The sequence below is a fragment of the Desulfosalsimonas sp. genome, assembly GCF_046483245.1.
Classification (GTDB): Bacteria; Desulfobacterota; Desulfobacteria; order Desulfobacterales; family Desulfosalsimonadaceae; genus Desulfosalsimonas.
Map to the genome: position 1 here is coordinate 1 of NZ_JAWODO010000005.1, position 51,259 is coordinate 51,259.

At 55.4% G+C, this 51,259-nt stretch carries 52 protein-coding genes; 30 read left to right on the forward strand and 22 right to left on the reverse strand.

Annotated elements, in window-relative coordinates; all coding sequences use genetic code 11:
• The 13 genes from R6U41_RS00630 to nqrF all read left to right on the forward strand — a co-directional run.
• Positions 1-195, forward strand: a 195-nt coding sequence (locus R6U41_RS00630) for a MipA/OmpV family protein (protein ID WP_410267906.1), incomplete at its 5' end; no start/stop codon positions are given.
• 146 nt (positions 196-341) lie between these two features.
• Positions 342-785: an Hsp20/alpha crystallin family protein gene (locus R6U41_RS00635; RefSeq protein ID WP_410267907.1), complete on the forward strand. Its 444-nt coding sequence runs from the start codon at positions 342-344 to the stop codon at positions 783-785.
• A 48-nt stretch (positions 786-833) separates the two neighbouring features.
• Entirely contained in the window at positions 834-3,185 is a 2,352-nt protein-coding gene (gene lon, locus R6U41_RS00640) for an endopeptidase La (protein WP_410267908.1), read from the forward strand.
• Between the two features lie 36 nt (positions 3,186-3,221).
• Positions 3,222-3,974, forward strand: a complete 753-nt coding sequence (locus R6U41_RS00645) for a septal ring lytic transglycosylase RlpA family protein (protein ID WP_410267909.1) — start codon at positions 3,222-3,224, stop codon at positions 3,972-3,974.
• 9 nt (positions 3,975-3,983) lie between these two features.
• Positions 3,984-6,173 (forward strand): ATP-dependent RecD-like DNA helicase, encoded by a 2,190-nt coding sequence (locus tag R6U41_RS00650; protein ID WP_410267910.1) that lies wholly within the window; start codon positions 3,984-3,986, stop codon positions 6,171-6,173.
• Positions 6,174-6,432: 259 nt separating this feature from the next.
• Positions 6,433-7,044, forward strand: a complete 612-nt coding sequence (locus R6U41_RS00655; RefSeq protein WP_410267911.1) for a TIGR04211 family SH3 domain-containing protein — start codon at positions 6,433-6,435, stop codon at positions 7,042-7,044.
• A gap of 15 nt (positions 7,045-7,059) precedes the next feature.
• Complete coding sequence (gene nadB, locus R6U41_RS00660; RefSeq protein WP_410267912.1) at positions 7,060-8,685, forward strand: L-aspartate oxidase; 1,626 nt, start codon at positions 7,060-7,062, stop codon at positions 8,683-8,685.
• Between the two features lie 151 nt (positions 8,686-8,836).
• Complete coding sequence (locus R6U41_RS00665; RefSeq protein WP_410267913.1) at positions 8,837-10,177, forward strand: 4Fe-4S dicluster domain-containing protein; 1,341 nt, start codon at positions 8,837-8,839, stop codon at positions 10,175-10,177.
• Positions 10,178-10,180: 3 nt separating this feature from the next.
• A complete protein-coding gene (locus tag R6U41_RS00670) occupies positions 10,181-11,377 on the forward strand; it encodes an NADH:ubiquinone reductase (Na(+)-transporting) subunit B (protein WP_410267914.1) in 1,197 nt (398 codons plus the stop codon).
• The gene (nqrC, locus tag R6U41_RS00675; RefSeq protein ID WP_410267915.1) at positions 11,370-12,116 is read left to right on the forward strand and encodes an NADH:ubiquinone reductase (Na(+)-transporting) subunit C; all 747 of its coding nucleotides are present in this window, start codon (positions 11,370-11,372) and stop codon (positions 12,114-12,116) included. The genes R6U41_RS00670 and nqrC overlap by 8 nt, the downstream gene beginning before the upstream one ends.
• The gene (locus R6U41_RS00680; RefSeq protein WP_410267916.1) at positions 12,113-12,736 is read left to right on the forward strand and encodes an NADH:ubiquinone reductase (Na(+)-transporting) subunit D; all 624 of its coding nucleotides are present in this window, start codon (positions 12,113-12,115) and stop codon (positions 12,734-12,736) included. Before nqrC ends, R6U41_RS00680 begins: the two co-directional genes overlap by 4 nt.
• A gap of 11 nt (positions 12,737-12,747) precedes the next feature.
• Positions 12,748-13,356: an NADH:ubiquinone reductase (Na(+)-transporting) subunit E gene (gene nqrE / locus R6U41_RS00685; RefSeq protein WP_410267917.1), complete on the forward strand. Its 609-nt coding sequence runs from the start codon at positions 12,748-12,750 to the stop codon at positions 13,354-13,356.
• Between the two features lie 12 nt (positions 13,357-13,368).
• Complete coding sequence (nqrF, locus tag R6U41_RS00690; RefSeq protein ID WP_410267918.1) at positions 13,369-14,586, forward strand: NADH:ubiquinone reductase (Na(+)-transporting) subunit F; 1,218 nt, start codon at positions 13,369-13,371, stop codon at positions 14,584-14,586.
• A gap of 680 nt (positions 14,587-15,266) precedes the next feature.
• On the opposite strand, the gene R6U41_RS00695 is transcribed toward nqrF, so the two are convergent.
• Both R6U41_RS00695 and galE read right to left on the reverse strand, forming a co-directional pair.
• Positions 15,267-15,431, reverse strand: a complete 165-nt coding sequence (locus R6U41_RS00695; protein ID WP_410267919.1) for a hypothetical protein — start codon at positions 15,429-15,431, stop codon at positions 15,267-15,269.
• A gap of 93 nt (positions 15,432-15,524) precedes the next feature.
• The gene (galE, locus tag R6U41_RS00700) at positions 15,525-16,538 is read right to left on the reverse strand and encodes a UDP-glucose 4-epimerase GalE (RefSeq protein ID WP_410267920.1); all 1,014 of its coding nucleotides are present in this window, start codon (positions 16,536-16,538) and stop codon (positions 15,525-15,527) included.
• Between the two features lie 96 nt (positions 16,539-16,634).
• On the opposite strand from galE, the gene R6U41_RS00705 reads away from it, so the two are divergent.
• Positions 16,635-17,363 (forward strand): pseudouridine synthase, encoded by a 729-nt coding sequence (locus R6U41_RS00705; RefSeq protein ID WP_410267921.1) that lies wholly within the window; start codon positions 16,635-16,637, stop codon positions 17,361-17,363.
• Between the two features lie 204 nt (positions 17,364-17,567).
• The gene (locus tag R6U41_RS00710) at positions 17,568-19,193 is read left to right on the forward strand and encodes an ATP-binding protein (RefSeq protein ID WP_410267922.1); all 1,626 of its coding nucleotides are present in this window, start codon (positions 17,568-17,570) and stop codon (positions 19,191-19,193) included.
• 8 nt (positions 19,194-19,201) lie between these two features.
• Here the strand turns inward: R6U41_RS00710 and R6U41_RS00715 are convergent, their stop codons facing one another.
• The 3 genes from R6U41_RS00715 to map all read right to left on the reverse strand — a co-directional run bounded on the left by R6U41_RS00715 (position 19,202) and on the right by map (position 21,861).
• The gene (locus tag R6U41_RS00715) at positions 19,202-19,978 is read right to left on the reverse strand and encodes a YkgJ family cysteine cluster protein (protein WP_410267923.1); all 777 of its coding nucleotides are present in this window, start codon (positions 19,976-19,978) and stop codon (positions 19,202-19,204) included.
• Entirely contained in the window at positions 19,962-20,879 is a 918-nt protein-coding gene (locus R6U41_RS00720; RefSeq protein ID WP_410267924.1) for an amidohydrolase family protein, read from the reverse strand. Before R6U41_RS00720 ends, R6U41_RS00715 begins: the two co-directional genes overlap by 17 nt.
• A gap of 97 nt (positions 20,880-20,976) precedes the next feature.
• Positions 20,977-21,861, reverse strand: a complete 885-nt coding sequence (gene map, locus R6U41_RS00725; RefSeq protein WP_410267925.1) for a type I methionyl aminopeptidase — start codon at positions 21,859-21,861, stop codon at positions 20,977-20,979.
• Between the two features lie 223 nt (positions 21,862-22,084).
• Between map and R6U41_RS00730 the strand changes: the two genes are divergently transcribed.
• Positions 22,085-22,261 (forward strand): hypothetical protein, encoded by a 177-nt coding sequence (locus tag R6U41_RS00730; protein WP_410267926.1) that lies wholly within the window; start codon positions 22,085-22,087, stop codon positions 22,259-22,261.
• Positions 22,262-22,318: 57 nt separating this feature from the next.
• Here the strand turns inward: R6U41_RS00730 and polA are convergent, their stop codons facing one another.
• The 4 genes from polA to R6U41_RS00750 form a co-directional block, all read right to left on the reverse strand.
• Positions 22,319-25,000, reverse strand: coding sequence for a DNA polymerase I (gene polA / locus R6U41_RS00735; protein WP_410267927.1), 2,682 nt, complete (start codon positions 24,998-25,000; stop codon positions 22,319-22,321).
• Positions 25,001-25,031: 31 nt separating this feature from the next.
• Positions 25,032-25,655, reverse strand: coding sequence for an HAD family hydrolase (locus tag R6U41_RS00740; RefSeq protein ID WP_410267928.1), 624 nt, complete (start codon positions 25,653-25,655; stop codon positions 25,032-25,034).
• Between the two features lie 167 nt (positions 25,656-25,822).
• Positions 25,823-26,149: a hypothetical protein gene (locus tag R6U41_RS00745; protein ID WP_410267929.1), complete on the reverse strand. Its 327-nt coding sequence runs from the start codon at positions 26,147-26,149 to the stop codon at positions 25,823-25,825.
• 183 nt (positions 26,150-26,332) lie between these two features.
• Positions 26,333-26,563 carry a hypothetical protein gene (locus R6U41_RS00750; RefSeq protein WP_410267930.1) on the reverse strand — a complete coding sequence of 77 codons (231 nt, stop codon included), beginning with the start codon at positions 26,561-26,563 and terminating at the stop codon, positions 26,333-26,335.
• 757 nt (positions 26,564-27,320) lie between these two features.
• Here R6U41_RS00750 and R6U41_RS00755 point away from each other — a divergent pair.
• Positions 27,321-28,406, forward strand: a complete 1,086-nt coding sequence (locus R6U41_RS00755) for an AI-2E family transporter (RefSeq protein WP_410267931.1) — start codon at positions 27,321-27,323, stop codon at positions 28,404-28,406.
• Positions 28,403-29,569 (forward strand): MFS transporter, encoded by a 1,167-nt coding sequence (locus R6U41_RS00760; protein ID WP_410267932.1) that lies wholly within the window; start codon positions 28,403-28,405, stop codon positions 29,567-29,569. Before R6U41_RS00755 ends, R6U41_RS00760 begins: the two co-directional genes overlap by 4 nt.
• An 8-nt stretch (positions 29,570-29,577) precedes the next feature.
• Here the strand turns inward: R6U41_RS00760 and R6U41_RS00765 are convergent, their stop codons facing one another.
• Genes R6U41_RS00765 through R6U41_RS00785 form a run of 5 tightly spaced genes read right to left on the reverse strand, consistent with a single transcriptional unit; the run spans position 29,578 to position 33,610 of the window.
• Entirely contained in the window at positions 29,578-30,792 is a 1,215-nt protein-coding gene (locus R6U41_RS00765) for a murein transglycosylase A (RefSeq protein ID WP_410267933.1), read from the reverse strand.
• Positions 30,785-32,083 (reverse strand): DNA recombination protein RmuC, encoded by a 1,299-nt coding sequence (gene rmuC / locus R6U41_RS00770; RefSeq protein ID WP_410267934.1) that lies wholly within the window; start codon positions 32,081-32,083, stop codon positions 30,785-30,787. Before rmuC ends, R6U41_RS00765 begins: the two co-directional genes overlap by 8 nt.
• A gap of 22 nt (positions 32,084-32,105) precedes the next feature.
• Entirely contained in the window at positions 32,106-32,609 is a 504-nt protein-coding gene (moaC, locus tag R6U41_RS00775; protein WP_410267935.1) for a cyclic pyranopterin monophosphate synthase MoaC, read from the reverse strand.
• A 22-nt stretch (positions 32,610-32,631) separates the two neighbouring features.
• Complete coding sequence (locus R6U41_RS00780) at positions 32,632-32,991, reverse strand: molybdenum cofactor biosynthesis protein MoaE (protein ID WP_410267936.1); 360 nt, start codon at positions 32,989-32,991, stop codon at positions 32,632-32,634.
• 4 nt (positions 32,992-32,995) lie between these two features.
• Positions 32,996-33,610 carry a molybdenum cofactor guanylyltransferase gene (locus R6U41_RS00785; RefSeq protein ID WP_410267937.1) on the reverse strand — a complete coding sequence of 205 codons (615 nt, stop codon included), beginning with the start codon at positions 33,608-33,610 and terminating at the stop codon, positions 32,996-32,998.
• 139 nt (positions 33,611-33,749) lie between these two features.
• Here R6U41_RS00785 and pyrR point away from each other — a divergent pair, with 139 nt between their 5' ends.
• The 5 genes from pyrR (at position 33,750) to R6U41_RS00810 (ending at position 36,670) form a co-directional block, all read left to right on the forward strand.
• Positions 33,750-34,286 carry a bifunctional pyr operon transcriptional regulator/uracil phosphoribosyltransferase PyrR gene (gene pyrR, locus R6U41_RS00790; RefSeq protein ID WP_410267938.1) on the forward strand — a complete coding sequence of 179 codons (537 nt, stop codon included), beginning with the start codon at positions 33,750-33,752 and terminating at the stop codon, positions 34,284-34,286.
• Between the two features lie 40 nt (positions 34,287-34,326).
• On the forward strand, positions 34,327-34,830 hold the full coding sequence (locus tag R6U41_RS00795; RefSeq protein WP_410267939.1) for a molybdenum cofactor biosynthesis protein B: 504 nt from the start codon (positions 34,327-34,329) through the stop codon (positions 34,828-34,830).
• A gap of 50 nt (positions 34,831-34,880) precedes the next feature.
• Positions 34,881-35,285, forward strand: coding sequence for a twin-arginine translocase TatA/TatE family subunit (locus R6U41_RS00800; protein WP_410267940.1), 405 nt, complete (start codon positions 34,881-34,883; stop codon positions 35,283-35,285).
• A complete protein-coding gene (tatC, locus tag R6U41_RS00805) occupies positions 35,278-36,063 on the forward strand; it encodes a twin-arginine translocase subunit TatC (protein WP_410267941.1) in 786 nt (261 codons plus the stop codon). Before R6U41_RS00800 ends, tatC begins: the two co-directional genes overlap by 8 nt.
• Positions 36,064-36,214: 151 nt before the next feature.
• Positions 36,215-36,670, forward strand: coding sequence for a cytochrome c3 family protein (locus R6U41_RS00810; RefSeq protein WP_410267942.1), 456 nt, complete (start codon positions 36,215-36,217; stop codon positions 36,668-36,670).
• 141 nt (positions 36,671-36,811) lie between these two features.
• Here the strand turns inward: R6U41_RS00810 and R6U41_RS00815 are convergent, their stop codons facing one another.
• The 5 genes from R6U41_RS00815 to R6U41_RS00835 all read right to left on the reverse strand — a co-directional run bounded on the left by R6U41_RS00815 (position 36,812) and on the right by R6U41_RS00835 (position 42,012).
• The gene (locus R6U41_RS00815; RefSeq protein WP_410267943.1) at positions 36,812-38,263 is read right to left on the reverse strand and encodes a cobyrinate a,c-diamide synthase; all 1,452 of its coding nucleotides are present in this window, start codon (positions 38,261-38,263) and stop codon (positions 36,812-36,814) included.
• A 100-nt stretch (positions 38,264-38,363) separates the two neighbouring features.
• Complete coding sequence (locus R6U41_RS00820) at positions 38,364-38,609, reverse strand: dissimilatory sulfite reductase D family protein (RefSeq protein WP_410267944.1); 246 nt, start codon at positions 38,607-38,609, stop codon at positions 38,364-38,366.
• Positions 38,610-38,730: 121 nt separating this feature from the next.
• On the reverse strand, positions 38,731-39,876 hold the full coding sequence (gene dsrB / locus R6U41_RS00825; protein WP_410267945.1) for a dissimilatory-type sulfite reductase subunit beta: 1,146 nt from the start codon (positions 39,874-39,876) through the stop codon (positions 38,731-38,733).
• Between the two features lie 15 nt (positions 39,877-39,891).
• Positions 39,892-41,211: a dissimilatory-type sulfite reductase subunit alpha gene (gene dsrA, locus R6U41_RS00830; RefSeq protein ID WP_410267946.1), complete on the reverse strand. Its 1,320-nt coding sequence runs from the start codon at positions 41,209-41,211 to the stop codon at positions 39,892-39,894.
• Positions 41,212-41,385: 174 nt separating this feature from the next.
• Entirely contained in the window at positions 41,386-42,012 is a 627-nt protein-coding gene (locus tag R6U41_RS00835; RefSeq protein ID WP_410267947.1) for a tetratricopeptide repeat protein, read from the reverse strand.
• Between the two features lie 358 nt (positions 42,013-42,370).
• Here R6U41_RS00835 and dapA point away from each other — a divergent pair, with 358 nt between their 5' ends.
• On the forward strand, positions 42,371-43,405 hold the full coding sequence (dapA, locus tag R6U41_RS00840) for a 4-hydroxy-tetrahydrodipicolinate synthase (protein WP_410267948.1): 1,035 nt from the start codon (positions 42,371-42,373) through the stop codon (positions 43,403-43,405).
• A gap of 91 nt (positions 43,406-43,496) precedes the next feature.
• Here dapA and R6U41_RS00845 read toward each other — a convergent pair whose 3' ends face one another.
• The 3 genes from R6U41_RS00845 to R6U41_RS00855 all read right to left on the reverse strand — a co-directional run bounded on the left by R6U41_RS00845 (position 43,497) and on the right by R6U41_RS00855 (position 46,113).
• A complete protein-coding gene (locus R6U41_RS00845) occupies positions 43,497-44,303 on the reverse strand; it encodes a YkgJ family cysteine cluster protein (protein ID WP_410267949.1) in 807 nt (268 codons plus the stop codon).
• Positions 44,304-44,521: 218 nt separating this feature from the next.
• Positions 44,522-45,337, reverse strand: coding sequence for an SDR family NAD(P)-dependent oxidoreductase (locus R6U41_RS00850; RefSeq protein ID WP_410267950.1), 816 nt, complete (start codon positions 45,335-45,337; stop codon positions 44,522-44,524).
• Entirely contained in the window at positions 45,328-46,113 is a 786-nt protein-coding gene (locus tag R6U41_RS00855; protein WP_410267951.1) for a YkgJ family cysteine cluster protein, read from the reverse strand. Before R6U41_RS00855 ends, R6U41_RS00850 begins: the two co-directional genes overlap by 10 nt.
• 184 nt (positions 46,114-46,297) lie before the next feature.
• On the opposite strand from R6U41_RS00855, the gene infC reads away from it, so the two are divergent.
• From infC to R6U41_RS00885, 6 genes are all read left to right on the forward strand, one after another.
• Complete coding sequence (infC, locus tag R6U41_RS00860) at positions 46,298-46,858, forward strand: translation initiation factor IF-3 (protein ID WP_410267952.1); 561 nt, start codon at positions 46,298-46,300, stop codon at positions 46,856-46,858.
• Positions 46,859-47,093: 235 nt separating this feature from the next.
• Positions 47,094-47,291, forward strand: a complete 198-nt coding sequence (rpmI, locus tag R6U41_RS00865) for a 50S ribosomal protein L35 (RefSeq protein WP_410267953.1) — start codon at positions 47,094-47,096, stop codon at positions 47,289-47,291.
• A gap of 27 nt (positions 47,292-47,318) precedes the next feature.
• Complete coding sequence (rplT, locus tag R6U41_RS00870) at positions 47,319-47,669, forward strand: 50S ribosomal protein L20 (RefSeq protein ID WP_410267954.1); 351 nt, start codon at positions 47,319-47,321, stop codon at positions 47,667-47,669.
• A gap of 38 nt (positions 47,670-47,707) precedes the next feature.
• A complete protein-coding gene (gene pheS, locus R6U41_RS00875) occupies positions 47,708-48,715 on the forward strand; it encodes a phenylalanine--tRNA ligase subunit alpha (protein ID WP_410267955.1) in 1,008 nt (335 codons plus the stop codon).
• 1 nt (position 48,716) lies between these two features.
• On the forward strand, positions 48,717-51,059 hold the full coding sequence (gene pheT, locus R6U41_RS00880) for a phenylalanine--tRNA ligase subunit beta (RefSeq protein WP_410267956.1): 2,343 nt from the start codon (positions 48,717-48,719) through the stop codon (positions 51,057-51,059).
• Positions 51,056-51,259 (forward strand): hypothetical protein (locus R6U41_RS00885; protein WP_410267957.1); only part of this gene is annotated, 204 nt, incomplete at its 3' end. The genes pheT and R6U41_RS00885, both read left to right, overlap by 4 nt.

Genomic DNA, 51,259 nt, shown 5'->3' on the forward strand with positions numbered 1-51,259 from the left:
GGCTCTTCCCTGCTGATTTCGGCCAGTCGGCGGTTTGAAAACACTTGGGTGGGCATGTTTGTACGATACGACAACCTGGCCGGTGCCGTATTTGAAGACAGCCCCCTGGTGGAAACCCGCCACAGCTTCATGGCCGGCTGCGGTGTGGCCTGGGTTCTGGGCCGCTCCGAGCGCAGCGTTTCGGCAAAACAATAAATGCCGCCGGCTGCCGGCCAAACGTGGCCCCCTGAAAACTTTACAAATCCGCCAACCGGTGTTAATTTAATGAAACAGAAACGCAGGGGCCTGCAGCAGGCCGGCAACCTTGAAACTTTTAATCGCAAATCCGGGGAGTTCGGCTGATGGAATACATCAAGATTCGATTCACCAATGATTTTAACGAATCCAATTTCCAAAAAAACATTTCGGACCTGTTTCAATCCATGAGCCCGATGTTTTCCTTTTCCTCCCAGGCCACCTGGAAACCTCAGCTCGATATCTACGAAACAGCGGAAAAGATCTACATCACAGCCGAGGTGCCCGGTGTGGACAAGGAGGACCTGGAACTGGAGGTCAACCCCAGGGCCATACGGATCTCCGGCCGCCGGCAGGGACCCCCGCCGGCGCCAAACGGCCGATACCGCCTGGCCGAAATCCAGTACGGCCCGTTTGAGCGAATCCTTTACCTGAAGGCTCCGGTGGATACAGAAAATATCACCGCCAGGCACAAAAACGGATTTCTCTACATCGAGGTCTCCAAACTGCCGTCCCAGAAACGGCAAACCATTCCGATCAGCTCTGACTAGACTGAATCGTTATATCCATTTCACACGGACAGATCTGGAGGCGAATAAATGGCACAAAGCCCGAATCAACAAACTCCGAACCTTGACAATATACCCGAGCAGCTGCCCATTCTCCCGCTGTTTAACATGGTGCTGTTTCCCAAAATGGTCCTGCCCTTAATTGTCATGCAGCAGGAATCCATCCAGCTCATTGACGAGGCCATGTCCAAGGACCGGCTGGTGGGCGTGGTGGCCTCCCGGCACACGGACCCCAAAAACGAATATACTGCAGAGGATCTCTACGAAGTGGGCAGCAGCGCGGTGATCCTGAAAATGGCCAAGGCAGAGGACAACCGCGCCCAGATTCTGCTCCAGGGCATCGGCCGGTTCAAGGTCCGGGAGTATCTGGAAACCCAGCCCTATCTCAAGGCGCAGGTGGAGCATGTCCGCATCGAGGAAGCCCGGGACAAGGAAACCGAGGCCATGATGTCCAACCTGGTTTCCCAGTACCAGCAGGTGGTACAACTGTCCTCGGCCCTGCCCGACGAAATGGGCTCCATGGCCAAGTCCCTGGAGGAGCCCGGCACGCTGGCCGACATGGTCACCTCCACCATAGATTCCGGTGTCCAGGAAAAGCAGGAAGTGCTGGAACTCTTTGACATCAAGTCCCGGCTGCGCAAGGTCACCCAGCTGGTGAGCTACCAGTTTGAAATCCTGGAAATCGGCAACAAGATCCAGTCCCAGGTCAAGGGCGACATGGAAAAGCAGCAGCGGGAATATTACCTGCGCCAGCAGCTCAAGGCAATCCAGCAGGAACTCGGGGAAATGGATGAGTCCGGCAGCGAGGTGGAGGAATACCGCACCAAGATCCATGAAAAAAACCTGCCCGAAGAAGCCAGAAAAGAGGCCGAGCGGGAATTAAACCGGCTGAGCCGAATGCATCCGTCCTCGGCCGAATATTCCGTGGCCCTGACTTATCTGGACTGGATGACCGCCCTTCCCTGGAACAAAACCACAGACGACAACCTGGACCTGGAAAGTGCGGAAAAGGTCCTGGAAAACGATCACTACGGCCTGGAAAAGGCAAAACGCCGGATACTGGAATACCTGGCCGTACTCAAGCTCAACCCGGAAATCAAGGGGCCGATTCTCTGCCTGGTGGGTCCGCCCGGAGTGGGCAAGACATCGCTGGGCAACTCCATTGCCCGGGCCCTGGGACGCAAGTTTGTCCGCATGGCTTTGGGAGGCATCCGGGATGAGGCGGAAATCCGCGGCCACCGGCGCACCTACGTCGGGGCCATGCCGGGCCGCATCATCCAGGGCATCCGCAGATCCGGCTCCAAAAACCCGGTGTTCATGCTCGATGAAATCGACAAGGTGGGCGCAGACTTCCGGGGTGATCCCTCATCTGCGCTTCTGGAAGTACTGGATCCCGAGCAAAACTATTCGTTTACAGACCATTACCTGGACGTGGCATTTGACCTTTCAAAGGTAATGTTTGTCACCACGGCCAATATCCTGGACACCATCCCCCCGGCCCTGCTCGACCGCATGGAGGTCCTGCGGCTGTCTGGGTATACCATGGAAGACAAGCTAAAGATCGCCACGCGCTTTCTCATCCCCCGCCAGAGAACCGCCCACGGCCTGAAAGCCGATCAGATCAACATCACCCCGGGAGCTGTCAAGCACATTATTTCCGGCTATACCCGGGAGGCGGGCCTGCGCAACCTGGAACGGGAACTGGCCAACATCTGCCGGGGCGCGGCCACAAAGATCGCCAAAGAGGAAGCCGAGTTTGTGAAGGTGGGCCGCCGGGATGTTCGCGATTATCTCGGACCGGTGCGCTATTCCTTTGACGAGATCAAAAAACGGGTTGCCACCCCCGGGGTGATCATGGGACTGGCATGGACCGAGGCCGGCGGGGATCTTCTTTTTATCGAGGCCACGGCCATGAAGGGCAGCGGCAAGCTCACCCTTACCGGCCAGCTCGGGGATGTGATGAAGGAATCGGCCAACGCGGCCCTAAGCTATATCCGGGCCAATGCCCGCGTACTCAAGATACCCGAAGATTTTTTTGACAAGCACGACCTGCACGTCCACGTACCGGCCGGCGCGGTGCCCAAAGACGGGCCATCTGCAGGCGTCACCCTGCTGACCGCCATTGCATCGCTTCTGACCAACACGCCCACATCCAAGGACATGGCCATGACCGGGGAAATCACTCTCCGGGGCCAGGTCATGCCGGTTGGCGGAATCAAGGAAAAGGTGCTGGCCGCACACCGGGCCGGAATCAAAAGCATTATACTGCCCAAGTTCAATGAAAAGGACATGGAAGACATTCCGGCCAATGTCAAAGAAGAAATCAAGTTTCATTTTGTGGAGAAAATGCGCCAGGTGCTGCGCATCGCCCTTGGCAAATAATCGGTTGGCCCCAAAAGAACCAAAGGATTTTCTGTTATGACCCTGTCTCCGGGTACGGGCCGGCGGTTTGCCCTGATTCTGGCTTTTGCGGCAGCCGCCGGCCTATGGCTTGCCGGATGCCGGACAACCCCGCCGCCGGCGGAAAAAACATCCAAAAGCTATCAGATAAACGGTCAGTGGTATCATCCCATACCCGACTCCCGCGGGTTTCGCGAATCCGGATACGCTTCGTGGTACGGCCACCCCTTCCACGGCCGGAAAACCGCCAACGGGGAAACCTATAACATGGACGCGCGCACAGCCGCCCACAAAACCCTTCCCATGGGCACGTACGTGCTGGTAAAAAACAAGCGCAACAACAAGCAGACCGTGGTGCGCATCAACGACCGGGGCCCCTTTGTCAAGGGCCGGATCATTGACCTGTCCCGCCATGCCGCCCGACAAATCAACATGATCGGGCCGGGCACAGCACCGGTGGAAATCGCAGTGCTGGAAAAAGACCATCCGCAGCGCCAAAAGGCATCCGGCAGCCACGGCGATTATCACACCGGGGATTTCACCATTCAGATCGGGGCATTTTCGGAAAAGGACCTGGCAGAATCCATTCGTGACACCCTTGCGGGGGATTATAATCCGGTGACCATCACCGAGGTCAACCGCGCTGATGCCACCTTCTACCGGGTCCGGGTGGGCCGGTTTGCCTCCCTGGCAGAAGCCCGGGACACCGAACTGCAACTGATCCGGGCGGGCTATGATAACGCTTTTGCCGTTGCACGCGATGACAGGTAGCCCAAAGCCATGATGGAACTGCAGGGCCGGATCCGGCGGATCACATTTCACAGCACAGATACCCATTACACGGTTGCGCAGATGGAAGCCGGGCCTGACCATGCCGGGGTAACCATTGTGGGACACCTGCCAGGGGCTGCCCCGGGCCAGGCGGTGAAAATCCTGGGCAAATGGGTAACCCATCCGCGCTACGGGGAGCAGTTCGCGTTTCAGCAGGCCCAAATCACCCGGCCTTCAGGCGTGGACGGAATCCGGCAGTACCTGGGTTCCGGTCTGATCAAGGGCATCGGTCCGGGCCTTGCCGAGAGCATTATCGAAGCTTTTGGCACAAAAGCCTTGGATATCCTGGACCACCAGCCCGAGCGGCTCCGTGAAATTTCGGGTATCGGTGAAACCCGGGCTGTGGATATCGGCCGGCAATGGCAACAGCACAGAATCATTGGCGATATCATGGACTTTTTGCAGCAGCATGGCATAGAGGCCGCATATGCCGGAAAGATATTCAGACAGTACGGCGTTGAGGCCATGGAAGTGCTCACCCGGGATCCTTTCCGGCTGGCAGAAGACCTGCCGGGCCAGGGCTTTATGATCGCCGATGCCATTGCCGGCAAGGCGGACCTGCAACCCGATCCGGAGGTGCGGGCTGCGGCCTGCATCGAGCATCTGCTTTACCAGAGCGCATCTTCCGGTCACATGTTTTACCCTGAAGACACGCTATTTCGGAAACTTGAACAAACATTCGGAATCGATCACCAAGCCGCCGGGCTGGGGCTGGAACAATTGTCTGCAGCCGGCAAGGTGTGCATGGAAGCCGGCAATGCGGTTTTGGACCAGTCAGACGACAGATGCCGACATATCTATCTCTCCCTGCTCCACGAGGCTGAAACCGGCATTGCAATGCGCCTTTCGGCCATGATGTCTTCTTGTCCGGACCCGGCTCTTTCAAATAGCATTGATCCGGCAGAACAAATGGAAGACCGGTTTGCCGTCCGGCTTTCAGATGAGCAGAAACAGGCCCTGGAAGGGGTGCTGGCCTCCCCGGTTTCAGTGATCACCGGCGGGCCGGGCACCGGGAAGACCACCCTGGTGCAGTGCATTGCCGCGATTTTCAAAAGCGCGGGCCTTCGGGTCTGCCTGGCGGCGCCTACGGGCCGGGCTGCCCGGCGCCTGACGGAAATCACCGGGAAAAACGCCCACACCATCCACAAGCTGCTGGGCTATCATTTTGAAACCGGCTGTTTTGACAAGTCCCGGGACGATCCTGTTGAGGCAGACGTGCTCATTGTCGACGAAGCCTCCATGATCGATGCGGAGCTGATGTACCACCTTGTGTGCGCCACGCGATTCAATGCCCGGCTCATCCTTGTTGGCGACGTATTTCAGCTGCCTCCTGTGGGGCCGGGAAATGTGCTGGCTGATATCATCGAATCCGGCCGTATTCCGGTGCATTTTTTAACTGAAATCTTCCGGCAGGCCGCCCGCAGCGCCATTGTGCGCAACGCCCACAACATCCGGCGCGGCCGCACGCCTGAGCCCGAAAACATGGATGCAAACAGCAGCGGGCAGGAATTTTGCATTCTCGAGGCCAACACACCACAGGAGGCGGCAAAAGCCATCGTGGATCTTGCCACCCGAACCCTGCCGGATATTTACGGTCTTGTCCCCGGCCGGGACATCCAGGTAGTTTCACCCGTGCATAAGGGTGCAGCCGGCACCATCAGCTTGAACCAAAAGCTGCAAAAGACCCTCAATCCCGGCAGAAAAGGGATCAAGGCCCTGGATCACGAATTCTGCGTCAACGACCGGGTCATGCACCTGAAAAACAATTATGCCAAGGACGTCTTTAACGGCGATATCGGCATCATCACCGGCACGGAACCGATTGATCCGGTTCTCCGCGTGGATTATGACGGCCGGCAGGTTTCCTACGGGGCCGATGAACTCGATGAACTCAGCCTTGGATACGCCATTACCGTTCACAAATCCCAGGGATCGGAATACCCGGCCGTGATTTTGCCCGTGATCACCCGGCATTATGTCATGCTCCAGCGCAATCTGCTCTATACGGCCATCACCCGGGCCAGGCACCTGGTTGTGCTGGTGGGCAATGCCAAGGCTATCGGCGTTGCCCTGAAAAACGACAAGCCCGCGAGACGGCTTTCAAACCTTGCAGCGCATCTGCATGCCTGCGGTCCATAGAAAGATTTTTGCACCACTTGATGTTTGGCAGGAGGCAAGCTCAGAGTGAGGGTCAGGGTTTGTTTTTGAAGCGACATTGAACGTTTTTACGAAAAAATTCAGCCTGACCCTGGGCTTGTCCGGAAACGGGGCCGGAATTTTGTATTGCACCGCGCAGGCAGATTGGGTATGTTTTGTTTTTACATCAAACCTTAAAGGAACCGGTAAGGATATGAAAAAAACGGCCATTGTTTTCGTTCTCGGATTATTGTCAATATGCATGGCAGCTCCGTCCCATGCCGAGACCCGCTATATCGGTGATTTGATGGAAATCACCCTTCGGACCGGTCCCGGTCTGAATTACCGGATCGTCAAGATGCTCAAATCCGGCCGGACTGTGGAAACCCTGGAAACCGAGGATAACTGGACCCGTATTCGCCTCTCAGATGATACCACCGGCTGGGTGTTTTCTCGTTATATCACAAGCTCCAAGCCCAAAAGCCTTGTTGCCGACTCCCTGCAGGAGGAAATCGGGCCATTGCGCACAAAGGTAAAATCTTTAACCGAAGAAAACCAGCGCCTGATCAAACGCAATCAGGAACTGGCCGATGAGCTGAAAAGCACCCGGGAGGAACTCAAATCCCTGGAAAATCAATATGCCACCCTTCAGGAGGAATCCGGAGATTATCTGAAGCTTAAAGACGAGCACGCCAGCCTCACAAAAACCCTGGAAGAAAAAGATCAGCGGATCCAGACCCTGGAAAAGCAGGTATCGGACGCGTTTTTCTCCGCGGGCCTGAAATGGTTCCTGGCCGGGGCCGGGGTTTTGCTGCTGGGAATGATCATCGGAAACCGGATCGCATCCAGGAAAAAGCGCCCTGGCCTGAGATAAAAAAAGAGCCCATCTATGGAACACCGATTTGACTTTCTGGTCATCGGAAGCGGGGTGGCCGGGCTTTTGTTTGCCCTGAAAACCGCCGAACACAGCCGCGTGGCCATTGTCACCAAAAAAGGCCTCACTGACAGCAACACGGTTTACGCCCAGGGCGGCATTGCCGCGGTGCTGGATCCGGATGACACATTTGAATCCCATGTTGCCGACACCCTGGCCTCGGGAGACGGGCTGTGCAACCAAAACGTGGTGGAGATGGTAGTTTGCTCGGCCCCGGAACGGATCCGGGAGCTGACAGAAATCGGCGTGGGCTTTAACCAAAGCAATGACGGCCGGCTGGAACTGGACCTGTGCCGGGAAGGCGGCCACGGATTTAACCGGATCGTGCATGTGGACGACCTCACGGGCCGGGCCGTGGGAGAAGCCCTGGTCAACCGGGCAAGGCATCACGAGCGCATTGACATATTTGAAAACCATATCGCCATTGACCTGATCACCCGCTCCACCCGGCTAAAGCGCGGGCAGACCATCACCGGCCACGAGGATCAATGCTACGGCGCATACGTGCTCAAACGCGATACCGGTGAAATCCACACCTTTCTGGCCAGCATCGTGGTGCTGGCCACGGGCGGTTCCGGCAAGGTCTATGCCTATACCAGCAACCCGGATATCGCCACAGGAGACGGTATTGCCATGGCCTACCGGGCCGGGGCGGCGGTGGCAAACCTGGAATTTGTCCAGTTTCACCCCACCTGCCTGTTTCATCCACAGGCAAAGAATTTCCTGATTTCCGAAACCGTACGGGGAGAAGGCGGAATTCTGCGCAACTCCGATGGCTCCGCCTTTATGGCCGACTACACCCCCCAGCGGGAACTGGCCTGCCGCGACGTGGTGGCCCGGGCCATTGACTCGGAACTCAAAAAACGCGGCGATGAGGCCGTGTTTCTTGACATCTCCCACCGGGACCCGGAGTTTGTGCGCTCGCGCTTTCCCCATTTGTATGCAAAATGTCTGGAATTCGGCTTTGACATGACCCGTCAGGCCCTTCCTGTTGTGCCGGCGGCCCATTACATGTGCGGGGGGGTATCCACGGACATCCATGGCAGAACCAGCATCCAGCGCCTTTACGCCATTGGCGAGACCGCCTGTACGGGTCTGCACGGGGCCAATCGCCTGGCCAGCAACTCCCTTCTCGAAGGACTGGTCTACGCCCACCAGGCGGCCATCCGGGCTGCAGAGGAAATCCGGGAGACGGATTTTTCCGATATCGCCGATATTCCGGTGTGGGATGACCTGGGAACCATGGACAGCGATGAGGCCATTGTCATCGCCCACACCTGGAATGAGATCCGCAGGCTCATGTGGAATTACGTGGGCATTGTGCGCTCGGACAAGCGCCTGGCCCGAGCCCGGCGCAGAATCGAGATCATCAGCGACGAAATCCAGGAATACTACTGGAACTTCAAGGTCACCCCCAACCTCATTGAGCTGCGCAACATCGCCATTGTGGCCGAACTGATCATCCGGTGCGCCATGCACCGCAAGGAAAGCCGGGGCCTGCACTATAACATTGCGTATCCGTACAAAAATGACCAGCGCTGGAAAAAAGACACGGTGCTGCGCCGCCCCTTTGTGGGATAACCCGGCCGATCATCGCACAAAGCATGCCTGCCGGGAAAATTTTTGCAGGATCCGGAATTGCAGTTATACTAGGCAGGACTGAAAACACCATTTCCATTGTACTTGCCAGTGCGCCCGGCAAAGTGCGGAAACCCGGAGATCGAAACCATCCATGAAACGCCCAAGCGCCCAGATATCCTGCGGACTCAAGATTGCCGGCCGCCCGGAGCATTCCGTGGACAAGGCCCCGGAACCCAAAACCGTGGCATCCGCACCTGAACGCATCCCTCTGCTAAAAGCCCGACTGCTGAAATCCAAAGGCGACCGGGTGAGTATCGGCACGCCCCTTTACCAAGACAAACAAAACACCGATATTGTATTTGCCGCGCCCGGGGCAGGAAAAATCGAGGATATTGTCCACGGGCCCAGGCGGGTGATCCGCGAGATTGTCATCCGGCTGGACAAAGAGCAAACCGCTGAAGATTTCATCTCGTATCCGGCCGATAAACTCGCCCGGATGACCCCCGGCGCCCTGACGGAGATTTTGTTAAAAGGCGGTGTATGGCCCCTGCTCAGAGATATAGTCTACCGGGGGGTGGCGGACCCGGGCCGCAGTCCTTCGGCCATCTGGGTGGCAGCCACCAACCAGGACCCATTTCACCCGCCACCGGACACCTGGCTGCAAAGCCCCCAAGACAAACGTTTTTTCCAGACCGGCATCAAGGCCCTGGAGATTTTGTGCAGCAGCGTGTTTGTCTGCTGCGCTGCAGATACCGCCTTTGGCGACGAACAAATTGAAAACATGATCACCCACCGGGTTTCAGGGGGCTATCCCTTTGATGATCCGGCAGTGGTCCATTATCATGCCAAGACCCGCCCGGAGGACAACCATGCCTGGTTTGTAAGCGGCCAGGACGTGCGACTAATCGGCGAGTTTCTGGAAACCGGAAGATTTCCGGTCCGGCGCACGGTGGCCGTGTCAGGGAAGTCCGTCCATGGCCGTTACCGGCAAACCCGTCTCGGCGCGCCCCTGCAAATCCTGGCCGATCCCGGAGAAAACTCCGGCTGCAGATGGGTTGCCGGCGGCTTGTTCCGGGGCTATTCCAGCGGTCCGGATTTTCATCTCGGCTTGTATGAAACCGCCTTGGGCATCATCACGGAATCCGGAAAGCGAGAGATGCTTGGATTCATGCGCCCGGGGTGGAACAAGCCCACATGTTCGCGCACGTTTCTGTCTCTTTTCAACCCCCAACCTTTGCCCGTGGATGCCGACATGCACGGATCCGGGCGTGCGTGCGTGAATTGCGGCAACTGCACCCGGGCCTGTCCGGTCGACATTCTGCCCCAGTTCACCTATAAATGCATCCGGGCGGGGGAAATCGAGGAGTCCCTTTCCCACGGCATGCTCGACTGTGTGGAATGCGGGCTGTGCTCCTATGTATGCCCGTCGAAAATCGAACTGTGCCAGACCTTTCAGGAAACCAAACAGGCCTATTTCAGGCAGCGGATTTAGCCCATGGGATGGATTGAGAAAAATTTGCGCAAAATATTTGACGCGCCCCGCAAACATTTTGAATCCGGGGGCCGGCTGGAAAAACTGGGCCCATTGTTTGAAGCCATTGAAGACGTGTTTTTCTTTCCCGCAGAGGCCACGAAAAACCGCCCCCTGGTGCGCGACAGCCTGGACCTGAAACGGTTTATGAGCTCTGTGCTCGTGGCCCTGATCCCGCCGCTGCTTTTCGGCATCTACAACACCGGATACCACAGCCGCTTGGCATCTGAGATGTCCACCGCGTTTATGCCTTCATTTGCCACGGGTTTGGGCATTGTGCTGCCCATCATCCTGGTATCCTACGCAGTGGGGCTTTTCTGGGAGCTTTTGTTTGCCGCCATCCGAAAACATCCCATCAGCGAGGGATTTCTGGTAACGGGTTTGTTATTTCCCCTGACCCTGCCGCCGACCATTCCCCTGTGGCAGGTGGCCGCCGGCATCACCTTCGGGGTGGTTATCGGAAAAGAAGTGTTTGGCGGAACCGGCAGAAACCTGTTTAACCCGGCGCTGACAGCCAGGGCGTTTGTATTTTTCGCCTACCCGGCCCAGATGTCGGGAAATGCCGTATGGGTGGCTGCAAAGGAAAAGACCGCCGGGGCCGTGGATGCGGTCACAAGCCCCACACCCCTGGCTGTGACCGAACTTCAGGCCCCGTTTAACAGCATCCGGGAAATGCTGACCGACCAGGGCTACACGTTTGCAACCCTGTTTTGGGGCCAGTACCCGGGCACCATTGGTGGCACATCGGCTTTTTGCTCTCTTCTGGGGGCCGGACTTCTCATATTGCTCGGCATTGCCAGCTACCGCACCATACTGGGAGCTGTGGCCGGTCTGCTGGCCACCGGTTTTCTGCTCAACCTGGCGGCATCCCCGGGTACACTGCCCTGGTTTTCGGTCAACCCCTTTTATCATCTGGTGGCCGGCGGTTTTGCCTTTGGAGCGGCCTACATGGCCACAGACCCGGTCACCGCACCGGGAACGGACCGGGCCAAATGGATCTACGGCTTTCTCATCGGGGCGTTGACCGTGCTGATCCGGGTCGTCAACCCGGCGTTTCCCGAGGGCGTGATGCTGGCCATTTTGTTTATGAACATGTTTGCACCGCTTCTGGAGTACACGGAAATCCGGCTGCGGGTAAAAAAAAGGATTCCCCATGTCTGAGACCATCAAATCCATCGGCTTTGCCCTGGGGATGTGCCTGGTCTGCGGGATTCTGCTGACTGCCGCAGCCACGGGGCTGCAGCCGATGCAGGAGAAAAACCGGCTCAGTGACCGGCAGAAAAACGTCCTTTACACCGTGGATCTGGCATTCCGGGACAAGACTTACACCCCGGAGCAGATCCGGGATATATACGAAAAAAACATTGATGAGATCCGGGTGTCTGCCGCCGGCGAAATTGCAGAACCCGCAGAGGACGGGGCCGGGGCCCACGGACAGGTTCTGACCATCTATCTGTATACAAAAAACGGAGAAATTCAAAACTATATCATCCCCATTGAAAGCCAGGGCCTGTGGGGGAAAATTTACGGCTACATGGCCCTGGAAAACGACGGTTCCACCGTGGCCGGCTTTACGGTCTATGAGCACTCAGAGACCCCGGGCCTGGGCGGGGAAATCGAAAAACAGTGGTTCCAGAAAAATTTTGAAGGCAAAAAAATTGTGGACCGCACCGGCCGGTTTGTGGCCGTGCAAATTGCCAAGGGAGACGTAGGCAAACGGGTCCCGGAGGAAAAAAAGCCCCATTACGTCGACGGCATCAGCGGGGCCACCCTCACGGGACGGTTTCTTTCCCAAGGGCTTGAAAAAACCTTGTCCAGATATGAACCGGTATCCCTGTGCTTTCGCAAACAGCGCCTGAGCTGCCGCCTTCAGGAACCAATTGATTCGGGGGACAAATGAAACTGACCCGTACCAAAGCATTTAAAACATTTGCCGGGCCGGCCTGGTATGAAAACCCCATCAACATGCAGATGCTGGGCATCTGCTCGGCACTGGCCGTGACCGTGCAGTTAAAGACCGCCTTTGTCATGACCCTTGCCATGACATTTGTGGTCAGCTTGTCCAATCTGATCATTTCCCTTCTGCGAAACGTGATTCCCGGCAATATCCGAATAATTGTGGAACTGGCGGTGATTGCCTCTTTGGTGATCCTGGCAGACGAATTTCTGCGGGCCTATTATTTTGAAATCAGCAAGCTTTTATCGGTATTTGTGGGCCTGATCATCACCAACTGCATCATCCTGGGCCGGGCCGAAGGCTTTGCCCTTTCCAACCCGCCGCACCTGGCATTTATTGACGGGCTGGGAAACGGTGTGGGCTACGGATCTGTGCTGATGAGCGTGGCCTTGATCCGGGAACTGTTTGGCTCAGGAAGCATTTTTGGATACACCGTGGTGCCCGAGCGTCTGTATGCGGCCGGCTACGAAGACATGGGCCTGATGCTGCTGGCGCCTGCGGCCTTTATCATCATCGGTCTGATGGCTTGGCTGCAGAAATACCTTGTTAATTCAAGAAAATAGCGAAAAAAGGTATGGTCGAACTTCTCAGCCTGTTTTTGAATTCCGTTTTTGCCGGCAATATCCTGCTGGCCTATTTTCTGGGGATGTGCTCGTTTGTGGCGGTGTCAAAAAACATCGAGACCGCCGTCGGCCTGGGCTTTGCGGTTATTTTTGTGCTCACCGTAACCACGCCCGTCAACTGGCTGCTATTCCACGGACTGTTGGCCCCCGGTGCCCTGGCCTGGGCGGGGCTGCCGGATGTGGATCTGAGTTTTTTAAAGCTCATCATATTTATCTCGGTGATTGCCGCCATGGTCCAGGCCATTGAGATGATCATCGACCGATTTTCCGCTGCCCTGTATGCGGGCCTGGGCATCTTTCTGCCCCTGATTGCGGTCAACTGCGCCATTCTGGGCGGCTCGCTGTTTATGGTGGAACGCAACCTGACCTTTATCGAATCGGTGGTCTTCGGCTTTGGCGCGGGTGTGGGCTGGATGCTGGCCATTGTGGCCATGGCCGCAGCGCGCATCAAACTGCGCTACGCGGATCTGCCAAGCGGGCTGGAAGGATTTGCCATTACCATGATTGTTACCGGACTGATGGCCATGGCCTTTATGCTGTTTTCCGGCATTACCATGTAACACGGGGGAGACTTGATTTACCTGATCAGCATCGGCACATTTTCCGGGATCATTCTGGTACTGGTGATTCTGCTGCTGCTCGTGGAATCCCGGGTGGCGCGCAAGGGTCAGCAGCAGATCGTCATCAACGAGGACAAACAAAACCCGGTTTCAGCCAAAGCCGGCACATCGCTTCTGGCCGCCTTAAACCAAAACCAGATCTACCTGCCCTCGGCCTGCGGCGGCAGCGGTTCCTGCGGCCAATGCAAGTGCCGGGTGATTGTCGGCGGCGGCGATATCCTGCCCACGGAGCTGCCCCACCTATCGCGGGGGGAAAAACAGGAAAACATACGGCTGTCCTGCCAGTTAAAAATCCGCCAGGACATGGAAATCGAAATTCCGCCGGAAATCTTTGCCATTGAAAAATACGAAGGCACCGTGGCCTCCAATCAAAGCATCGGCACCTTTATCAAGGAACTGGCTGTCAACATCGACCAGGACCGGGCCATTGAATTTGAAGCCGGCCAGTACATGCAGATCGATATTCCGCCCTTTCAGGTGTCATTTTCAGACTTTGAGATTGAACAGCCCTTTAAGCAGGCTTGGGACCAGTATGACCTGTGGAGCCTTGAGGCTGTCAGCGAAGAGCCCGTATACAGGGCCTACAGCCTTGCCAATCCCCCGTTTGAAGCAAATCCGCTGATGTTTACCATCCGCATTGCCACCCCGCCACCAGACCAGGCCGGCGCCCCGCCGGGTGTGGGCTCGTCTTACATTTTCAGTCTCAAGCCCGGCGACCGGGTGAGCCTGAGCGGTCCGTTCGGTGATTTCCGGGTGGCAGAAAGCCGGCGGGAGATGTGTTTTATCGGCGGGGGCGCGGGCATGGCGCCCCTGCGCGGCCAGATCCGTCAGCAGCTTCTGTCCGTGAAAACCGACCGGCCCATGACTTTCTGGTACGGCGCCAGAAACCGCCAGGAAATGCTCTATGACGCGGAATTCAAAAAACTCGACAAAGAATTTGACCATTTCGCCTATCACGTGGCCTTGTCAGACCCCCTGCCCGAAGACAAGTGGGACGGGATGACCGGGTTTATCCACCAGAGTCTTGAGGCGCATTTTCTCCAGTCCCACCCTGACCCCTCGGAGGTGGAATACTATCTCTGCGGCCCGCCCATGATGCTAAGGGCCTGTCTGGAGACACTGGACAGCTACGGCGTGGAACCCGAAATGATCGCCTTTGACGAGTTCTGATCCTGCCGGCTCCCCCTTGAATATGTATCCTTTTCCCCCGCATCGGCAGCAAAACCTTGCAAGTTTGCAGGAAGGAAGCCGAGAGGGCGGTGGGGCGGGTTTTTTCGCTCCAGATCGTTTTTGCGGATTCAGCCAACGCCTCCGCCGAAATTTCAAAAACTCGGGCTTTCGCCCTCAAACAGTTTGAAATTTTCCGGCTCCGGCATTGGCTGAATTTTCCCGCAAAACCGGTCAATGTCGCTTCAAAAACCCGCCCCACCGCCCTCCCGGCTTCCTTGGCACCCATTGCCGTAGTCGATCCTCCTGGAAAAAATACATTGGAGATACCCGTGCGGAATGATCAAACCCGGGGTGCTACTTGAAAGCAAAGGAACCGTCCGCAACAAACAATTATTGCCGGATATTTCCAGTGCGCCGGCCATGTGGCGGGGGCGGGGTGGTTTGTCTGGATGCATTGGAGCGGTTTCGGCATAAGATCGTTCCGGGGCTTTGGCGCCCGGAATTTTAAACTGTCTGAGGGCGATCCGCCCGAGTTTTTAAAATTCCAGCCAAAGCCCCGGAACGATCGCCGAAACCGAGCCGCAGACAGACAAACCACCCCTGCCCCCCACATGCGAAAATCGGTCCAAATCGCTCGCTTTGCAGGCACTTTACAGGTACGATATGCAGGCATAACGCCTTTAAAAAGATTCTTTTACATACGCGCGATCACGCCGGTGGGCAGGATCTTTAGCAGCCTTGCCACCACGGCCCAGCGCCAGGCCGTATCCGCGCCCTGCCATCTCCAGGGCCACGGCCCGGCCGATGCCCGAGGACGCGCCGGTGATGAAAATTTTTTTGGTCATGCAAGCCTCCTTTGAGAATGTCTGAAAACCCGCAAAGCCACAAAAGCGTTGCCACAACCGCCAAGGATACGCTGCTGCGGCAATAATCTTGGCTTATTTCCCATACCCGTCCGGATTCATGGACTGCCAGCGCCAGGTATCGGCGCACATTCGGTCAATGCCGTATTTGGCCTGCCAGTTGAGCTCCTTTTGGGCTAAGCCGGGATCTGCATAGCACTTGGCGATATCGCCGGGCCGGCGGCCAGTGATGCGATAGGGGATTTTTTTGTTGCAGGCGTTTTCAAATGCCGCAATCATTTCCAGCACGGAATAGCCCCGGCCCGTGCCCAGATTGTAGGTAACACAGCCGCAGTTTTGCCAAAGCTTTTCCAGAGCACGGACATGCCCGTCTGCCAGGTCCATGACATGGATGTAATCGCGCACGCCGGTGCCGTCCGGGGTGGGATAGTCATTTCCAAACACCTGCACTTCAGCCAGCCGGCCCACAGCCACACCGCTGATATAGGGCATGAGGTTGTTGGGAATATCTGCCGGGTCCTCTCCGATCAGCCCGCTGACGTGGGCGCCCACGGGGTTGAAATACCGCAGCAGGGCCGCGTTCCAACGCGGGTCTGCTGCGCTTAAATCTTTGAGAATCTGCTCGATCATCAGCTTGGTGCGGCCGTAAGGGTTAAAGGGCGCAACCGGGGCGTCTTCTTTAATGGGCACCTGATCCGGGCTGCCGTAGACCGTGGCAGAAGAGCTGAACACCAGGTCCCTGACCCCATAATCCGCCATGGCCTCGCAGAGCGCAAGGGTTGCGCCCAGGTTGTTGTCATAATAGGACAAAGGCTTTTGCACGGATTCGGCAACGCTTTTTAACCCGGCAAAATGAATCACGCATTCGATCTGCTCATTGTCAAATATCTGTCGCAGTTCCGTCTTGTTGCGCAGATCTGTTTGATAAAACGGCACACGGGTGCCGGTGATTTTTTCCACCCGAAGGACCGCTTCTTCGCTGGCATTGACCAGATTGTCGGCCACCACCGGCCGGTGACCGGCCTCAATGAGCGAAACGCATGTGTGGGTGCCGATGTATCCGGCCCCGCCGGTGAGCAGAATCTTCATAAAACATCCTTTTTTGACAATTTTGTCTGATTTTGCATTTGGATCTGGCAAAATCAAGGGTTGGCTGGTAAAAACCGATCCATGGAAATTCTCTACATGGACACGCATTTTGTGGCCGTCAACAAGCCAGCCGGGCTCATGGTGCACAGAAGCCACCTGGTGCACAGAAACACCCGATTTGCCCTCCAGATGGTGCGCGACCAGGTGGGCTGCCATGTCTACCCGGTACACCGCTTAGACAAACCCACATCCGGAGTTCTGATTTTCGGCCTATACCCCAAGGCCGCCGGACGCCTGGCCCAATGCTTTTCAGAACGCGGGGTCTCCAAGCTCTACCTGGCCGTGGTCCGGGGATGGACACCGGAATCGGGCATCATTGAAAAACCCCTGGCCAAATACCGAGACAAGAAAAAACGCACCAGCACCATCCAGCCCGCGCTCACCCGATTTTTGCGCCTGGGCTTCATTGAACTGCCCTATGCGGTGAGCCGGTATCCCACCAGCCGCTACTCACTGATCCTGGTCCGTCCGGAAACCGGCCGGCTCCATCAAATCCGGCGGCACTTGCATCATATCTCCCATCCGGTCATCGGAGACCAGCCCCACGGAGACGGCCGTCACAACCGGTTTTTTGCCAAAACCTTCGGCTGCTCCAGGCTTTTGCTGGCAGCGGTACGGGTGGTGTTTGATCACCCATTCACAGGAGCGGCAATTACCATTGACGCTCCCCTTGACGGTCGTTTCTGCCATGTTTTAAACAGCTTTGGCTGGCGCGCGGCCGCGTCCAGACACATGGTACCGCCCTTTTTTCCCTTGCTGACCTGATCTGTTTATACGCCATTTATTGCCCCAGGGCAACAAGGGATAGGGGATTCAAAATCCAATAAAAAGATTTTGACCTTTGCTGCGTTTTTAAGATAAATTAATTTTTTAGGGTATATTTCTAAAAATAAATCTCAGCAGATAAAATTCGCCTTTCTGTCACCTGCATCCCACAGGCAGCCAACATGGCACTGCCAGAGGAGACCCATGAACCCGTCCCTTGATCCCAAACCGCCCCTTCCGAAGATTGACGAAAACACCAATCTACTTGTACTGCTCATCGACAGCCGGCGGCGGGTGCAGAAACTGATCATGCCCGAAAGCATGGATTCTCCCGAGCCTTTGGACGACGTGGCCGGAAAGCCGCCGGGCGAGGTTTTGTGCTGCTGTAATGCCGAAGATTATCCGGAGGGGTGCGGAAACACCCCTGCCTGCGAGCAATGCGAAATCAACCGGGCCATCAGAGAAGCCATGGAGCGCCACACCGCCTGCCACCGCCGCAAAGCCCACCTTAACAAACAATCCGGAGAGACCCGGTTTGCCAACACGATTTATGTCTCAGCCATGTGCATCGACAATGGAGAAAACCAGGCGGATTCCCGCATACTCATGTGCGTGGAGGAAACCCATCAGCTCCAGCAGGCTGTAAAAGAGCGCAAAAAACTCGAAGAACGACTTCGGCATACCCAGAAGCTGGAGGCCGTGGGCAAGCTTTCCGGTGGAATCGCCCATGAATTCAACAATCTGCTCCAGATCATCAACGGGTATGCCGACCTGATGGCCGATGAACTGGAACAAGACCACCCGACCCGGGCGTATTTAAATGAAATCAGCGCCGCCGGCAGCCGGGCCGCGGACATGGTCCGCCACCTGCTGGCATTCAGCAGAAAGCAGGTCATGCAGATGAGAGACGTGGAAATCAACGGGCTCATTGAAAAAACCCTATCCATGCTGCGGAGTCTGATCGGAGAGAAAATCGAAATCGACTATATCCCGGGGCGGCATGTGGGCCGGGTGCGCGTTGATGCCGCCCATATCCAGCAGGTTCTGCTTAATTTATGCCTTAATGCAAAAGATGCCATGCCCGAGGGCGGCACCGTAACCATTGAAACCGAAAATGTACTGATCAACGGCCAGTACTGCCGGACCCATGACTGGGCCGAACCGGGCCGGTTTGCGCTGATCAGCGTCACAGACGCGGGCTGCGGCATAGACGCCCAAACAACAGCCAGGATTTTTGAACCGTTTTTTACCACCAAGCCAAGGGAGAAAAACAATGGCCTGGGCCTGTCCACGGCTTACGGCATCATCTGCCAGCACCAGGGCATGATCAATGTCTACTCCGAGCCGGGCAGGGGCACCATGTTTAAAATCTATCTGCCGGTAACAGAAAGACGGGCCACGGAAGTGGAGGTCAACCTCCAGGGACGGGTCAAGGGCGGAACCGAAACCATCCTTGTGGCAGAAGACGATGAAATGGTCTGCGATTTGATGCAGACCGTGCTAAGCCGGGCCGGGTACAAGGTTTTTTGCGCAGGAGACGGTGAGACGGCCATTGAATTGTTTGCCCAAAACCGTGACAAAATCGATATGGCGGTCCTTGACGTGGTCATGCCCGCAAAAGACGGCCGGCAGGTTTATGAAGCCATCAAGGAATTCAACCCGGACATCCAGGTGCTTTTTTCCAGCGGATACAGCGAAAATGCCATTCACACCAATTTCGTACTCCACGAGGGCATGCAGCTTCTGCAAAAGCCCTTTACCACCGATGAACTGCTCAGAAAAGTCCGGGCCCTGCTGGATACCGGCAGCCCGTCCCAAAAAGTCCACTGAAAAACCGTTTACGCAGTCCTTGCTTCGGCCAGGGGTCCTTTTCCGGTCAGCAGAAACTCGATCCAGTCAAATCCAAGGGCCATCAGATCCGTATCCCGGGCTTCAACCGCCGACCGCCTGGCACCGGGGATATCAAATCGCTTTAAAAACGAGCTGGAAAGCACAAATTCCCTGAACCGGTCCGGGTTAAAGGCGGCCATGAAAACCATTTTCACGGCCGGATTCTCCAGGCCTTTGGGTCCCCAGGGATTGGCGCGCAGCAAAGCATCAATGGCCGCCCAGCGGCGGTTGTGTTCAATATAGGCGCCCAGCTGCTGGTCTGCGATCCACTGCTCCACGCTCTGGTACTGGTGCTGCTCATGGCCCTTGCAGTAAGGATGGCGCATGACAAAATACCGATCCGGCCGGCTGTCCTCCATGTCCCTGGACAGGGCGGGCTCCAGGGGATAGGCCCGGCATGAAAAGGGCCGGTCCGCATAGACCGTGCATCCTTGGTCGGTTAAAAAGGCGCACGGCCGGCCCTGCTTTTGGCTCATTTTGAGCATCACGTGCGGAAACCACGGATTGTCGCGCACGGCCATATAGGTATGGGTGTCAAGAAAGGTTTCCGAATCCATTTCCAGCCGGGTTTTGAGCCGGATGATGTCATAGGGATACAGGTACATGTCCGGGTTCCGGCAGCAGCGGGTAAAGCAGGGCACCCCCGGGTGACAGGCAAAATAAAACCCGCCACCGGTTACTTCGCTGCGGCTGCCGTAAACCACCTTGTCAGGCGATTGTTTCATAAGCATCTGGTTCATTGGGATTTAAAGAAATGTCAAAAAGATCCCGGGCGTTTTTCCACATGAGCCGGGCGAGAAAATCCCGGGAGAACCCGGCTTGCGCCAGCTCTCTTAACTCCCGGTCCCAGGCATAGGGAATGTTGGGAAAATCCGACCCGTACAAAACCCGGTCCGCACGCATATCAGAAAGCTTTACCGGGTTGTCAATGGGCAGATAATCGGTAACCGCCATGGCCGTGTCCAGCCAGAGCCGGTCGCTGGATTCAATGAGCCGGGCATAGGCGGAAAACTCGTCAGCCCCGAGATGGGGCACGCAAAGCCTGAGATCCGGGTGGACTTCGAGCATGCGCTCGATTTTTTCCACCGCGCAGATTTCATAAGGATCGCAGGCATAGGCCGGGCTTTTGGGCTCCCTTCCGGCATGGATGAGCAGGGGCTTTTTGGCCCGGCTGCAAACCCGGCAGATTTCATCCATTTCCGGACTGTTGAGGTCAAAGCACTGGACATGGGCATGCAGCTTGACCCCGGCCAGGCCGGAATCAAATGCTTTTTCCAGGATCCCGGCGGCATCCGGCTCTCCGGGAAAAACCGAGGCCAGGCCGGTGACCTGAGCCGGAAAATCCCGGCAGATCTCGGCCATAAAGCTGTTTAACTGCTCTGCAATGCCGGGCTTGTGCGCATACTGCAGGGCCACCACATGGCCCACCCCGCGGGCCATCAGAAAGTCGATCACCGCCCGGGCATCGAGCTGGTAGCGTATGGGCCACGCATGGGCGTCAAACCATTTCCAGATGGCTGAAAAAATGGCCTGCGGAAACACGTGCACATGGGCGTCGATCACAAAGCCCGCCTCATGTGGAACCCGGTCCCCCTCGGCATCGTTTAGTGCTGGCATGTCCGCCATATTGGGCTCTGGTTGTCTGGATCCGGTGCTCATTGGCAGCTGACAGTCTCTTTCTGCTCAGTTTTTCCGGCATTGTTTCCGGCGGCCGCACTGCAGGTCACAGGGAATACGGGGTCAGGCTTTCAAACCCGTCTTCCGTGATCACAAAGGTCTGCTCAAACTGGGCGGACAGTTTGCGGTCCGCGGTCACGGCGGTCCACCCGTCGTCTTCCACAAACAGCTTGGCTGTGCCCAGGTTGATCATGGGCTCCACAGTGAAGACCATTCCCGGCACCAGCACCACGCCCTGGCCTTTTTTCCCGTAATGGGGCACCTGGGGCGGTTCATGGAAATCAAAGCCCACGCCGTGGCCCACAAACTCTCTTACCACGGAGCAGCCACGGCCCTCGGCATAGCGCTGGATGGCCCATCCGATATCGCCGATGGTACGATCCGGGGCCAGCATTTCCATGGCCGCTTTCAGGCTGCCGGCGGCCACGTCCACGATTTTTTTCGCCTCCGGTCCCGGGGTGCCCACAAAAAACGTTTTGCTGGCGTCCGCGTAATAGCCGTTATAAATATGGGTGATATCCACATTGATAATATCGCCGTCCGTTAACACATAATCGCCGGGAATGCCGTGGCAGATCACCTCGTTGACCGAGGTGCACACGCTTTTGGGAAAGCCCCGGTAATTGAGCGGGGCGGGCACCGCATTGTTGGCCATGGCATGTTCGTGGACAAGGGTGTTGATCTCTTCAGTGGTCATGCCGGCCTTGAGCTCTGCGGCCACAATGTCCAGCCCCTCGATCACCAGCCGGCCGGCGGCCCGGATGGCCTCGATGTCTGCTGCCTGCTTGAGCTCGATGTTGTATTTCTGGCGGTACCATTTGCCGATATCAAGGGGATTGGCATTTTGTTTGCCCATGCAGCACTTTTTGTATTTTTTGCCGCTGCCGCAGGGACACGGGTCGTTTCTTCCGATTTTACTCATGTTTTTCATTGTCTGTTATCCGCATTGGCCGGGCAGGCCTGATTTTCATGGATTTTTCAAAACCGGCAGCCCGTTTTTTTTCAAAATTTATCCAATTGGCTTAAATCATAAGGACTTTATTATTAATCCAGGCGGCCCGGCCTGTCAAGCAATTGCACGGCAAGGTCTTTTCTGGTAAGAAAGGGAGTGGTTAAACTCCGTATTTTCAAACCCCGTTGAACAAGGCCGAATCATGAAACAAGACGAACTGATTTTAAAAACCGTCAAGGAAATTGTGGTAAAATTCATTGAGGTGGGAACCGTCTCGCCTTCGAGCTTCCATGACCATTTCCGCAATATCTACAGGACCGTGGAAAAATCCGTGCGCGAAACCCCTTCGGAAAAACCCGATCAATCCCGGTCTGAATAATCCGCGCCCGCCCGCACGCCTGCCCGGAAGGTATTGATGAAGCTTTGCCCGGGATGATCAGTGGGCTGCCGCCCAGTTGCTGCCCACGGCCATGTTGACCTTCAAAGGAACGGAGAGCTCGGCGATATTTTCCATGATCTGCCGCACCCGCTGCTCAACTGTTTCCAGTTCATCTTCGGGCACCTCGAAGACCAGTTCGTCATGCACGGTCAGCAGCATGGCCGTTTTCAGTCCCTGTTGTGAAAGCTCCGCATCCACCCGGATCATGGCCAGCTTCAAAAGATCGGCCGCCGTGCCCTGGATGGGGGTGTTGATGGCCGCGCGCTCGGCCATACCACGCATATTGGCGTTTTTGCTGTTAATATCCGGGATATGGCGGATCCGCCCGAACCGTGTGGAAACCCGCCCTGTATGGCGGGCTTCTTCAATGGTCTGGTCAATGAATCTTTTCACCCCGTTGTAGCGTTCAAAATAATGATCAATATAGGTACCGGCCATTTTCCGGGTGATGCCCAGCTCCCTGGACAGGGAATACGCGCCCATGCCGTAGATGATGCCGAAATTGATGGTCTTGGCCTGCTGGCGCAGTTCCGGGGTCACGTTTTGCCGATCCGTGAAAAACACCTCGGCCGCGGTCCGGGTGTGGATGTCTTCATCATTGGCAAAGGCCGAAATCAGAATTTCATCGCCTGAGTAATGAGCCAGCAGGCGAAGCTCGATCTGAGAATAATCGGCTGCCACGAAATGCCAGCCCTGTTTGGGAATAAACGCCCGGCGCACGTCCCGGCCCGCCTCGGTGCGGATGGGAATGTTTTGCAGATTGGGATTGGAACTGCTCAGCCGGCCCGTGGCCGTTATGGTCTGGTTAAAAGAGGTGTGAATCCGGCCGGTTGCCGGGTTAATGAGCCCGAAAAGCGCATCCACGTATGTGGACTTGAGCTTGGCCAGCATCCGGTGGCGCAGCACCAGTGCCGGCAGGTCATGATGCCGGCCCAGGGCGGTGAGCACCTCCACGTCCGTGGAATAACCGGTTTTTTTCTTTGTTTTTTTCTGGGTGGGAAGATTGAGCTTGTCAAAAAGAATACGGCCAAGCTGCTGGGAGGAATTGATGTTGAATTCCTCACCGGCCATGGTGTAAATATCGGCTTCAATTCGCTCAAGCTCTTGGGCCAGGTCCCCGGACATGGCCTGCAGCCGGTCTTTGTCCACCCGGATACCGGTTTCCTCCATTTTCACCAGCACCGGCACCAGCGGCAGTTCAATGCCGGACAAAAGATCGCTCAAACCCGCGGATTCAAGCATGGGAGAAAGCTTGAAATACGCGGCAAGCGTAATATCGGCATCCTCGCACGCATAGGTCACCGCCTTTTCCACAGGCACCTGGGCAAAGCTCTCCAGCCTGGCCCCCTGTGCTGAGATGACCTCGTCATAGGTGATCATACGGTGATCCAGATAATCCATGGCAATCTGGTTTAATCCATGAGCCCGCTTTTCCGGGTTGATCAGGTAGGAGGCCAGCATGGTGTCAAAGATCACGCCAGCCAGATTTGCCCCGCTGCGGCGCAGAACCGTCCAGTCATACTTGATGTTCTGGCCGATTTTTCCGATTTCCGGGTTTTCCAGCACCGGGGCGAGCCTTTTTAAGACCTCGACTTTTGAAAGCTGGGAGGCGGCATCCGGACCGGTGTGGCCGCATGGGATGTAATAGGCACAGTCGGCTTCCATGGCCACGGAAATGCCCACCAGATCGGCGCGCACCGCCTCGGTTGAAGTGGTTTCCGTGTCAATGGCAAAAAAGGGGCTTTTTTCCAGTTTTTCCGTCAGGGCCTCAAGGGCGGCAGCATCACGCACCACACGGTAATCCTTGGCAGACAAATCCGAGACCACGGGATAGTCCTCCTGGAGCTTTCGAAACTCCAGATCCCGAAACAGCCGGGCCAGATGGTTGGCATCCGGGGCTTTTTTGGCCAGATCCCCGGGGTTGAAGGCAATGGGCGCATCCGTGACAATTTTGGCCAGCTTTCGGCTCAAAAACGCCTGGTCCCGAAATTGCTCCAGTTTCTCCCGCTGCTTGCCCGCACGGATTTCATCCAGGCGGGCATAAAGTTCGTCCATGCTTCCGTAGGTTTGCACCAGTGTGGCAGCGGTCTTGGGCCCGATTCCGGGCACGCCCGGAATATTGTCGGAAGCATCACCGGCAAGACCCTGAAGATCGAGCATCTGGTGCGGTTCCACACCCTTTTCAGCCATCACCCGGGCCTTGTCCGTGACCTGGTCCTTCATGGGATCCCACATGGTGACCTTGTCGGTGATCAGCTGGATCATGTCCTTATCCCCGGTGACCATGACCACTTCAAATCCCGCCGCCTCTGCCTGGCGGGCCAGGGTCCCGATAAGATCATCTGCTTCATAGCCGTCCATAAGAAAAACCGGGACGTTAAAACCTTCGGTGATCTCGTGGATCACCGGGATCTGCATGGCCAAGTCTTCGGGCATCTCGGGCCGGTGGCCCTTGTAGTCCGGGTAGAGCTCATGGCGGAACGTGGGTTTCCGGCTGTCAAAAACCATGGCCACATATTTGGGGTCCCGGTCATGGATGAGCTTGATCAGCATCCGGGCAAACCCGTAGGCCGCATTGGTGGGAAACCCCCTGGAGGTGGAAAGGGACCGGATGGCGTGATAGGCCCGGTGAATATAGGTGCTGCCGTCGACCAGGTAAATGCGTTGTTCATCACTCATGGGCTGTATCCGGATCTTTTTTGCCGGGTTGTTATGGCCGGCTGGCTATGATGGACTTGATCTCAGATAACTGATCAATGTGATAGTCGGCAGAAAGGCCGGGATTGCCGCAGGCGGCAAACACCACGCCCGCAGATTCAGCCGCGTACTGGTCCAGTTCCGAATCCCCGATGTAGAGGACCTCTTGGGGGCTTGACTGAAAACGATCCATGATGGCATAGAGCTGCTCGGGGTGCGGTTTTGGGTTGGCCACGTCCATGGCCGTGACCACCAGGTCAAAACAACCTTCCAGGCCGTGCTCTTCCAAAACCCGGTTCATGGTATCTGCGCGATTGGTGGCCACTGCGGTGTTCAAGCTGTTTCTGCACCAGCAAAGCACATCCTTTAAATCCGGGGCCATTTTCATGTAACGGATGTAGGGGCCGTAGCCCCTTTTTTTGCGAAAGGCCCGGGCTGCGGCAAATTCTCCGGCATCCGGGAAAAGACGGGCTATGGCCTGATCTGCGGTGTGCATCTGGCAGTAGGCAAACTCCGCATCGGTCATGGGCGGTTTGGAAAAATGGGTCAGGATGTCGTTGTAATAGGCCCGGTTGGCTGCTTCAGTGTCAAACATGACCCCGTCACAGTCAAAGGCCGCAACCTTTAATGCTGTCATGCCTTAACCTTGATGGTTTCGTAAAAAGTAAGTTTTTAGATGGCGCCGTAAAAAGTTCAAGATCAAGGCTTGCGCAATTTCGAAGAATGCAGCGTACTTATCCGTACGTGAAATTCTGAGAAATTGCGCGTAACGCAGATATTGAACTTTTTACGGCGCCATCAACCTTACTGTCTGTTTTTTTCCGGGGCCCCGGGCCGAAGCAGACCCGAGACCACAATGGAAATGGTGCCGGCCACGTCACTGTCTGTTTTCAAAAAAAGGGTATCATAAAACCGGCCCGGTTTGTCCCGTCGGTTTTCCACGTGCAGGACATAGCCTTTTTTTCCGTTTTCCCTGATCTGGTCGAGGCGATAGTCAATATCCACCCCCCGGGCCGCGGAAAGTCGGGTGATGTTGAGGCCTTTGTCAGTCTGCGGAAAAATTTTAACTGTCTGGGCAATGCTTTCCCCCTGCCGCCCCTTTAAAATAACCCTGCGGGGGGAGACGGTCACATAAGCCCTTACTTTGCCGTAAATCTTTAACTCAAGCTGCGAATTTTCCGGATCATTGGTATCTACTTTTATGGTTTTGCTCAGATCATGGCCGGCATTGCCGGAACCGGTGGTAACACGAAGTTTTAATTTTCCCTCCTCGCCGGGAGCGATGCGGTCGGGTTTTTCGACCGTGGCACACCCTCACCCGGTACGCACGGATCCGATCTCCAGGGGCGCATCCCCCTGATTGGCGATAACAAAGGAGTGAATGATCTTTTCACCGGCATAAACGGCGCCCCAGTCATGGGCGGCATTTTCCACCACGGCCCGGGGCCTGCCGGCATCGTCCTGCGCCGGCGCTGCGGCCGGCATGCAAAGGGTTGCTGCCGCAAGGACAATCAATGCAGCCCGCAGTACCCGATACTGCAGCATATTGTGTTTCCTTTCATCTTTGATAAGCCTGTAAAAAGTCTTTTTTACAGGCAGTGTTTAGTAAAATCAATGATATATTTTTTTATTGGTTGCCGGTTTTAGAGATTTCGGGACTCCTAAGTAATATCAAAAAAGTTGCTGTTCGTGCTTGGTTCTATAATTTTCGCATGATGCCGGCCCGGTGGCGGTTTGCTCCCTGCTGACCGCTTGCGCGCTCAATGCGACTCGCAAACCACCCCCGGCCGGCATCATGGCCGACTGTGTACAAAGCTTCACACCAAGGGAGTCGGAAGCAACACATCCAAGTCTTAAAAAGCGTTGTTTTCATGCCCGGTCCCGTGAGCTGGCCCGGCAAGAACCCTTCCAGGGAAGCCCGGGGGCGGGGTCGGTTTGTGAAGCGACATTGAGCGTTTCCGGGATAGATTCAGCCAATGCCGGGGCGAGTAAAGTTTCAAATTGCCCGGGGCTGGATGGAAGAAGCCCGGAAACGGTCAGGAGCGAAAAAACCGGCGCCGGCCCCAGGGCTTCCTTCCTGACAAACAGCGGACGCGGTAACAAGCTTTTTACGATGCAATATCTTTAGATAATGCAAAACGCTTTAACAAACCTTTTCCATGGGTAATACGGAATCCCGGGGCCAATGTCAAGGCCTGCCGGGCAAAACCGGATACAGGGCTTGCCGCATGCCCGCCTTTCTGATAGGAATCGAAATATCCTGGATATATGGACAACCTCTGATCCGGAGACAAAAGACATCATGGAAATCCAATCCGCCCTTTCACGGGAAATCCGTTTCATGATCGGCGCGGCCTGCTTTGTGGTGATCGTGGCGGGAATGCGTGCGGCCGCCGGAATTCTGGTACCGTTTCTGCTGTCGGTATTCATTGCCATCATTTTCACGCCCCTTCTGTTCTGGCTTCAGAAAAAAGGTATGCCCAAAATCGCGGCCATCGGCCTGATCATGGCCATTATCATTGCTCTGGGCACACTTTTGATCCAGTTTGTGGGCGGTTCTGTGGGCGAATTCACCACCACCCTTCCCATATACCAGAAACGCCTGCTGGCCGAATCCTCAAAGCTCATATCCTGGCTAAATGACCGGGGCATTGCGGTTTCCGAACAGATGTTTCGGGAATACCTGGATCCGGGAATGGCCATGCAAATGGTCTCCCGGACACTGACCGGCCTGAGCGGGGCGCTGACCAACGCGTTTTTAATTCTGCTGACCGTGATTTTCATCCTCCTGGAAGCCGCCCGTTTTCCGGAAAAAATCCGCTCCGCAATCAAAGACCCGGAAAAATCCCTGGCCAACTTCAGCCGGTTTACCAAAAGCGTCAACCGGTACCTGGCCTTAAAAACCCTTTTCAGCTTGGCTACCGGCATTTTCATCTGGATCTGGCTTTCTTTACTGGGCTTGGATTTTGCCTTTCTCTGGGGTCTTCTGGCGTTTCTGCTCAACTATGTGCCCAATATCGGCTCCATTATCGCAGCTGTTCCCCCGATTCTGCTGGCCCTGGCCCAGCTGGGCGTCTGGCCGGCGGCCCTTTGCGCCCTGGGTTTTGTGGCGGTCAACGTGGTTATCGGCAACCTGCTTGAACCCCGATTTATGGGAAGCGGCCTGGGCCTTTCCACTCTGGTGGTGTTTCTCTCCCTGGTGTTCTGGGGCTGGGTTCTGGGCCCGGTAGGGATGCTGCTGTCCGTTCCCCTGACCATGATTTTTAAAATCGCTCTGGAAAACAGCCCGGAAGCCAGGTGGCTGTCTGTAATGCTCGACAGCGAGGCGACGGCTGCTGCGGATGCCAATCCAGATCAGAACGCACCGGTTTGGCCTGAAAGCAAATGATTGTTCCAAGACAGAGATCCCCTATACCCCTGAAATATACCCTGAGCACCTTGTATTTTCTTTACTTTGGGGTGCTGGGCATCTATCTGCCCTATTTCAACTTATATTGCTACCGGCTTGGATTTTCCGGGTTTGAAATCGGCTCCATTTCAGCGATGCGCACCCTGACCACCGCCCTTTTCCCCCTGATCTGGGCAGCGCTGGCAGACCGGTTTTCCATGCGCCGGCCCATATTTATTTTCTGCCATTTTACCAGCACAGCCATATGGGCATTTTATCTGGTCTTCACGGATTTTACGACCATGTTTGTGATCACGGCCTTTTACGGGGTATTTTACGCGCCCTTGATTTCCTTTCTGGAATCATTTTCAATGGACCTTCTGGATACGGAGAAAAACCGCTACGGCAACCTGCGGGCCTGGGGGTCGATCGGCTTTATCCTGATGGTCACGGGCGTAGGCCGGGCCATTGACATTTTTTCCGTGCAAATCATCATCCCCCTGATCCTGACCGGCTCTTTGCTGCAATCCATTCTGGCCTTCAAGGTGCCGCAAACCGCAAAAGGGAAAAAGCCCGATTTTTCCGCAGGCGCCCGGTATCTCTGGAACAAACGCGTGGTTTTTTTTCTGATGGCCGCCTTTCTGATGCTGGCCAGCCACGGCACATATTACGGATTTTTCTCCATCCACCTGGAAAACCTGGGATTTACAAGCACGTTTATCGGTTTTGCCTGGGCCCTGGCTGTTATTGCCGAAATCGGGATCATGATTTACTCCAGGCCCATATTTCAGCGCTTTTCCCATGAACGGGTGCTCATTGCCGCGTTTGCGTGTACCTGCCTGAGATGGTTTGTGGTGGCAGGCGCCCAATCAGCCTGGCTCATTATTGTCACTCAGATGCTGCACGCATTTTCCTACGGGGCCTTTCATGTGGCCAGCATCCTCTACATCGACGAACTGACCCCGGCGGCGGCCAAAACCCTGGGCCAGGCGGTCAACAATGCCGTCACCTACGGCCTGGGCATCATGATCGGTTTTTTTGTCAACGGGATTTTTTTCGAGATTATCGGGGCGCCGGCCCTGTTTATGGCAAGCGGCGTGCTGGCATTGCTTGGCGGGCTGCTCATGGTATTTGAAACCGCCACCCGAAAGCAGGCGCCATAGGCGGGCCTCTATCCGGATTTTGGCAGAATCACAAGATAATAAATCCGCCCCCGGTGCTGCATGTGACCTGCGGCCATGCGTGCACAGGCCCCGGAGCCCCAGAACAGGTCTGCGCGCTTTTTGCCGGAAATCGCGCTTCCCGTATCCTGGCTGCAGGCAAAGCGACAAAAAGGTATCCAGGCATCCCTATTGCCGGCAGAATTTTCGTGTGCCGGCTTTTTAGCGCAAAGAAACAACAGCGCCCCTGCAGGGGAAACATCGCGGTCCAGAGCCACTGAACGGCCGGGGGTCAGATCCACGCCCAGGGAACCTTTCGGGCCGCCCCGGGCTTTTCTGAAAAACACGTACCTGGGATTGGAAAACAACACTTCCCGGATTTGCCCGGGGTGTTTTTCAAGATAGGCGTCAATGGCCTGCATGGACATGTTGGACCTGTGAATTTTCCCCTTGTCTATCAGGTATTTGCCGATGCTCTTGTAAGGCCGGCCGTTTGTGATGTCAAACTGCACGCCGATCATGTCCCCGTCCTGCAGACGGATCCGGCCGGAGCCCTGCACATGCAAGAAAAACAGCTTTACCGGATCTGCCACCCAGGCAATCACCTCCGCCCTGGATTGGAGCACATGGGTTGTATCAATGGTGCGCCGGTCATAATAAGGCACCACCCGGCCGTCTGCCAGGCGGCCCACGGCAAAACGGCTGTCGCATCCGGCATCAAATGCCGACAGATCCAGCTCAACAAGGTCCTTTGGCCGGGCATAGACCGGATATTGGAACAAATCCGTTTTTTTTCTGCTGCCTTCGATCACGGGTTCATAATAGCCTGTAAACAGAACCGAAACCGGCTCGCTTTGCTCGACGTGGGCATAGACCCGGGCGTTTTTCTGCAAAAATTTCTTTACCCCACCTGCAGAAGGCTTCTTTTCAATAAACTGTTCAAACCGGCGCAATCCGGAGATCAAATCTTCCACCGCGTAAGTATCCGGGCCGTAAGCCATCCTGCGGGAGAGGGGCAATTTTTCGTAATAGGCAATGGTTTGCCCGATGGCCCGGCAAAGCCCTGCATAGTCGAGATCATCGGCAAACACGGGATGTCTGGATGCCGGCACTTCGGTCATTTGCGCGCATGCCAGTGCCGGAAGCGCCCACAGGGCGGCAAATAAGGCTGCGGCTATCAGCCGCTGAAACACAAAAACCGGGACAGACCGCCGTTCATTACTCATCCGTGTCATTTTCCTCCGCGCTGTCCGTTTCCATCTGCCTGGCCTTGTTGTCCACCGGCCCGGGCGGATTTAAATCCTTGCGGTCATCTTCCACCACGCCCATTTCCCGGAAACGGCGGGCGGATACCAGCACCCGGCGTTCCAGGGTGCCAACGGTCTTGTTGTAAGCAGCAACGCTTTTATCCAGATCCCGCCCCAATTGGTTGAAATGCCGGACCATGGAGTAAATCCGCCCGTAAAGTTCGCTTCCCAGATCAATGGCCGCCCTGGCGTTTTCCACCGCTGATTCCTGGCGCCAGGAATAGGCCACGGTTTTGAGCAATGTAATCAGGGTTGTGGGCGTTGCCAGAATCACACCTTTGGCCGCCCCCTCCTCAATTAAGCCGGGCTGGCAGGACAGGGCTGCGCTGAAGAAATTCTCCCCCGGCATAAAAAGCACCACGAACTCGGGTGTGGTCTCAAACTGCCGCCAGTAAGCCTTCTGGGCCAGGCGGTTCATGTGACTTTTGACCTGGGCTGCATGGCGGTCAAGGGGTTGTTGAGTATTTTCCTCATCCCCGTTATCGAGAGAATCGAGATAAGCCGACAAGGGCACCTTTGCGTCAATGACCACTTGACGCCCCCCCGGCAGCCGGACAATCATATCCGGCCGCAGCATCCCGTCTTCAGTGGCAACAGAGGGCTGCTGGTAAAAATCGCAATGATCCTGCATGCCCGCAATCTCGGCCACCCGGCGCAACGTCATCTCCCCCCAGCGTCCCCGTACCTGGGGAAGACGCAGGGCCTGCACCAGCCGTCCGGTTTCTCGCTGCAGATCCTGCTGGGTGCGGGCCATGGAGGAAACCTGCTCTGTGAGGCTGCCGTAGGCCTGCTGGCGGGCCTGCTCCATTTCCCGGACCTTTTGCTCGTATTTTTCCAGGGTGTCGACCAGGGGCTGAACCATGTCGCCAACTGCCCTGCTGCGGCCTTCCATGTCTGTCTTTGCCGCGTCTAAGTACCGGGAAAACGTAGTTTTGGCCAGGTTCATGAATGCTTGGTTGTTTGCCTGCAGGGCCCGGGCGGACAGGGCAGAAAAACTTTCCGCCATCCGGTCCCGGGCCTGTTCGAGCATGGCTGATTTTTCCCGGACTGCGCTCAACTCCGTGCGGCACTGGGTGTACCGCCGATATAGCTGATTGTGCCGGGCCCGCAGCCTGTACAGGACAATGCCCAAAACAAGGAGCACGGCCAGAGCACCGGCAGCTATGCCGGCAGCCAGGTACAGAATTTCAAGGGAAACGGAAATACGCATCAGAAATCACACACCCGGAAATTCACGCGCCTGAATCCTGCGAGGATTCGGGACTCCGGACAAAATGACCGCTTTTGCCGCCGGATTTTTCCACAAGGCACACCTCTGAAATGGTCATGGCCCGGTCATGGGACTTGCACATGTCATAGACGGTCAGTGCTGCAACAGATGCGGCTGTCATTGCCTCCATTTCCACACCGGTTCGGTCGTCTGCCCGGACTGCGGCCCGGATTTCAAAACAGCCGGCATCCTTGTCCGGGTAAAAATCCACCTGCACGTGCCGGATCTGAATGGGATGGCACATGGGAATAAGCAAATGGGTCTGCTTGGCGGCCATGATACCGGCGATCCTGGCAGTTTCCAGGACATTTCCCTTGCGGCCCTGGTTGGACACAATTTTTTCAAACGTGGCGGCCTGCATGGAAACCACGGCCCGGGCAACGGCCTGGCGGCTGGAGACACCCTTTCCGCCCACATCCACCATCCGCACCCGTCCATGCTGATCCAGGTGGGTAAATTGCGCCATCTATAGCGCCCTCCTGCTGTTTTTACTCAAAATACTCGGTTTTGGCGGTCACGCGCTTTTTGACCGCATCAATCATCCGGGCCATGCAGGCCAGCACGTTTTCCCGGAAATCGCCGGCCACGGCAATGAGCATGATATCATCGCCCACCGCCAGCTCGGCTGTTTCCGTGATTTCCACCAGGATTTCCACAATCCCGGGCTGCTGCTTTTCTGTATCAATAATCTCCTTGATCCGGTCCCGGTTGACTTCCAGCCGCACCCCGGACACGGGGCGGCCGTCCCTGGAGGTGGCCCGGACAACGCCTTGGTGGGTCAGGATCATGCCCACCCGGTCATAGTCCCCAGATGTCTTGATCTGGTTTATAAGCCGGTTCTGGTCCATTGTATTAAGGTCCTTTTTTCTGTTTTTCAAGGCGGGATCTTGCGGTTTCCAGGTCCGCCGGTGTGTTAATGTTAAAAAACGTATCCAGATTTGGATCTGCCTCCATGACTTTTTCCGCCGGAATCACCTTGACCCGGAGATTTTCAAACACCCGCCGGATCTTGAATTTTTCTTGCCGGAGATGGCGCTCCACCACGGCAAGGCTTTGTCTGGCATACGCGGCACAAAGGGGCTCCAAACCCGCAGGGGTCTGGGGCATGACCGCATCGACGCCCGGCTCCAGTTCGGATAACACCAGTTCCACCACGGATCTCCGGATAAAGGGGGTATCACAGGCAACAGAAAAAATATAGGGGGTCGGGGAATAAAACAGCCCGGCATGAATTCCGGTAAGCGAACTGCGCGCTGAGAACAAATCCGTCACCAGACCGGCATCCCAGGGCAGGTAGGCCAGGGGATCATGGGTTATGATCAGCATCCGGGAAAACATCTGTCCCAGCAGGGCCGCAACCGGCTCTATCACGGGCCGCCCGTGCAGGTCCATAAATGCCTTGTTAATGCCGTTGAACCGGGAACTCCGCCCCCCGGCCAGAATCACCCCGCTGCAGGAAAGATCCATCTTATCTCCAGAAAAACAAAATCTTGATCTAATGGGCAGCAATAGTATAGACTGCGTTTATTTTCAATTGTTTTATGGCAGACAAACCCGTTAAACGGCGATCGGCCAGACAAATGCGGCTGAAAATGAGGAGCCTGCAATGAATACGGGCAAAACCCTGTACACTGCGGAAGACATTGAAGATGCGCTCTGCCGGATGGCTGCAGATATTCTCAATTCCCGCAAAGACGCAAAGAATCTCGCCCTGGTGGGGATCCACACAAGAGGAGTGTTTCTGGCAAAGCGAATCCGGCAGCAGATTGCCAACATGGCTGCCATGGACGTACCTGCCGGGGAAATGGACATTAATCTGTACCGGGATGACTGGACCGGTATCGGCCATCAGCCCGAGGTCCGGTCCACCCGCATTGGTTTTGACGTCAATCACCGACAGGTCATTCTCGTGGATGATGTTCTCTATACCGGCCGCACCATAAGGGCCGCCCTGGATGCGATCATCGACTTTGGCCGACCCGAACGCATAGAACTGGCCGTGCTCATTGACCGCGGCCACCGGGAGCTGCCGATTCAGCCCGATTATACCGGTCTGCTTGTCCAGACCCGCAAAACCGAAGCGGTCAATGTTTTGCTCACCGAACACGACGGTGTTGACCGGGTGGACCTGATTGCCGGATAACCGCCCGCCGGGGGCGAATTTCATAAGGTCAAAAATTCTCATGGGACGAAAGCAGCATCTTCACCACGCACCAAAAAATATTGACATTGGCGTGATAACGGTCTCCACCACCCGCACTGCCGATGATGACAAAAGCGGGCTGTGGATAAAAAAGCAGGCAAAAAAAGAAGGCCACAGGGTTGCCCGCTATTGCATTGTCTCAGACAGCCGGGAGCATATTGTCCGGGCAGTGGCCGACAGCGTCTCCGGTCATGGCTTGCATGCCCTGATATTAACCGGGGGTACGGGCATGGGTTTTTCCGATGTCACCATTGAAGCCGTCAGTCCCTTATTTGACAAGAAAATGAACGCGTTTTCAACACTTTTCACCCAGCTCAGCTTTGAGAAAATCGATTCCGCAGCATTGCTGTCCAGGGCCGCGGCCGGTATCGTTGGCAAAACCGCCGTATTCTGCCTTCCGGGGAGCCTGGATGCGTGCAAACTGGCCTGCAATGAATTGATTTTTCCGGAAATCAAACATATCGCCGCCCATCTCATCACATAGATCCAAGCGGCTCATATAGAAGAGCTTACTTTAACAAGGAGAACATTGCCATGTTCGGTATCGGCATGCCCGAACTGATTGTGATTCTGGCCGTGGCCCTGATTGTATTCGGGCCCAAAAAACTGCCGGATCTTGCCCGGTCCCTGGGAAAAGCGATCAATGAATTCAAAAACGCAACACAGGACCTGAAAGAATCGGTGGACAACGAATTCAAGGACGTTAAAAAACCTTTCGAGGATGTGGCCAAAGACGTCAACCAGATAGAGGATCGACCCAAGCCTTCCGCAGATGACAATTTTTCGCCAGATTCTGAAAAAAAGGAATTCGTAACCGCTTCCACGGACCGCACATCGCCTGAGAGCACACCGGAAGACAAAGATACCGATGCATCTTCACCCTCTTCTGCCCCGGAAACCCGAACCCAGAGCCAAAAAAACGAACACGGCCATGGATGAAGAAGAAAAACTGCCTTTAACCGAGCATCTCGAGGAGTTGCGAGACCGGCTGATCCGGTGCTTTATCGCCATATTCGGCGGCTTTGTCATCGCCTACGTCTTCAAGGAAAGACTGTTTCAGATTTTGACCCGGCCCCTGATCCGTGTCATGGAGCAGGGCGACACCCTGATTTTCACCGGAATTCCGGAAGCCTTTTTCACTTACCTGAAAGTGTCGCTGCTGGCCGGCCTGATGCTGGCCGCCCCTGTTGTGATTTACCAGTTCTGGATGTTTGTGGCCCCGGGCCTGTATAAAAGCGAGCGGCGGTTGATGATACCCATCGTTTTTGTCTCTGCCTTTTTTTTTATCGGCGGTGCCCTGTTTGGCTATTTCCTGGTTTTTCCCTTTGGTTTCAAATTCCTGCTCGGCTTTGCCTCTGAAACCATCCGGCCCCTGCCGTCCATGCGGGAGTATTTGAGCTTTTCCTCAAAGCTTTTGCTGGCCTTTGGCTTTGTTTTTGAACTGCCCATTGTCATCACGTTTATGGCACGGCTTGGCCTGGTAAGCGTGCCCTTTCTGAAAAAAAACCGAAAATACGCCCTGCTGATCTTTTTTGCCGGTTCCGCCCTTCTTACACCTCCGGATGTTATCACCCAGATCATGCTTGCCGCCCCCATGATGGTACTTTATGAAATCAGCATCATGGGCGCACGGGTTTTCGGCAGATCCCGCCAGGCAGAAGACCCGGATGAGCAGAAAACCGACGGCACTGGCAACGGTGGCAATAAAGATGTTTGATGCCGGATTTCAGGCTTCATCAAATACAATTGACAGGCATGCGAAATGCTGCTATAAAAGAATACCTGAAGAAAGAAAATTTTGCGGATTGTTATAGGTGGGCGATTCCACATAAATATGCTTTTAACCAGTTTGGTGCAAGGAGGACAGAATGAAAAAACGATTTGCGATCCTGACAGCAGCTGCATGCATGGTCGCGGTATTTCTGGCTGCAGGCCTTTATGCCGGCACCGGAGACAGCTGCCCGGATGTAATCAAGATGGAAAATCAAGAAGCGTTTGAGCAGCACCGCATGCCTATTGTTGAGTTTGACCACGGCGCGCATCTCAAGGCCGATCCGGATGGATTCGGCATTGGCTGCGGTGAATGCCACCATGATGAAAACGGCGAACCCCTTGCGGATCTGAAACCCGGCGACGACGTCCAGGGCTGCTTTGAATGCCACGACGGCACAGGCGCCGGCACCCCGAAGGATTTCATGGGCCCTGCGCCTGATGCAGAGGCACTGAATTCCTACTACACCGCCGTTCACGTCAACTGCGTCGGCTGCCACAAAGAGCAGGACGGCCCAAAGACTTGCAACGAATGCCATGTAAAAGACGAATAAAGTCTGCCTGAAAGCAGCACTTTTCAATCAATCATCCATCAAAGAAAAACCCCATGGGGCAGGCGGACAATGGCACGCCCCATGGGGTTTTTCTTTGATTTGCCGGCTGATTTTTTATCTCAAAACAGCATCATACGGGCACTATTGGCCATCCTGCTGCTGATAGTCCCGGGCAGCGGCTACAAAAGCCGGCGCCCAGCCCGGCACCCCCAGGCAGTGAATATGGGTATAGGTGGCAAGCACGTTTCGATGGCAAAGCCCGTCTTTTCCATTGATGATTCCCCGTCCTTTTTCCATGGTAAACACCAGATCCGATTGCCTGCCCCGAAATTCCAGAACCCGGGAATAATGAAATTCATGGCCGCAAATCCGGGAGCCGGCCGGAAAATACAGGTTGGATTGGTTTACATCCGCAATGGTATATCCGTGGCCCTGGGGACGGCGGAAAAAACCGAAAACAAGGGGAAAGACCCCGGCCATGGGATAGGTTTCGCCCTCCAGAACAAGAACGTCTCCGAGATACATAAGCCCCCCGCACTCGGCATAAACCGGAAGCCCGGAATCGGCAGCAGCCTTGACCCTCCGGCGAAAAGCGCTGTTTTCAGAAAGACGGGCGGCATGTGTTTCCGGAAATCCACCACCCATATAAAGCCCGTGGACACCTTTTAAGTCTGAATCCAAAAGCGGGCTCAAGCATACAATCTCTGCACCCAGCGCCCTGAGGGCATCCAGGTTTTCCGGATAATAAAACTGGAAAGCCGAATCCCGGATCACACCAATTCGGAGATTTTTTCCGGATTCCAAAACGACTGCCGGGCTTTTCGGTTCTGGGGGTATGCAGGTTTGCCGGAAGCTTGCATCTTCATCTTCGTTCACCTGGAGAGGTATCTGAGCGGCCCTGCGGGCAGCCGCCACTACGCGCTCCAGGTCCACATGGGATGAAACCGCATTTGCGGCAGACGCCACAGCGCCGGCTGCCAACTCATGCTCCGGGGTCGGAATCAGCCCCATGTGCCTTTCGGGAAAATCCTGCCGGCGGAGTTTGGGAATAGCCCCGAATACGGGAACATTGCAGCGCGATTCAATACTGGTGCGCAGGATCCGTTCATGACGGGCCCCTGCCACCCGGTTTAAAATTACGCCACAGATATTGACCATGGGGTCAAAATGAAGGCAGCCCAGGATAATGGCGGCCATGGTGCGGGTGGTCTTGGTACAGTCAACACACAGGATAACCTGTGTATTTAAAAGCTTGGCCAAAGAAGCAGTAGAGGTGGTACCTTGGGCATCCAGGCCGTCGTAAAGGCCCCGATTGCCTTCGATAATGGAAAGGTCCGCATCAGCGGAATGCCTGCAGAAGGATGCTTTGACACAGGCATCGGAGAAAAGGAAAGGATCCAGGTTGTGGCACGGCCGGCCAGCGGCCAGAGCCAGCCAGCCTGCATCAATGTAGTCCGGGCCCTTTTTAAAGGGAGCAACAATATAGCCCTGCCGGGCAAGGGCTGCAATCAGGCCGATTGAAACAACAGTCTTGCCTGAGCCGCCCCGAAGGGCGGCAATCAAAACCCGGGAAATCTTTTGTGCCGGCTCCATCAAATACTATCCAGCCCACCGGCAGGAACCATCAGGCTTGCTCAAAAAATCATAGCGAATCACAAATGCGGCCTGTTCAATGCCGCGTATTGCCACGGATTTAGTCTTCATGCTCAGCGGCGGACTGCTTGCCTGCGCCTTTGAGACCATACATGGAAGTACTGCCGCTTGACCAGAACACCAAAATGCCTTCTTCCACCATCTGGGTGACAATCTTTTTGGCTTCGCGGGGCTTGGCGTCCATCATCTTGGCCAGGTCGCTGAAATAAAACTTGGACTTGGATTTGGATTTTTTCTCGATGCCATCAAGGACCTTTTGCTTGCATTCTTCGTAGTCCAGTGCCATTGGTCTGTTTCCTCATTGGTTGAATGAAATGCCGGGTTGCTGCGCATCCGCGTTGGCTGATGCGCAGCAACACCTTTGTAGCCTCACCGCCTTTTACAGCGGGTTGGGTATCGTACTTTTATTAGAACTTAAACTGCGAAGTCTGACGCCAGGTGTAGTAAGCCGGATCACGGAAATCATCAATGAGATGATGGGTGAATTCGAGCCCGGTCTTCTCGAAAAACCGTTCCCAGCCGATCCGCTCGGCCCACTCGCCCAGGCGCTCGTATTTGTTGGCGTCTGCTGCGTAGGTCTCAACGATCTTCTTGATGGTTTCCGATGTTTTCGGCCAGCGGGGCGGCTCATTGGGAATAAAGGCCACAGCCACCTTGGAGAACTTGGGCGCGGAAATCCGGTTGGAAACCTTGCCGCCGACCATCAGCACGATACCGTCGCCTTCCTTGTCGGCCAAGGGCAGACAGGGGCACATGGTATAGCAGTTGCCGCAGAACATGCAACGGCTTTGATTCACCTCGACGCTGTTTACCGTGTTGCCGTCAATCTCGACCTTCTTAGGTTTGATGGCCGCCGTAGGGCATGCGGCAATGGCAAGCGGAATTTCGCACATTTTGTCCATATACTCATGGTCAACCATGGGCGGCTTGCGGTGATAGCCCAGAATGGCAATGTCGGAACAGTGAACAGCGCCGCACATGTTAAGGCAGCATGCAAGAGAAATCCGAAGATGGGCGGGCAGCCGCATGTTCTGGAAATCCTCGAACATCGCGTCCATAACCGACTTGACAGGCCCGGATGCATCCGTTGCAGGGGTGTGGCAGTGAATCCAACCCTGGGTGTGGATAATGTTGGTAATACCTGCGCCGGTGCCGCCCACGGGAAACTTGTAGGAACCACCGGCAAACTTCCGGCCCTGCAGGTCATCGATCAACGGCTGGAGCTTGTCCTTGCTGTCAACCATGAATTCAACGTTGTTACGGGTGGTCCACCGCACATAACCCTCGCAGTGCTTGTCTGCAATTTCGCAGATTTCACGGATCAAGGAAACGCTCATGAGCCGGGCCCCGCCCACGCGAACCGTGTACACCTCGTCGCCGGTTTCGGAAACATGCACAAGCACACCAGGCTGCAGGACTTCATGATACAGCCATTTGCCCTTGTTTTTTTTGATGACCGGCGGATAAAACTCCTCGTAATTTCTCGGACCGATATCGGTAATCCGATCCTTCATCGGATTTTCGGGATCGTATCCTGAAGATATAAAAGCCATGCTCAACCCCCTTTGTTATCGCAGGTGATGTTTGCGGAATTCATTGATGTCGCGTTCCCAGCCGCCTTCGACCTCTTCTTCCTTCCAGAAGATATACGGATTGTGCCGCGGTTCCTGTACATGCTGCGGCACCGGATCTATGCCCGTGACTTCGAGCAGCTTCTGGAAGCCCTGGCGCTTCATGAGCTCGCCGAGGCGTTCGCGGTTCTTGCCCTCTTCCATCCACCAGTCCCAAATTGATTCGATAACGTCCTTGATGGCCTGGTAGTCGTCCTCTTTGTTGACCTCGACAAAAGGCACCAGCAGAGAGCCCATCTGGGCGCCGTCAAGGATGGGAGCCTTGGCGCCGACCAGGATGGAACATCCGGTCTGCTTGCCGGGACGCAGGGCGCGGGGCATAACGTTGATGCAGTGCATGCACCGGGTGCATTCCTTGTTGTCGATCTCCAGCTTGCCGTTTTCATACCACATGCATTTGGTCGGGCACAGGTCAATGACTTCCTTCTGGATATCGAACTTGCCCCAGTCACGGCCGGCATGGGCGCCGGCATTGGGCTTGAGCTCGCCTGCCACATAGGCCTTGACCGCTTCCTGGTCAATGCGGATATCGTCTTTCCAGGTACCGATAAAAGACATGTCCGCCCGGGCAATGGAGGCTACGCAGCAGTTGGGGCAGCCGTCGAACTTGAACTTGAACTTGTAGGGAAAAGCCGGCCGATGCAGCTCATCCTGGTATTCCTGGGTCAGATGGTTGCATAGGTGCTGGGTGTCATAGCATGCATATTCGCAGCGGGCTGCGCCGATACAATCCGAAGGCGTCCGCAGGTTGGAGCCCGAGCCTCCCAGGTCCTGATCCAGCTTGTGGGTCATTTCATAAAAAATTTCCTCAAGCTGCGGTGTTGTGGTTCCCAGGAAGATGATATCCCCTGTGGAGCCGTGCATGTTTGTCAGGCCGCTGCCCCGGAGCTCCCAGAGGTCGCAAAGCTGCTTCAAATATTCGGTTGAATAAAAATGGCCGGAGGGCTGGTTAACCCGCATGGTGTGGAAGTGCGCCACGCCCGGGAAATTTTTCGGCTGGTCGCAGTAACGGCCGATAACGCCGCCGCCGTAGCCGAAAACACCCACAATACCGCCGTGCTTCCAATGGGTTTCCCCGTCCTTGTAGGAAAGTTCAAGCACGCCCAGCAGGTCTTCGACGACATCCACAGGGATCTGATAGTTAATGTTGTCCGCGTTCTTTGCCCTTGACTCAGCTTCCTGTTTCATGTCCGATACAAAACTCGGCCATGGTCCGCTCTCCAGCTGATCGAGCAAGGGGGTTTCATTTTTTGCCATTGTCATACCTCCCTTTCATTAAAATTAAGCCACATGTCTATCCAGATATAAGACCCTTATACTGCTTTCTTACATCATCCATCCGTATCAACAACTATGGAATACAAAAGGTTTTCTTATAAAATGATTCAGCCCGCATTGTCAATAAAAAAGGGCGTTGCTTTGGATTTGTCTCTACACGGCGCGTGCGGTTTCAATCTCTTGAACAATCTCCGGGGCGACCTCATAACCCAGCTGCCGCGCCCGGTCACAATGATGGGAGGCTTTTTCCATATCGCCTTTTTCCAGATACGCAATGGCCAGGTTGTTGTGGGCCACGGCAAAAGTTTCATCAATTTCTATGACTTTTTGCCCGGCGGCAATGCTTTTGTCCACCTGCCCATCAAAAAGATAGGCATTGGCCAAGGTGGCATAGGCCTGGATAAAATTGGAATTATATTTGATGGCCTTTTCCAGTGCGGAAATGGCCTCGTCAATTTTGCCCTTCTGCATCTGCACAAAACCGATATTGCCCCACCCCTCGGCAAACGCGGCGCGGACTTTCACACTCTGCTGATTGTAAGCCAGGCATCCGTCAATATCGCCACGCTGCAGACAGATACCGCCCAGCTGCACGTAGGCTTCGGCAAAATTGGGACTGCACCGGATGGCCTCCTTGAATTCCTCTTCGGCCTCGTCGAATTTGCGCAGCCCCAGCAGGGCAGTGGCCAGATTGTAGTGGCTGTTGCTGCATTCCGGATTCGACATGATGGCAAAACGCTGTTCCTCGATATATTGATCCACCGTTTTTTCAGTTGTCATGAAAACTCCCCTCTGAATTTGTATTTGAACGCTTCTGATCCTGACAACTCATTGCGTTACATGCTTTTTTACAACTGGTACCCCAGATGAACGTTGTCTATTGAAACTTAAAGAAAGCCGGCACAGATTGTCAAGAAAAATCCCCTGCTCTTTGCTTTGACCCTGAATACCGATTTTTTATTTGACAGGGGATTGCCAAATTCATAATAATAAAAATCGTGCGATACAATAACTACCTATAAATTATAAATATCACATCGTCCGGTGAACGCAGTGGAAATCTGTCGTGCGACAAAGCCCGCCCGCGGATTTGCCCGGCAATGGGGATCGGTTCAGATGTGCCACAAGAGGAGGATTTATGCAGCCTGGATGTTATACTGCCCTGATTACGCCGTTTAAAAACAATGAAATTGATGAGGCGGGGATAGAAAAACTGATTTCCTTTCAACTGGCAAACGGCATTACCGGACTTCTGGCTGTGGGCACCACCGGTGAGAGCCCCACTCTGAACTGGAATGAACACATCCGCGTGATTGAACGCATTGCCGCCAACACCCGAAACCGCTGTATCTGCATTGCCGGCACCGGCAGCAACAACACCGCCGAAACCCTGGAAGCCACGAAACACGCCGTAAAATCCGGGTGCGAGGCCGTGCTGCTGGTGGATCCTTATTACAACGGCCCCAGCTCGCTGGAAATCCGGCGGGAATACGTCGCGCCGGTGGCCGCAGCCCACCCGGACACGACCATAATTCCCTACATCATACCGGGCCGCACCGGCGCCCAGATGTTTGCAGAAGACCTTGCCATCCTCTATAAAGAGCATCCCAATGTCAGCTGCGTCAAGGAGGCCACCGGCAGCCTGGACAACATGCGCCGGACCCGGCATTGTTGCGGGGACTCCTATCTGATTCTTTCCGGCGATGACGGCATCACCCATGACATGATGACAGATAAGACCATCGCCGGCGGCGGGGCGATCTCGGTGATGTCCAATATCGCTCCGGGCCCGGTAACGGAAATGATCAATTCCCTTCTCGCCGGCGACACTGATGCGGCGAAAATCCAATTTGATGCTTTAAAACCCCTGTTTGACATGGTTTCAGTAAAAACCACGGAAAAAACGCCCCACGGAGAGGTGGTCTGCCGGTCACGCAATCCGGTGCCGGTCAAAACCCTGATGCAGATCCTGGGGATGCCCGCAGGTCCCTGCCGCCGGCCCCTGGGAAAAATGACCCGGGCCGGCATGGATACGGTGCTGGCAGCAGCCCGCCGGGTGCACACGAAAAATCCCCATATCCTCCGGCCTGCGGCCGAGTTTTTCGGGGTGGACATCGACCAGCGGCTAAATGATCCGGGCGTTCTGGCGGAATTGTCCTACGAAACCTATTAAACCTGGCGTACATCCTTTTTTTCTGCAGGGGCGGGCCCATGGATCCGCCCCTGCATGTCCGGGTTATGCGGTTTAAAACTGTCTGCCTAATTCAGCTGCGTTTTCCGCGGGCCTCGGCGGCTTGCTGATTGATGGCAAATTCCTCACCCTCCTGAAACAGCACCCACTTGAGCCACCTGAAACTGAAATTTAGCAGTTCCAGTTCATCAGACCGGATTTTTTCAACGGTCGCCGGATCCACCTCGTATACGCTGAGAAACGAGCTTTCAAACACAAAGCGCCGGAACCGGTCGATGTCGTAACTGGCCGTGAAAAACATGTTCTTGGTTTTCTGGGTCAGACGGATATTGGCCGGTATGGACCGTTTCCGGACGATGAGTTCGGTCCACGGGGCATTGATGCGGTCATAAACATCCACGCCCTGATCGCTTCGCCACTGGTCAACGGTCCACTCCACGTCCTCTTCAAAGCCCCTGCAGTGGGGCTCATTAATAAAAAAATAAAAACCCTCATCGGCTTCATCCTTATGGCTCAGGGAAGCCACGCCCAAGGGGTAGTACCGGCAGGTAGTGGGTCGGTCCTCGTAGACAATGCATCCCTGGTCCTCCCGGACAAAGGGGCAAACCGGTTCTCCGGGCTGATCGTCGAGCATGCGCAGGGTCACAACCGGCAAATCGGTTTTTTCCAGTAGCTGCGGGGTGGTGTAAATGGCCAGAAAGTCATCTGAGCTCAACTCCAGGCGATTTTTCAACCGCACAATATCATAGGGGGTCAGCATGATATTAATCCCCCGGCAGCACTTGGTGAAACAGGAAATCTCCGGGTGGCACCGGAAGTGAAACCGGCTGTTGGCGTTTAGTTTTACCGGCGGAATCCCGGCATTTTCTTCGGTTTCCATTACTTGACTCCTTATTTTATAAGATAAACTATTGATAACCTTTGATGGAACCGTAAAAAGTCCAATATCTGCGTTACGCGCAATTCCTCAGAATTTCACGTACGGATAAGTACGCTGCATTCTTCGAAATTGCGCAAGCCTTGATCTTGAACTTTTTACGGCCCCATCTGAAATCAGACTTTTTACGAGCGTATCACCTTTCAAACAGACAAAACATCTCAGACCACGCCCTCGGGCATGGGGGCCACGGGTTCGCCGCCCAGAACATAGCCGCCGTCCAGCCGGATCACCGAACCGGTCATATACGGGGCATCCTTTAATAAAAACAACACCGCACGGACCACGTCATCGGTTCGCCCGGTCCGGCCCAGCAGGGTATGATCGACTATGGCCTGCTGCTGTTTTTCCGAAAGCAGCCCCCACCCCCGGGTACCTTGGGCGTGACGGGTTTGAAAAATGCCCAGCATCAGCTCATTGACCCGGACTTCGGGAGCACCCAGGCGGGCCCAGGTTTCAGTGAGCAGGGAAATGCCCCGGTTGGCCGCTGAATAGCCCTCGTTAAACAGGTGACTGGCAGGACCGCTGCGGCCCACCAATCCGGCAATAGAGGAGAAGTTGATCACACAGCCGTTGCCGCTGTTTTTCAGGTGCGGCAGGGCGGCTTCAAATACCCACTGCTTGGCCCGAAGGGTAGTGGACAGCTCCAGGTCCCACTGCTGCCGGGTATAGGGGCCGTGAACCACAGGCCACCCGCCGCGTTCAATATTGTTGATCAAAATGTCAATACCGCCGAAGTGTTCGGCCACCCGGTTAACAAACGGGGCAATGGCCGAAGTCTCCAGCAGGTTTACCCGTTGGATAAGATGGGCCGTGCCAATGGCGGCAAAGTCGCGCTGCATGGAATCCAGGGATTCCTCCCAGTCATGCCAGGTCAGTCCCAGCCTTACGCCGTGCCGGGCCAAAACCAGGCCCACAGCCTTGCCAATGCCCTTGATGCCGCCGAGCACCAGGGCGGTTTTACCGTTTAAGTCCATGGCATTTCACCCCTGGAATCCGAATCGGCTCCGGCAGTCTGCCCCGGGGCATGACACAGCATTTGCGCAGCGTATTGAAGGGCAAAGGCCAGCATCTGGTCATCGTCTTGCCCGCCTATCCCCTCTGAGGCCATCCCGATACGGCGGCAATCGGCGGCAACCGGTCCGCAAAGCGCCTGCCTGAAGGCATCCAGGTCATACAGACTCATAAAAAGCTTTTCTCCCAGCTCTCCTTTCACCGGCCCCGGAAAATGCTGCTGCTTTACGGCAATGACCCCGATCATGGCGTCATTGCCCTGATTGTAAGGCGCCAGCCCTTGATCACGGACCCATTGCCGAACGGTAACCGGATGGCCCTGATCAAATCCCCGGCAGTGCGGCTCGCAAATCAGCACATAACTTTCGGCAAGCTGCCCTGTCTGCCTGGATCGTCGAAGCATTCTGGCCAGCGGGTACATCCGGCATGAGCCGGGGCGGTTTTCATAAACCCGGCAGCCCCCGGATGTCACAAAGGGACATTTTTTCTCAGCCCCGCCGGCCGGTTTGAGCCCCACCACGGGAAGCCCGGTCTCCGGGCCGTCGTGAGAGATCGTATAGGCCCGGAGAAATTCGCCTGTGGACATTTCCAGGTGCCGGGCCAGGCGCAGCACGTCATACGGCGTCAAAAACTGGTTGAGATCCCGGCAGCAGGCATTGAAACACGGAACATGGGGACCGCACATAAAATCAAAGGCTGCGTCAATATCTACGGGGCGGATCGTGTTTGGCTCTTCCATAAACCAGCCTTTCTCCTTGTTGAAATAAACGACCCAACCATATGCATTTTCGCCTGCAGGATCAATGGATTTTTGATAAAAAACCCGGTCCTGTAACTATTTTTCCTTGCATCCTGAAACAAGTGTGTTATACATTTTTGCTCAAAATGCACAGGTCGGGGCCTCCGGGCGGCCGGCAGAAACAATGGACAAACAGGTATATTTTTCAGGGAGGTGCCAAATAGCCAAGGCAAAGACCAACGACAAACGGGTGAACATCAACAGCGAAATCAAAGCCAGAGATGTGCGGTTAATCGATGCAGAAGGCAACCAGCTCGGAGTGCTGCCCATCTCCACCGCGCTTTCCACTGCGGAAAATGCCGGGCTTGACCTGGTGGAAATTTCCCCGAATGCAAACCCGCCGGTTTGCAAAATCATGGATTACGGGCGTTTTCGATACCAGCAGGACAAAAAGCAGCAGGAAGCCCGAAAAAAGCAGGCCGCCCTGCAGGTCAAAGAGATCAAGGTGCGGCCCAAAACCGACACCCATGACCTGGATATCAAGCTGGGACACATTGAGAAATTCATCAGCAAGAAAAACAAGGTCAAGGTCACGGTCATGTTCCGGGGACGCGAGATCACCATGACCGAGCGGGGGCGCTGGGTGCTTGAACAGGTTGCCGAAAGGGCCGCGGAGTTTGCCACAGTGGAACAGTACCCCAAAATGGAGGGCCGCACCATGACCATGCTCCTGGGCCCCAAATAAAAAAGCCGGCTTTTTTTCAAAATCAGTGTTGGCAGCCGCCCGTTTAGCTTCGTGCAGAACCCGGCAGATAAGCGCGGGGAAACGTGTTTCCCGCGCTTTATATTTTTTTATTGACTGTGCTCCAAAGATATTGCATATTTTATTGTTTTTAAAATTTATTCATTGTTGCGGGATCATTTCTGCTTTAATGGAAATTTTTGTTTAAAATCGATGTTGTTTTTAAGGGAGAGCCATTATGCCGAAAATCAAAACCAACCGCGCGGCAGCCAAACGCTTTAGACGCACCGGCACAGGCAAATACATGTTTGCCAAGTCTCATGCCAGCCATATTCTGACAAAGAAAACCCGGAAACGCAAAAGAGCGCTCAGAAAACAGCAGGTTTTGGATGCAACCAACCGCAAGGCCGTCAAGCGGATGCTACCGTACGGATAAACAAGGTGCAGGCAAAGGAGTTTCACCATGCGAGTCAAAAGAGGATATAAGGCAAGACAACGCCGTAAAAAAGTGCTGAAGCTGGCCAGGGGATACCAGGGCGGCAGAAGCAAACTGTACCGCACCGCGGCCGATGCCGTGGACAAGGCGCTGGTCTACGCATACCGGGACCGCAAGGTCCGTAAACGGGACTTCCGCCGCCTCTGGATTGTTCGGATCAATGCAGGCGCGCGCATGAACAATCTGTCATACAGCAAATTCATCAACGGGCTCAAACGCGCGGATATTGAACTGGACCGCAAAGTCCTGGCTGAACTGGCCGTATCCGATCCCTATGCGTTCTCCCAACTGGCGCAGACCGCTTCAGCCCAGCTTTAACCATGCGATCTGACGGAAAAAACCGCGGGTGACCCAGCGTGAACGCCTCCATAGAAGAGATCCGAGAACAAGCCCTGTCTGAACTTCAGGCCGCCAAAGACGCCGATGCAGTCCAGGCCCTGTCGGTTGCCTACCTGGGCCGCAAAGGGCGTGTAACAGCTTTTTTGCGCAATATTTCCAGCCTGCCCGCTGAGCAGCGGCCGGCTGCCGGCAAAAGGGCCAATGAAGTCAAAAAGGAACTGGAAGCCGCTTTTTCCAACGCGCTTGAAAAACTGGCCGCATCCGGGGAAGATGACCGGGCGGCCATTGACGTATCGCTTCCCGGCCGGCCCGCCCCTGTGGGCAGCCTGCACCCGATCACCCGGATAACCCGGACCATCGCACGGATTTTTGAGCGCATGGGATTCGGCATTGCCGAAGGCCCGGAAGTGGAAGCCGATTACTACAATTTTGAAGCGCTCAATATCCCGCCGAATCATCCGGCCCGGGACATGCAAGACACATTTTACGTTTCCGACAATGTGGTTTTGCGCACCCATACCTCCCCCATCCAGGTCCGGTATATGGAAGCCCACCAGCCGCCGGTGCGCATTATTGCCCCGGGCAAGGTATACCGGTGCGACTCGGATCTGACCCACACGCCCATGTTCCACCAAGTGGAAGGGCTCTTGGTGGATGAGCAGGTCTGTTTCGGGGACCTGAAAGGCATTTTAACCGCATTTGTCCACCAGATTTTTGATCCGGATATCCGGGTGCGTTTCCGGCCCAGTTTTTTCCCATTCACCGAACCCAGCGCCGAGGTCGACATCCAGTGCGTGATCTGCCGGGGGACGGGCTGTAAGGTCTGCTCGGATACCGGCTGGCTCGAAGTGCTGGGCTGCGGGATGGTGCACCCGGCCGTGTTTGAAAATGTAGGCTATGACACCAACCGGTATTCAGGATTTGCATTCGGCATGGGCGTGGAGCGCATTGCCATGCTCAAGTACGGCATCAACGACATTCGCATGTTTTTTGAAAACGATATCCGTTTTTTGAGGCAGTTTTGAAATGAAGGTCAGCTTGGAGTGGTTACAGCAATATGTAGATATTGATATCAGCGAAAACGCCCTTGCAGACCGGCTGACCATGGCGGGCCTGGAAGTGGAGGCTGTTGTCCGGCCCCATTCCCATCTCGACGGCGTGGTGGTGGGAAAAATTGTCGAGGTCCGGCCGCATCCAGATGCAGACCGGCTTTCCTGCTGCCGGGTGGACGCGGGATCACAGACCCTGGAAATCGTCTGCGGGGCCCCCAATGCCGCCGCCGGGATGTATGTGCCCTGCGCCACGGTGGGAACAGTCCTGCCCTCGGGAATGGAAATCAAGAAAACCCGCATCCGCGGTCAGACCTCCGAGGGGATGCTCTGCAGCCAGACCGAACTGGGCCTGGGCGAAGATGCCTCCGGGCTGATGGACCTTGGGACGGAACATGCTGCCGGCACGCCCGTTGCCCGGGCCCTTGGCCTGGAAGATACGGTTTTTGAAATCGGACTGACGCCCAACCGACCCGATTGCCTCAGCCACATCGGTGTTGCCCGTGAAATCGCCGCCCTGCTCGGGAAAAAACTGCATCTGCCCGAAATCCCATTTTTGCCGGAATCCGGCGATATTGCCCAACAGACTTCCGTGACCATCGAAAACCCCGAGCTCTGCCCCAGATACGCGGCCCGGCTGGTAACCAATATCACGGTGGGGCCTTCCCCGCAATGGCTCCGGCGCCGGCTGCGGGCCGTGGATTTAAAGCCCATCAACAATATCGTGGATATCACCAACTATGTAATGATGGAAACCGGCCAACCCCTGCATGGCTTTGATTTTGACCGGCTCGAAGAAAACCGCATCGTGGTGCGCACCCCGGACAAAGAAACCGAGTTTGCCACCCTCGACGGCAAATCCCGGCAGCTTGACGCCGATACCCTGCTGATCTGCGACGGGAAAAAACCCGTGGCCATTGCCGGGGTCATGGGCGGGGAAAACTCAGAAATCCTGGAGACCACAAGCCGGGTGCTCATTGAAAGCGCCTACTTTGACCCGGTTTCCATCCGCAAAACCGCCAAGCGGCTCGGCATTTCAACGGATGCCTCATACCGGTTTGAGCGGGGCGTGGACCCTGGCGGCACCGTGTACGCCATGCAGCGCGCCGCCGTGCTCATGGCCGAACTCGGCGGGGGCCAACTGATCGGCTCATATATAGATGAACACCCCCGGCCGCCGGCCAAATCCCCCATCCGGCTGAGCACCCGCCGGACAAACCAGCATCTGGGAACCGGGCTGAACCAGTCTGAAATCACGGACCTGCTTCAAAGCGCGGCTTTTGAAATTCAGACCGTGGATACGGACCAGCTTGCTGTCACAGCGCCTTCCTATCGGGTGGATGTATTCCGGCCCGAAGACCTCATGGAGGAAGTAGCGCGGCTCTGGGGCTACAACCGCATTGCCACCACATTTCCCGGAATCACCGCCCAGGCCGAGGCGCCCGGAAAATCCCTGAGAGCCCGTGAACAAATACGCGACCGCATGGAGGGGTTCGGGTTTCATGAAACCATTCACTACAGTTTTATCAGTCATCGCGCGGCAGATCAGATGCTGCTGCCCGAAGAGGATCCCAGACGCCGGACTGAGCCTGTTTTAAATCCCTTGACCGAAGATCAGTCCGTGATGCGCACCAGTCTGCTCCCCGCTCTGCTGGAAACCGTGCAGAAAAACATCTTCCGCCAGGAAAAAACCCTGAAACTCTTTGAACAGGGCAAGGCTTTTTATCACACACAGCCCTGTGCCCTTCCCCGGGAAATTGAAATGCTGGCCGCCCTGTGGACGGGATTGCAAAAACCCCTGACCTGGCATGCCAAACCGATTGAAACCGATTTCTATGATCTAAAGGGCGTGGCCGAGGGTCTGCTGGCCGCCCTGGGAATAACAGACGGGGATTTTTCAGCACTGCCCGCATCGGCCTGCAGCTATACCCAGCCGGGGAAAACCGCCCAGATCCGCTGCAAAGACACTTTCCTTGGCATCATTGGGGAAATCCGGCCCGCTGTTCTGGAAAAATTCGATATTCACCAGCCGGTCTTCGCCCTTGAACTTCACATGGAAGCCCTGGTGCCGTTTGTTCCCGAAGCCGCCCAATTTGTTCCGGTTCCGAAATTTCCGGCCGTAACCCGGGATATTACGCTCATTGTCGACCAGGGCGTGGAAGGCAGACAAATCCTCGATCATCTTCGAAAGGCCAAAAAGGAGAGCTGGGCAGGACTCCCTACACAGAGTGGGATGAAGTTCCTGGCTGGATCTACGCCTAATTTTTTTTCAAAATGTGGCAGACTTTTAGAGATATGCTCTAAAGGCTGTAAGCAATGACAAATAAAAATGCCGTGATAATTGCCCATGGAGACTTGGACGGAGTAGCCTCCGCTGGAGTCCTGTGGCATAAAATTCACGAAGATTACGATAGAATTGAGACGATCTGGAGTCAGCCTTATTGGCTCGCAGATTCGCAACATACAGGCGATCTAAGTATGTATGACAGGATCTTTATCGTCGATATCGCACTGAACAAC

Excerpts from the sequence above, each read along its gene's own strand:
- R6U41_RS00780 (WP_410267936.1), bottom strand. The coding sequence starts at position 32,991 with ATGGACCAGAACCGGCTTATAAACCAGATCAAGACATCTGGGGACTAT.
- R6U41_RS00785 (WP_410267937.1), bottom strand. The coding sequence starts at position 33,610 with ATGGATCTTTCCTGCAGCGGGGTGATTCTGGCCGGGGGGCGGAGTTCC.
- R6U41_RS00650 (WP_410267910.1), top strand. The coding sequence starts at position 3,984 with ATGATGGAACTGCAGGGCCGGATCCGGCGGATCACATTTCACAGCACA.
- infC (WP_410267952.1), top strand. The coding sequence starts at position 46,298 with ATGGACAAACAGGTATATTTTTCAGGGAGGTGCCAAATAGCCAAGGCA.
- R6U41_RS00665 (WP_410267913.1), top strand. The coding sequence starts at position 8,837 with ATGAAACGCCCAAGCGCCCAGATATCCTGCGGACTCAAGATTGCCGGC.
- R6U41_RS00750 (WP_410267930.1), bottom strand. The coding sequence starts at position 26,563 with ATGCTGCAGTATCGGGTACTGCGGGCTGCATTGATTGTCCTTGCGGCA.
- map (WP_410267925.1), bottom strand. The coding sequence starts at position 21,861 with ATGAAAAACATGAGTAAAATCGGAAGAAACGACCCGTGTCCCTGCGGC.
- R6U41_RS00815 (WP_410267943.1), bottom strand. The coding sequence starts at position 38,263 with ATGGAGCCGGCACAAAAGATTTCCCGGGTTTTGATTGCCGCCCTTCGG.
- dsrB (WP_410267945.1), bottom strand. The coding sequence starts at position 39,876 with ATGGCTTTTATATCTTCAGGATACGATCCCGAAAATCCGATGAAGGAT.
- pheT (WP_410267956.1), top strand. The coding sequence starts at position 48,717 with ATGAAGGTCAGCTTGGAGTGGTTACAGCAATATGTAGATATTGATATC.
- R6U41_RS00795 (WP_410267939.1), top strand. The coding sequence starts at position 34,327 with ATGGGACGAAAGCAGCATCTTCACCACGCACCAAAAAATATTGACATT.
- R6U41_RS00760 (WP_410267932.1), top strand. The coding sequence starts at position 28,403 with ATGATTGTTCCAAGACAGAGATCCCCTATACCCCTGAAATATACCCTG.
- tatC (WP_410267941.1), top strand. The coding sequence starts at position 35,278 with ATGGATGAAGAAGAAAAACTGCCTTTAACCGAGCATCTCGAGGAGTTG.
- R6U41_RS00835 (WP_410267947.1), bottom strand. The coding sequence starts at position 42,012 with ATGACAACTGAAAAAACGGTGGATCAATATATCGAGGAACAGCGTTTT.
- R6U41_RS00755 (WP_410267931.1), top strand. The coding sequence starts at position 27,321 with ATGGAAATCCAATCCGCCCTTTCACGGGAAATCCGTTTCATGATCGGC.
- R6U41_RS00645 (WP_410267909.1), top strand. The coding sequence starts at position 3,222 with ATGACCCTGTCTCCGGGTACGGGCCGGCGGTTTGCCCTGATTCTGGCT.
- R6U41_RS00810 (WP_410267942.1), top strand. The coding sequence starts at position 36,215 with ATGAAAAAACGATTTGCGATCCTGACAGCAGCTGCATGCATGGTCGCG.
- dsrA (WP_410267946.1), bottom strand. The coding sequence starts at position 41,211 with ATGGCAAAAAATGAAACCCCCTTGCTCGATCAGCTGGAGAGCGGACCA.
- R6U41_RS00800 (WP_410267940.1), top strand. The coding sequence starts at position 34,881 with ATGTTCGGTATCGGCATGCCCGAACTGATTGTGATTCTGGCCGTGGCC.
- lon (WP_410267908.1), top strand. The coding sequence starts at position 834 with ATGGCACAAAGCCCGAATCAACAAACTCCGAACCTTGACAATATACCC.
- R6U41_RS00820 (WP_410267944.1), bottom strand. The coding sequence starts at position 38,609 with ATGGCACTGGACTACGAAGAATGCAAGCAAAAGGTCCTTGATGGCATC.
- R6U41_RS00730 (WP_410267926.1), top strand. The coding sequence starts at position 22,085 with ATGAAACAAGACGAACTGATTTTAAAAACCGTCAAGGAAATTGTGGTA.
- rpmI (WP_410267953.1), top strand. The coding sequence starts at position 47,094 with ATGCCGAAAATCAAAACCAACCGCGCGGCAGCCAAACGCTTTAGACGC.
- R6U41_RS00720 (WP_410267924.1), bottom strand. The coding sequence starts at position 20,879 with ATGGCGGACATGCCAGCACTAAACGATGCCGAGGGGGACCGGGTTCCA.
- R6U41_RS00855 (WP_410267951.1), bottom strand. The coding sequence starts at position 46,113 with ATGGAAGAGCCAAACACGATCCGCCCCGTAGATATTGACGCAGCCTTT.
- R6U41_RS00715 (WP_410267923.1), bottom strand. The coding sequence starts at position 19,978 with ATGAAACAATCGCCTGACAAGGTGGTTTACGGCAGCCGCAGCGAAGTA.
- R6U41_RS00670 (WP_410267914.1), top strand. The coding sequence starts at position 10,181 with ATGGGATGGATTGAGAAAAATTTGCGCAAAATATTTGACGCGCCCCGC.
- polA (WP_410267927.1), bottom strand. The coding sequence starts at position 25,000 with ATGAGTGATGAACAACGCATTTACCTGGTCGACGGCAGCACCTATATT.
- R6U41_RS00845 (WP_410267949.1), bottom strand. The coding sequence starts at position 44,303 with ATGGAAACCGAAGAAAATGCCGGGATTCCGCCGGTAAAACTAAACGCC.
- R6U41_RS00850 (WP_410267950.1), bottom strand. The coding sequence starts at position 45,337 with ATGGACTTAAACGGTAAAACCGCCCTGGTGCTCGGCGGCATCAAGGGC.
- R6U41_RS00635 (WP_410267907.1), top strand. The coding sequence starts at position 342 with ATGGAATACATCAAGATTCGATTCACCAATGATTTTAACGAATCCAAT.
- galE (WP_410267920.1), bottom strand. The coding sequence starts at position 16,538 with ATGAAGATTCTGCTCACCGGCGGGGCCGGATACATCGGCACCCACACA.
- nadB (WP_410267912.1), top strand. The coding sequence starts at position 7,060 with ATGGAACACCGATTTGACTTTCTGGTCATCGGAAGCGGGGTGGCCGGG.
- R6U41_RS00710 (WP_410267922.1), top strand. The coding sequence starts at position 17,568 with ATGAACCCGTCCCTTGATCCCAAACCGCCCCTTCCGAAGATTGACGAA.
- nqrE (WP_410267917.1), top strand. The coding sequence starts at position 12,748 with ATGGTCGAACTTCTCAGCCTGTTTTTGAATTCCGTTTTTGCCGGCAAT.
- pyrR (WP_410267938.1), top strand. The coding sequence starts at position 33,750 with ATGAATACGGGCAAAACCCTGTACACTGCGGAAGACATTGAAGATGCG.
- dapA (WP_410267948.1), top strand. The coding sequence starts at position 42,371 with ATGCAGCCTGGATGTTATACTGCCCTGATTACGCCGTTTAAAAACAAT.
- moaC (WP_410267935.1), bottom strand. The coding sequence starts at position 32,609 with ATGGCGCAATTTACCCACCTGGATCAGCATGGACGGGTGCGGATGGTG.
- R6U41_RS00740 (WP_410267928.1), bottom strand. The coding sequence starts at position 25,655 with ATGACAGCATTAAAGGTTGCGGCCTTTGACTGTGACGGGGTCATGTTT.
- R6U41_RS00655 (WP_410267911.1), top strand. The coding sequence starts at position 6,433 with ATGGCAGCTCCGTCCCATGCCGAGACCCGCTATATCGGTGATTTGATG.
- rmuC (WP_410267934.1), bottom strand. The coding sequence starts at position 32,083 with ATGCGTATTTCCGTTTCCCTTGAAATTCTGTACCTGGCTGCCGGCATA.
- R6U41_RS00680 (WP_410267916.1), top strand. The coding sequence starts at position 12,113 with ATGAAACTGACCCGTACCAAAGCATTTAAAACATTTGCCGGGCCGGCC.
- R6U41_RS00695 (WP_410267919.1), bottom strand. The coding sequence starts at position 15,431 with ATGACCAAAAAAATTTTCATCACCGGCGCGTCCTCGGGCATCGGCCGG.
- R6U41_RS00765 (WP_410267933.1), bottom strand. The coding sequence starts at position 30,792 with ATGAGTAATGAACGGCGGTCTGTCCCGGTTTTTGTGTTTCAGCGGCTG.
- nqrC (WP_410267915.1), top strand. The coding sequence starts at position 11,370 with ATGTCTGAGACCATCAAATCCATCGGCTTTGCCCTGGGGATGTGCCTG.
- rplT (WP_410267954.1), top strand. The coding sequence starts at position 47,319 with ATGCGAGTCAAAAGAGGATATAAGGCAAGACAACGCCGTAAAAAAGTG.
- R6U41_RS00705 (WP_410267921.1), top strand. The coding sequence starts at position 16,635 with ATGGACACGCATTTTGTGGCCGTCAACAAGCCAGCCGGGCTCATGGTG.